At 62.4% G+C, this 50,483-nt stretch carries 74 protein-coding genes, 1 tRNA gene and 1 pseudogene (1 of these 76 cut by a window edge); 30 read left to right on the top strand and 46 right to left on the bottom strand.

Going from position 1 to position 50,483, the window contains the following annotated elements; translation table 11 throughout:
- Positions 1 to 417: 417 nt before the first annotated feature.
- Positions 418 to 2,493 (bottom strand): hypothetical protein, encoded by a 2,076-nt coding sequence (locus GD429_RS27575; protein WP_193727215.1) that lies wholly within the window; start codon positions 2,491 to 2,493, stop codon positions 418 to 420.
- Between the two features lie 344 nt (positions 2,494 to 2,837).
- Positions 2,838 to 2,993, bottom strand: coding sequence for a hypothetical protein (locus GD429_RS40695; RefSeq protein WP_193727214.1), 156 nt, complete (start codon positions 2,991 to 2,993; stop codon positions 2,838 to 2,840).
- A 129-nt stretch (positions 2,994 to 3,122) separates the two neighbouring features.
- Between GD429_RS40695 and GD429_RS27570 the strand changes: the two are divergent.
- Both GD429_RS27570 and GD429_RS27565 read left to right on the top strand, forming a co-directional pair.
- Positions 3,123 to 3,752 (top strand): annotated as a pseudogene (locus GD429_RS27570) (site-specific integrase); the annotation flags it as partial.
- Between the two features lie 414 nt (positions 3,753 to 4,166).
- Positions 4,167 to 4,964: a hypothetical protein gene (locus GD429_RS27565; RefSeq protein WP_152861668.1), complete on the top strand. Its 798-nt coding sequence runs from the start codon at positions 4,167 to 4,169 to the stop codon at positions 4,962 to 4,964.
- Positions 4,965 to 5,114: 150 nt separating this feature from the next.
- Here the strand turns inward: GD429_RS27565 and GD429_RS27560 are convergent, their stop codons facing one another.
- A complete protein-coding gene (locus tag GD429_RS27560; RefSeq protein ID WP_152861666.1) occupies positions 5,115 to 5,789 on the bottom strand; it encodes an SOS response-associated peptidase family protein in 675 nt (224 codons plus the stop codon).
- A gap of 80 nt (positions 5,790 to 5,869) precedes the next feature.
- Here GD429_RS27560 and GD429_RS41300 point away from each other — a divergent pair, with 80 nt between their 5' ends.
- The 3 genes from GD429_RS41300 to GD429_RS27545 all read left to right on the top strand — a co-directional run bounded on the left by GD429_RS41300 (position 5,870) and on the right by GD429_RS27545 (position 7,583).
- Positions 5,870 to 6,322, top strand: a complete 453-nt coding sequence (locus GD429_RS41300; RefSeq protein ID WP_227791764.1) for a hypothetical protein — start codon at positions 5,870 to 5,872, stop codon at positions 6,320 to 6,322.
- A 46-nt stretch (positions 6,323 to 6,368) separates the two neighbouring features.
- Entirely contained in the window at positions 6,369 to 6,812 is a 444-nt protein-coding gene (locus tag GD429_RS27550) for a hypothetical protein (RefSeq protein ID WP_152861664.1), read from the top strand.
- Between the two features lie 93 nt (positions 6,813 to 6,905).
- Entirely contained in the window at positions 6,906 to 7,583 is a 678-nt protein-coding gene (locus GD429_RS27545; RefSeq protein WP_152861662.1) for a DUF6602 domain-containing protein, read from the top strand.
- A gap of 20 nt (positions 7,584 to 7,603) precedes the next feature.
- Here the strand turns inward: GD429_RS27545 and GD429_RS27540 are convergent, their stop codons facing one another.
- The 4 genes from GD429_RS27540 to GD429_RS27525 are packed head-to-tail and all read right to left on the bottom strand — an operon-like array spanning position 7,604 to position 9,363.
- Positions 7,604 to 8,149 carry a lysis system i-spanin subunit Rz gene (locus tag GD429_RS27540; RefSeq protein WP_152861660.1) on the bottom strand — a complete coding sequence of 182 codons (546 nt, stop codon included), beginning with the start codon at positions 8,147 to 8,149 and terminating at the stop codon, positions 7,604 to 7,606.
- The gene (locus GD429_RS27535; RefSeq protein WP_152861658.1) at positions 8,146 to 8,694 is read right to left on the bottom strand and encodes a hypothetical protein; all 549 of its coding nucleotides are present in this window, start codon (positions 8,692 to 8,694) and stop codon (positions 8,146 to 8,148) included. Before GD429_RS27535 ends, GD429_RS27540 begins: the two co-directional genes overlap by 4 nt.
- Positions 8,691 to 9,188 carry a lysozyme gene (locus GD429_RS27530; RefSeq protein ID WP_152861656.1) on the bottom strand — a complete coding sequence of 166 codons (498 nt, stop codon included), beginning with the start codon at positions 9,186 to 9,188 and terminating at the stop codon, positions 8,691 to 8,693. Before GD429_RS27530 ends, GD429_RS27535 begins: the two co-directional genes overlap by 4 nt.
- Positions 9,181 to 9,363, bottom strand: coding sequence for a hypothetical protein (locus tag GD429_RS27525; RefSeq protein WP_152861654.1), 183 nt, complete (start codon positions 9,361 to 9,363; stop codon positions 9,181 to 9,183). The genes GD429_RS27530 and GD429_RS27525 overlap by 8 nt, the downstream gene beginning before the upstream one ends.
- A gap of 151 nt (positions 9,364 to 9,514) precedes the next feature.
- Here GD429_RS27525 and GD429_RS27520 point away from each other — a divergent pair, with 151 nt between their 5' ends.
- From GD429_RS27520 to GD429_RS27505, 4 genes are all read left to right on the top strand, one after another.
- Positions 9,515 to 10,501, top strand: coding sequence for a hypothetical protein (locus GD429_RS27520; protein ID WP_152861652.1), 987 nt, complete (start codon positions 9,515 to 9,517; stop codon positions 10,499 to 10,501).
- Between the two features lie 226 nt (positions 10,502 to 10,727).
- Complete coding sequence (locus GD429_RS27515; protein WP_089436529.1) at positions 10,728 to 11,012, top strand: transcriptional regulator; 285 nt, start codon at positions 10,728 to 10,730, stop codon at positions 11,010 to 11,012.
- Positions 11,013 to 11,014: 2 nt separating this feature from the next.
- Positions 11,015 to 11,722, top strand: coding sequence for an SGNH/GDSL hydrolase family protein (locus GD429_RS27510; protein WP_152861650.1), 708 nt, complete (start codon positions 11,015 to 11,017; stop codon positions 11,720 to 11,722).
- Between the two features lie 69 nt (positions 11,723 to 11,791).
- Complete coding sequence (locus GD429_RS27505; protein ID WP_193727213.1) at positions 11,792 to 12,484, top strand: class I SAM-dependent methyltransferase; 693 nt, start codon at positions 11,792 to 11,794, stop codon at positions 12,482 to 12,484.
- A 199-nt stretch (positions 12,485 to 12,683) separates the two neighbouring features.
- Here GD429_RS27505 and GD429_RS27500 read toward each other — a convergent pair whose 3' ends face one another.
- From GD429_RS27500 to GD429_RS27485, 4 genes are all read right to left on the bottom strand, one after another.
- Positions 12,684 to 13,691, bottom strand: coding sequence for a hypothetical protein (locus tag GD429_RS27500; RefSeq protein WP_193727212.1), 1,008 nt, complete (start codon positions 13,689 to 13,691; stop codon positions 12,684 to 12,686).
- Positions 13,692 to 13,755: 64 nt separating this feature from the next.
- Entirely contained in the window at positions 13,756 to 14,418 is a 663-nt protein-coding gene (locus GD429_RS27495; protein WP_152861643.1) for a DUF2612 domain-containing protein, read from the bottom strand.
- Positions 14,418 to 15,599 (bottom strand): baseplate J/gp47 family protein, encoded by a 1,182-nt coding sequence (locus GD429_RS27490; protein ID WP_321574906.1) that lies wholly within the window; start codon positions 15,597 to 15,599, stop codon positions 14,418 to 14,420. The genes GD429_RS27495 and GD429_RS27490 overlap by 1 nt, the downstream gene beginning before the upstream one ends.
- A complete protein-coding gene (locus GD429_RS27485; protein WP_152861641.1) occupies positions 15,596 to 15,949 on the bottom strand; it encodes a hypothetical protein in 354 nt (117 codons plus the stop codon). Before GD429_RS27485 ends, GD429_RS27490 begins: the two co-directional genes overlap by 4 nt.
- A gap of 61 nt (positions 15,950 to 16,010) precedes the next feature.
- Between GD429_RS27485 and GD429_RS27480 the strand changes: the two genes are divergently transcribed.
- Both GD429_RS27480 and GD429_RS27475 read left to right on the top strand, forming a co-directional pair.
- A complete protein-coding gene (locus tag GD429_RS27480; RefSeq protein ID WP_152861639.1) occupies positions 16,011 to 16,289 on the top strand; it encodes a type II toxin-antitoxin system RelE/ParE family toxin in 279 nt (92 codons plus the stop codon).
- 17 nt (positions 16,290 to 16,306) lie between these two features.
- The gene (locus GD429_RS27475; RefSeq protein ID WP_152861637.1) at positions 16,307 to 16,606 is read left to right on the top strand and encodes a HigA family addiction module antitoxin; all 300 of its coding nucleotides are present in this window, start codon (positions 16,307 to 16,309) and stop codon (positions 16,604 to 16,606) included.
- A 63-nt stretch (positions 16,607 to 16,669) separates the two neighbouring features.
- Here GD429_RS27475 and GD429_RS27470 read toward each other — a convergent pair whose 3' ends face one another.
- Positions 16,670 to 17,419, bottom strand: a complete 750-nt coding sequence (locus GD429_RS27470) for a Gp138 family membrane-puncturing spike protein (RefSeq protein WP_152861636.1) — start codon at positions 17,417 to 17,419, stop codon at positions 16,670 to 16,672.
- 9 nt (positions 17,420 to 17,428) lie between these two features.
- Between GD429_RS27470 and GD429_RS27465 the strand changes: the two genes are divergently transcribed.
- Positions 17,429 to 17,800: a hypothetical protein gene (locus GD429_RS27465; RefSeq protein WP_227791763.1), complete on the top strand. Its 372-nt coding sequence runs from the start codon at positions 17,429 to 17,431 to the stop codon at positions 17,798 to 17,800.
- Here the strand turns inward: GD429_RS27465 and GD429_RS27460 are convergent.
- The 22 genes from GD429_RS27460 to GD429_RS27360 all read right to left on the bottom strand — a co-directional run bounded on the left by GD429_RS27460 (position 17,797) and on the right by GD429_RS27360 (position 35,332).
- Entirely contained in the window at positions 17,797 to 18,765 is a 969-nt protein-coding gene (locus GD429_RS27460; protein WP_152861634.1) for a phage protein, read from the bottom strand. The two genes, GD429_RS27465 and GD429_RS27460, sit on opposite strands and share 4 nt — an antisense overlap.
- On the bottom strand, positions 18,762 to 19,079 hold the full coding sequence (locus GD429_RS27455) for a phage baseplate plug family protein (protein ID WP_152861633.1): 318 nt from the start codon (positions 19,077 to 19,079) through the stop codon (positions 18,762 to 18,764). Before GD429_RS27455 ends, GD429_RS27460 begins: the two co-directional genes overlap by 4 nt.
- Positions 19,079 to 19,636 (bottom strand): phage baseplate protein, encoded by a 558-nt coding sequence (locus GD429_RS27450; protein ID WP_415748957.1) that lies wholly within the window; start codon positions 19,634 to 19,636, stop codon positions 19,079 to 19,081. The genes GD429_RS27455 and GD429_RS27450 overlap by 1 nt, the downstream gene beginning before the upstream one ends.
- Before the next feature lie 14 nt (positions 19,637 to 19,650).
- Positions 19,651 to 21,669, bottom strand: coding sequence for a mannosyl-glycoprotein endo-beta-N-acetylglucosamidase (locus GD429_RS27445; RefSeq protein WP_152861631.1), 2,019 nt, complete (start codon positions 21,667 to 21,669; stop codon positions 19,651 to 19,653).
- Positions 21,662 to 21,817 carry a DUF6889 family protein gene (locus tag GD429_RS40690; protein WP_193727217.1) on the bottom strand — a complete coding sequence of 52 codons (156 nt, stop codon included), beginning with the start codon at positions 21,815 to 21,817 and terminating at the stop codon, positions 21,662 to 21,664. Before GD429_RS40690 ends, GD429_RS27445 begins: the two co-directional genes overlap by 8 nt.
- A 35-nt stretch (positions 21,818 to 21,852) precedes the next feature.
- Positions 21,853 to 22,404, bottom strand: coding sequence for a phage tail assembly chaperone (locus tag GD429_RS27440; RefSeq protein ID WP_152861630.1), 552 nt, complete (start codon positions 22,402 to 22,404; stop codon positions 21,853 to 21,855).
- Positions 22,405 to 22,406: 2 nt separating this feature from the next.
- Complete coding sequence (locus tag GD429_RS27435) at positions 22,407 to 22,847, bottom strand: phage protein (RefSeq protein ID WP_152861629.1); 441 nt, start codon at positions 22,845 to 22,847, stop codon at positions 22,407 to 22,409.
- A 15-nt stretch (positions 22,848 to 22,862) separates the two neighbouring features.
- Positions 22,863 to 24,338 (bottom strand): DUF3383 domain-containing protein, encoded by a 1,476-nt coding sequence (locus tag GD429_RS27430; RefSeq protein WP_152861628.1) that lies wholly within the window; start codon positions 24,336 to 24,338, stop codon positions 22,863 to 22,865.
- A 9-nt stretch (positions 24,339 to 24,347) separates the two neighbouring features.
- Entirely contained in the window at positions 24,348 to 24,938 is a 591-nt protein-coding gene (locus GD429_RS27425; protein WP_152861627.1) for an LIC_12616 family protein, read from the bottom strand.
- 4 nt (positions 24,939 to 24,942) lie between these two features.
- Entirely contained in the window at positions 24,943 to 25,314 is a 372-nt protein-coding gene (locus tag GD429_RS27420; RefSeq protein WP_152861626.1) for a hypothetical protein, read from the bottom strand.
- Positions 25,315 to 25,375: 61 nt separating this feature from the next.
- Complete coding sequence (locus GD429_RS27415) at positions 25,376 to 25,597, bottom strand: hypothetical protein (RefSeq protein ID WP_152861624.1); 222 nt, start codon at positions 25,595 to 25,597, stop codon at positions 25,376 to 25,378.
- Between the two features lie 35 nt (positions 25,598 to 25,632).
- Entirely contained in the window at positions 25,633 to 26,115 is a 483-nt protein-coding gene (locus GD429_RS27410; protein WP_152861622.1) for a hypothetical protein, read from the bottom strand.
- Between the two features lie 28 nt (positions 26,116 to 26,143).
- Positions 26,144 to 26,527, bottom strand: a complete 384-nt coding sequence (locus GD429_RS27405) for a DUF4054 domain-containing protein (RefSeq protein ID WP_321574904.1) — start codon at positions 26,525 to 26,527, stop codon at positions 26,144 to 26,146.
- A 62-nt stretch (positions 26,528 to 26,589) separates the two neighbouring features.
- Positions 26,590 to 27,057, bottom strand: a complete 468-nt coding sequence (locus GD429_RS27400) for an STY1053 family phage-associated protein (protein WP_152861620.1) — start codon at positions 27,055 to 27,057, stop codon at positions 26,590 to 26,592.
- A 1-nt stretch (position 27,058) separates the two neighbouring features.
- Entirely contained in the window at positions 27,059 to 28,150 is a 1,092-nt protein-coding gene (locus GD429_RS27395) for a DUF2184 domain-containing protein (protein ID WP_046545590.1), read from the bottom strand.
- A gap of 69 nt (positions 28,151 to 28,219) precedes the next feature.
- The gene (locus GD429_RS27390; RefSeq protein WP_152861618.1) at positions 28,220 to 28,726 is read right to left on the bottom strand and encodes a hypothetical protein; all 507 of its coding nucleotides are present in this window, start codon (positions 28,724 to 28,726) and stop codon (positions 28,220 to 28,222) included.
- A 9-nt stretch (positions 28,727 to 28,735) separates the two neighbouring features.
- Positions 28,736 to 30,196, bottom strand: coding sequence for a DUF2213 domain-containing protein (locus tag GD429_RS27385; protein ID WP_152861616.1), 1,461 nt, complete (start codon positions 30,194 to 30,196; stop codon positions 28,736 to 28,738).
- 225 nt (positions 30,197 to 30,421) lie between these two features.
- Complete coding sequence (locus tag GD429_RS27380) at positions 30,422 to 31,177, bottom strand: phage minor head protein (protein WP_152861614.1); 756 nt, start codon at positions 31,175 to 31,177, stop codon at positions 30,422 to 30,424.
- Entirely contained in the window at positions 31,174 to 32,640 is a 1,467-nt protein-coding gene (locus GD429_RS27375; RefSeq protein ID WP_152861612.1) for a DUF1073 domain-containing protein, read from the bottom strand. Before GD429_RS27375 ends, GD429_RS27380 begins: the two co-directional genes overlap by 4 nt.
- Positions 32,641 to 32,660: 20 nt before the next feature.
- Entirely contained in the window at positions 32,661 to 34,214 is a 1,554-nt protein-coding gene (terL, locus tag GD429_RS27370; protein ID WP_152861610.1) for a phage terminase large subunit, read from the bottom strand.
- On the bottom strand, positions 34,165 to 34,644 hold the full coding sequence (locus GD429_RS27365) for a DUF2280 domain-containing protein (protein WP_152861608.1): 480 nt from the start codon (positions 34,642 to 34,644) through the stop codon (positions 34,165 to 34,167). The genes terL and GD429_RS27365 overlap by 50 nt, the downstream gene beginning before the upstream one ends.
- A 22-nt stretch (positions 34,645 to 34,666) precedes the next feature.
- Positions 34,667 to 35,332, bottom strand: a complete 666-nt coding sequence (locus GD429_RS27360; RefSeq protein ID WP_152861684.1) for a putative metallopeptidase — start codon at positions 35,330 to 35,332, stop codon at positions 34,667 to 34,669.
- Positions 35,333 to 35,423: 91 nt separating this feature from the next.
- On the opposite strand from GD429_RS27360, the gene GD429_RS40685 reads away from it, so the two are divergent.
- The 3 genes from GD429_RS40685 (at position 35,424) to GD429_RS27350 (ending at position 36,627) form a co-directional block, all read left to right on the top strand.
- Positions 35,424 to 35,600 (top strand): hypothetical protein, encoded by a 177-nt coding sequence (locus GD429_RS40685; RefSeq protein WP_193727211.1) that lies wholly within the window; start codon positions 35,424 to 35,426, stop codon positions 35,598 to 35,600.
- 290 nt (positions 35,601 to 35,890) lie between these two features.
- Positions 35,891 to 36,157: a hypothetical protein gene (locus GD429_RS27355; protein ID WP_152861606.1), complete on the top strand. Its 267-nt coding sequence runs from the start codon at positions 35,891 to 35,893 to the stop codon at positions 36,155 to 36,157.
- 161 nt (positions 36,158 to 36,318) lie between these two features.
- On the top strand, positions 36,319 to 36,627 hold the full coding sequence (locus GD429_RS27350) for a hypothetical protein (protein ID WP_152861604.1): 309 nt from the start codon (positions 36,319 to 36,321) through the stop codon (positions 36,625 to 36,627).
- A gap of 49 nt (positions 36,628 to 36,676) precedes the next feature.
- On the opposite strand, the gene GD429_RS27345 is transcribed toward GD429_RS27350, so the two are convergent.
- The 9 genes from GD429_RS27345 to GD429_RS27310 all read right to left on the bottom strand — a co-directional run bounded on the left by GD429_RS27345 (position 36,677) and on the right by GD429_RS27310 (position 41,252).
- A tRNA-Met gene (locus GD429_RS27345) sits at positions 36,677 to 36,753 on the bottom strand.
- Positions 36,754 to 36,880: 127 nt separating this feature from the next.
- On the bottom strand, positions 36,881 to 37,474 hold the full coding sequence (locus GD429_RS27340; protein ID WP_152861602.1) for a DNA-binding protein: 594 nt from the start codon (positions 37,472 to 37,474) through the stop codon (positions 36,881 to 36,883).
- Positions 37,471 to 37,797, bottom strand: a complete 327-nt coding sequence (locus tag GD429_RS27335; RefSeq protein WP_152861599.1) for a hypothetical protein — start codon at positions 37,795 to 37,797, stop codon at positions 37,471 to 37,473. The genes GD429_RS27340 and GD429_RS27335 overlap by 4 nt, the downstream gene beginning before the upstream one ends.
- 11 nt (positions 37,798 to 37,808) lie before the next feature.
- Complete coding sequence (locus GD429_RS27330) at positions 37,809 to 38,279, bottom strand: RusA family crossover junction endodeoxyribonuclease (RefSeq protein WP_152861597.1); 471 nt, start codon at positions 38,277 to 38,279, stop codon at positions 37,809 to 37,811.
- Positions 38,276 to 38,452: a hypothetical protein gene (locus GD429_RS40680; protein ID WP_193727210.1), complete on the bottom strand. Its 177-nt coding sequence runs from the start codon at positions 38,450 to 38,452 to the stop codon at positions 38,276 to 38,278. The genes GD429_RS27330 and GD429_RS40680 overlap by 4 nt, the downstream gene beginning before the upstream one ends.
- A complete protein-coding gene (locus GD429_RS27325) occupies positions 38,449 to 38,688 on the bottom strand; it encodes a hypothetical protein (protein ID WP_227791761.1) in 240 nt (79 codons plus the stop codon). Before GD429_RS27325 ends, GD429_RS40680 begins: the two co-directional genes overlap by 4 nt.
- 17 nt (positions 38,689 to 38,705) lie before the next feature.
- Entirely contained in the window at positions 38,706 to 40,049 is a 1,344-nt protein-coding gene (locus tag GD429_RS41295; RefSeq protein ID WP_152861593.1) for a DUF1376 domain-containing protein, read from the bottom strand.
- 39 nt (positions 40,050 to 40,088) lie between these two features.
- Positions 40,089 to 40,298 carry a hypothetical protein gene (locus GD429_RS27315; protein WP_152861591.1) on the bottom strand — a complete coding sequence of 70 codons (210 nt, stop codon included), beginning with the start codon at positions 40,296 to 40,298 and terminating at the stop codon, positions 40,089 to 40,091.
- Positions 40,299 to 40,451: 153 nt separating this feature from the next.
- Entirely contained in the window at positions 40,452 to 41,252 is an 801-nt protein-coding gene (locus GD429_RS27310) for a hypothetical protein (RefSeq protein WP_321574903.1), read from the bottom strand.
- Positions 41,253 to 41,413: 161 nt separating this feature from the next.
- Between GD429_RS27310 and GD429_RS27305 the strand changes: the two genes are divergently transcribed.
- Entirely contained in the window at positions 41,414 to 41,914 is a 501-nt protein-coding gene (locus GD429_RS27305) for a hypothetical protein (protein WP_152861587.1), read from the top strand.
- A 164-nt stretch (positions 41,915 to 42,078) separates the two neighbouring features.
- Here GD429_RS27305 and GD429_RS27300 read toward each other — a convergent pair whose 3' ends face one another.
- Together GD429_RS27300 and GD429_RS27295 are read right to left on the bottom strand one after the other, a co-directional pair.
- On the bottom strand, positions 42,079 to 42,300 hold the full coding sequence (locus GD429_RS27300; protein ID WP_193727209.1) for a hypothetical protein: 222 nt from the start codon (positions 42,298 to 42,300) through the stop codon (positions 42,079 to 42,081).
- Positions 42,297 to 42,671, bottom strand: a complete 375-nt coding sequence (locus GD429_RS27295; protein ID WP_152861585.1) for a hypothetical protein — start codon at positions 42,669 to 42,671, stop codon at positions 42,297 to 42,299. Before GD429_RS27295 ends, GD429_RS27300 begins: the two co-directional genes overlap by 4 nt.
- Positions 42,672 to 42,838: 167 nt before the next feature.
- On the opposite strand from GD429_RS27295, the gene GD429_RS27290 reads away from it, so the two are divergent.
- Positions 42,839 to 43,219, top strand: a complete 381-nt coding sequence (locus tag GD429_RS27290; RefSeq protein ID WP_152861583.1) for a hypothetical protein — start codon at positions 42,839 to 42,841, stop codon at positions 43,217 to 43,219.
- A gap of 147 nt (positions 43,220 to 43,366) precedes the next feature.
- Here GD429_RS27290 and GD429_RS27285 read toward each other — a convergent pair whose 3' ends face one another.
- Positions 43,367 to 43,612 (bottom strand): transcriptional regulator, encoded by a 246-nt coding sequence (locus tag GD429_RS27285; protein ID WP_152861581.1) that lies wholly within the window; start codon positions 43,610 to 43,612, stop codon positions 43,367 to 43,369.
- Positions 43,613 to 43,698: 86 nt separating this feature from the next.
- Between GD429_RS27285 and GD429_RS27280 the strand changes: the two genes are divergently transcribed.
- The 13 genes from GD429_RS27280 to GD429_RS27240 form a co-directional block, all read left to right on the top strand.
- Positions 43,699 to 44,085: a hypothetical protein gene (locus tag GD429_RS27280; protein ID WP_152861579.1), complete on the top strand. Its 387-nt coding sequence runs from the start codon at positions 43,699 to 43,701 to the stop codon at positions 44,083 to 44,085.
- 822 nt (positions 44,086 to 44,907) lie between these two features.
- The gene (locus tag GD429_RS27275; RefSeq protein WP_227791760.1) at positions 44,908 to 45,360 is read left to right on the top strand and encodes a hypothetical protein; all 453 of its coding nucleotides are present in this window, start codon (positions 44,908 to 44,910) and stop codon (positions 45,358 to 45,360) included.
- A complete protein-coding gene (locus GD429_RS40670) occupies positions 45,357 to 45,506 on the top strand; it encodes a hypothetical protein (RefSeq protein WP_168799548.1) in 150 nt (49 codons plus the stop codon). The genes GD429_RS27275 and GD429_RS40670 overlap by 4 nt, the downstream gene beginning before the upstream one ends.
- 29 nt (positions 45,507 to 45,535) lie before the next feature.
- Complete coding sequence (locus tag GD429_RS27270; protein WP_152861577.1) at positions 45,536 to 45,859, top strand: hypothetical protein; 324 nt, start codon at positions 45,536 to 45,538, stop codon at positions 45,857 to 45,859.
- Positions 45,856 to 46,101 carry a hypothetical protein gene (locus tag GD429_RS27265; protein ID WP_152861575.1) on the top strand — a complete coding sequence of 82 codons (246 nt, stop codon included), beginning with the start codon at positions 45,856 to 45,858 and terminating at the stop codon, positions 46,099 to 46,101. Before GD429_RS27270 ends, GD429_RS27265 begins: the two co-directional genes overlap by 4 nt.
- A complete protein-coding gene (locus GD429_RS40665) occupies positions 46,101 to 46,277 on the top strand; it encodes a hypothetical protein (RefSeq protein ID WP_193727208.1) in 177 nt (58 codons plus the stop codon). Before GD429_RS27265 ends, GD429_RS40665 begins: the two co-directional genes overlap by 1 nt.
- Positions 46,274 to 46,441, top strand: a complete 168-nt coding sequence (locus tag GD429_RS40660; protein WP_193727207.1) for a hypothetical protein — start codon at positions 46,274 to 46,276, stop codon at positions 46,439 to 46,441. Before GD429_RS40665 ends, GD429_RS40660 begins: the two co-directional genes overlap by 4 nt.
- Complete coding sequence (locus tag GD429_RS40655; protein WP_193727206.1) at positions 46,438 to 46,581, top strand: hypothetical protein; 144 nt, start codon at positions 46,438 to 46,440, stop codon at positions 46,579 to 46,581. The genes GD429_RS40660 and GD429_RS40655 overlap by 4 nt, the downstream gene beginning before the upstream one ends.
- A gap of 95 nt (positions 46,582 to 46,676) precedes the next feature.
- Positions 46,677 to 46,976 carry a KTSC domain-containing protein gene (locus tag GD429_RS27260; RefSeq protein ID WP_152861573.1) on the top strand — a complete coding sequence of 100 codons (300 nt, stop codon included), beginning with the start codon at positions 46,677 to 46,679 and terminating at the stop codon, positions 46,974 to 46,976.
- Positions 46,973 to 47,782: a RecB family exonuclease gene (locus tag GD429_RS27255; RefSeq protein WP_321574901.1), complete on the top strand. Its 810-nt coding sequence runs from the start codon at positions 46,973 to 46,975 to the stop codon at positions 47,780 to 47,782. Before GD429_RS27260 ends, GD429_RS27255 begins: the two co-directional genes overlap by 4 nt.
- Before the next feature lie 14 nt (positions 47,783 to 47,796).
- Positions 47,797 to 48,999 (top strand): hypothetical protein, encoded by a 1,203-nt coding sequence (locus GD429_RS27250; RefSeq protein WP_152861571.1) that lies wholly within the window; start codon positions 47,797 to 47,799, stop codon positions 48,997 to 48,999.
- Positions 49,000 to 49,029: 30 nt separating this feature from the next.
- Entirely contained in the window at positions 49,030 to 49,911 is an 882-nt protein-coding gene (locus GD429_RS27245) for a DNA translocase FtsK (protein ID WP_152861569.1), read from the top strand.
- Positions 49,908 to 50,483, top strand: the 5' end (the start) of a protein-coding gene (locus tag GD429_RS27240; RefSeq protein ID WP_321574899.1) for an AAA family ATPase. Its footprint extends 1,191 nt past the window's final position; 576 of the gene's 1,767 nt are visible here — the first part of the coding sequence; it begins with the start codon at positions 49,908 to 49,910; the stop codon falls past the right edge of the window. Before GD429_RS27245 ends, GD429_RS27240 begins: the two co-directional genes overlap by 4 nt.

Raw genomic sequence — 50,483 nt, 5'->3', positions numbered from 1 at the left:
GTGCGGGCAGCGTTCGACTGGAAATCAGCAATGAACCAGTTTGCTATCCTGTTCGGTGAACGATTCACCCAGGCGCGTGGATAACGCGTTGTTCAACCGCCTCGCCCACAAAAATGCGGACAGGTTCCTCGCGAATTGGGTGAGCATGTTGTCATGCGAAACGCCAACGAAGAGCGACGCACATCTGCGTCCTGGTCCGTTGACGGTTTTGCGATCGGCGCCGGCGACGTCGCAGACACGAAAAGAAGCAGTGCTATACCCACCAGTTGATGTCGTGTCCCGTCAGCCACAACCCAAAGTTGCTTCCCACTGCCGGCGCAGCTTTCGCCGCACTTACCGCGAAATCGTTCTCCATCGATTCCCCGTAAACGAAAGAACCACCTGAAGGCGGCTTCTGTCTTCCAATGAACCGCCGGGCTATTTCGGCGCCAGTTGAACCATCGTTTGAAGCGCGTTCGACCTCACAACGCGGTACGACGGCAGATCGCTTGAAATGTCTATACCCAGATCTGGTGCGCTGCCCCTCTGTCCCACAAACACACAAGCGAATTTGTTGCCCCTCAACTGAGTGATCATCGAATCTCGATCACGGACTGTCAGCGTCTCCGCATTTCCAGGGCCGATCAGCGGTGAAACCAAATGAAGCGAGGCATAGTAAAGCCCTTGACGCCTGGAAAGGATGACGCACGCCTCACCCTCTCGCGTGTGCATTGAGATGAATTCGATTTCGTCATGAACAACTGGCGATGCCGGCACAGACGTTTCGACAATTGCAGACCTCGCCGAATCTGCGAGCATCGGTATACCTCGAATGAAAGCCACGCAACAAAGTAGCATCACCCCCCCCGAGATAGCCGCAGGCGCCAGAAATGAGCGATTCAATATTCCGGCGGCCGTCGCGCGAATTGCCCGATCCGACATCAGCGACGCCGCCAATAACGCAGGCCACGATACCGTGATGAGATTGAGAATGTGAGACCTCCCCTCGTAGTAAACGAAGAGTCCTGTCCCAAGCAGGCATGTGTAGAGCAACACATCGGCCGATCGGTTCCGCGGTGATTTCCGCCAACTCGAAGCAGCAGAAAGAACGCCCAACAAGTAGACGCCCAACACGGCCATCCACGGACTTGCGCTGAGCGGCAAGGGCAGCATCATGAAACCAAGCCCGTAGAACAACTTCTGGTAGTCGACGAGCCACGTCAACTGCAGCGGCCTATCTGCCTTTGTCCATAGGTATAACGCCATGACAGCGATCGCAATCGCAAAGATCGCAAGATGCAGCCACACCTTTAGTACGATCGCACGGCGTTCAACACGCGAACCTTCTTTATCGCGCGAAAACAAGGCTGCCCACTTCGCAACCAGGAATACTCCGAAGGCCGCCTCCACCATCAGCCCCGAATCGGCATTCCATAGACTAGCAACCGCGCCGATCAGGGACATTAAGACTGCACGTCGCAGAGTCGGCATGTGTGCATATCTGTAAAATGCGAGCAGGGAAAGCGCTGGCCAAAAAAAACGAATAGGCCAATATTGAAAGTACTGTTCCCGAATGCCAACCATGAACAGGCACGTCTCATACGTGACCATCACAAGTGCAATGCCGAATCCGATTTTGAACAACGGATGGCGAAGCAATCGCTGCGCAACTGAGTACACGGCAGCTAAAGATGCGACCTGCATCGCTGCAAATAATACGGAGAAGGTAAATACCGACAGTCCTACGAGCCGAAAGAGAGGGCCGACGAACTCGGGAAAGAGCCCATATTGAGATGGAAGATCAGCGAGAAGCGTACGACCGCCAACCACTTGGCTCACGGAATAAATGACTGCGTCCACGCTCGTCGACCACGTTGGGTTTTCGGTGATCGAGTTCACATTTAGGATACGCCATGCGACTAGTTGGAGCCCGACGCTTGCGACAAACAGCACCAATGCGATCAATGATGCTGATCGCCTCGCGTTGCGCGCCCGCGCGTCAACCGGAATAGCACATACCAGCACAGCAACCACAACTGCACCAAACAGCAGAAGAAGCGGGTGCTCGCCAGTCGGAACCACTCCTGTCAACAGGGAACTGTCGAATCCGAACCGAGCAAATGGCACAAGGAACGCTGCCGCAACGGCTGCGACAACTGTCGTCGATAGCGCAACCGACGACCGCCGGAACCGGCATCCACATCCCAGCAGCACGAAAAGAAACGCGGAGATCGGTATTGTAGATACCAGCAATAAGAACGTGAATCGCTCGACAGGCTTGGGTGCCAGGTCCGCTCGATAGACGGGTAACAGAATGGAAGCATCGACTGCATGAACCCCGGCATGCGACCGATACAACGATGCCACGAGCCAAGCTATGGCCCCCGCTGCGATTGCAAAGCCCAAAAAGGCGAAGTGGAGCCGGGAGACTGACTCCTCTGCTCGCGTCCGTCGCCGCAATGAATTTGCTTCGATGCCGGTTATATCCATGTCTATCAGCAGCCGTTTTCCCAAACACCGCATTCTACGCGATAGCCTCGGATTGGCATGGATAGCGATCTCATGATGCCGTCGGTGCAGGTATGTCAGATTCCGCACCACCAGCCGCATCGCAAAAGGATTTCCACATTGCATCAGCAGTCGAGACAGTACCAAGGTTGGTATATATCGATGAATATTGAGGGCTGGCGAAGTACGCGACAATTGTCGATTTTATCGAATCTGAAAATTTAACGTTTAATGTGGTTGGCATGCGATTCTCGTTATATCGAATATCCGGACAATTTCATAAATAACGAAACCGCTCCAGGACTTCCATTGAATTTATAGTACAACTGTTGCGGCGATATCAACGGAATCTAGCTGAACCAAGAATTGAATGACTGGGCTCCGCTGGTAGAAAGAGCGTTATCAGCCCGACCGAATCCGAGCGAGTTGCCTGCTCCCTGCATGCCTGCTTCGGCCTGTTTCAACACCGCCACAATATGCTCGACACGGAAGCGCTTGCGTTTCATCGTACGGCTCCTTTCATACTGAAAAAGTCCGCCGAAAACTCGCTTACATCATGGCACTGTTTACTGGGGGCCGCTCACGAGGCAGTTCCTCAAGCTTGAAATAGCCCGAAGAAATCAGGCAGGTCAGAAGCCCCACCCGATCCATTTTCCCGCGACGAGTCGGAAAGAGTCATCGGTGAGGCCGAACGCGCATACCCCGAGCAAGTCCACAACCTCATCGAATTCTGGTTCTGGACCGGTCTACGTGCGTCCGAGATTTTCGGCCTGCAGTGGCTGAACGTGGATTTGCAGAGCGGGACGATCCTGGTTGCAGAAGCGCTCGTACGCGGCGAGCACAAGGACCGAACGGAAACGGCAGTTGCCCGCACAGTTCGTCTCAACAGCCGGGCACTTGCCGCGTTGACACGTCAGCGATCATTTACCCAGATCTCCGGCGCCTCGATTTTTCACGATCCGCGTTACGGCGCGCGATGGGAGGACGAACGAGCGTTCCGGCGAAGCTTCTGGACGCCCATTCTGAAACGACTCGGAATTCGCTACCGGCGGCCGTACAACATGCGGCATAGCTACGCGACGGCAATGCTGATGGCCGGAATGACTCCAGCCTTTTGCGCGAAACAGCTCGGGCACAGCATCGAGATGTTCCTGACAACGTACGCGAAATGGATGGATGGCGAGCAGAACGCTCTAGAGATGGCGAGGCTCGAATCGACGCTATTGTCCCCGAGTTGTCCCCCGCAAAGCAAAACAGGCGCCTAAGCGCCTGTTTTGTTTATACATTCGTTGGGGTGGCTGATGGGACTCGAACCCACGACGACAGGAATCACAATCCTGAGCCATTTTCGTTAATAATCAATAACTTACCAAATAACATTGGAATCTAGGGATTCTTGGATGCCGCGTCCAGCAACGGACAGTCGACCCATCTTCCAGAAAATTCACCGTCATTTTTCCGGCGACGGCACGGCCTCTGCCCCGTTTTCGTCGGCCAAGAGCAGCGTGACAGCACGTTGGCGCTCACGATGATCGGAGCTCCCGCTAGTTGCATGACTCTCGCTGGACGCTACGAAGTCTGCTTGCGCCCCTTGAATTTACGAATGTTTTGCATACTATTTCGTCATATGCGTGATCCGTTTCATAGATACCCAAAAAATACAAACGAAGGAACCAACCATGACGAAGAATTTGCTCAACGCGCTTCGAATAATTGCTCTTTCGCTAATTATTGGGCTCACCGCTTCGATCCCCCGAACGGCAATGGCATGCCCAGATGGTCAATATGAGTCGTGTGTATTTACCGCATGTTGGTGTATGCCAACGGGTGACACTGTGGTTCATGCTGTTGATCCGCTCCCAGACATCCTAAGTCTCGCCGGGGGTGTTGTCCACGGCAATATTCATGAAATTTCACAATCCGTTGGTGCGCTTGTAATTAAATCGTCATGCCCCGGATGTTCCGTTACCGCTCACACAGTGATGAACGCAAACGATCGAGCATTTGCGGAAGCAGTCGTTGGTCGAGGGTGGCTAGTCTTTTTTAGCACGGGCTCACCGTCCATCGTTTTAGCGGACGCAGCAACAAGTATCGCGACCGAATACAAGCTTACGCATCCCAAACCCAATCCAATGAGCGTTGCCCCGTCACCAGAACGTGGAGTTAAACACTATACGACTCAAAATGCGCTGTGCAGCGTACTATCGACAGATGGCACGGTCGCGGCTGGTTGGGTGGATGCTCCAAGTTTTTCGGACCCTAACGGAAGGGTGAGCGTTTTCCCCGGCGTCGATCTGGTTGACGGAGATTTTCTTGATATTCAAGCAGCAAATTCACCCAAAGATTGCCCCGCCCCACCTGCAGGGCAAACTCGCCCATCTCACTTCAAGATGAAATATTCATACTCCTCTGTCTCGCCGGGCACTCAAACTACGGCCATGAAATACGTTTTGGTTGGATCAATCACCAAACCGTAGCTTAGATTTATCAAACAAAATACCTTTCCATATAATAAAGAGTTGCAAAAAATTTTATCCTGCACCGCAAGTTTGCCGGCATAGTTTTCTAAACTACCGATAGCGTAATCTGCCATGCAAATCTAGAGATAAGCGCGGGCAATGCGAAATTCACCTCACTGTCTCGGCAATCATCTCGTCGGCCGGATAGATCTGCAGCATTGCGCGCGCCGCCTCAGCGTTCGGCGTCGTCAACCACTCCTCCCAGTCGTCCGGATGCAAGATCACCACGGCCCGCTTCTCATCATCCGGTTTGTGCATTCTCGAGAAGATCGGATGCCCCTCACCGTTGACAGTGATCATCGACATCGTGTGATGCTCGGCGCCGTCATGGCCCTGCAGCGTCCGCCAGATGCCGGCGACACACATTGTTCGCCAATCGGCCAGTCCGATCCGGTGCCACACGTTCTTCCCAGTCTCGTAGCACGGTTCATAGATCCAGTCGGCCGGGATCAGGCAGCGCCGCCCGGCGCGCCATGCCGGTCCGTATAAAGGTGACTTTCCGAGGTTATCGTCGCGCACGTTCATCGTGCTGCGCATGATCGGCGGCTTCCGGCCCTGTTCCTTCGCTTTGTCGATGTTGGCCTTCTGCAGCGCTCGCGGCCAGAAGCCGAAGCCAGCCGCCAACGGCTTGAGCGTCCCGTCGACGTTTGCGACGATCGGCGCCAGATAGTCGGGGTAGATCTCAGGCTTCCAAGGGAAACGTCGGTACAGGTCACTGAACGGCTCGATCCTCAACTCACGGAGCTCAAAATCCTCGTGCGGCGCCCGGTAGTTTGTACACATCGCCGTCCCCAATTTTCGACCTTGACGGCCCCATCTTACCCCGCGATACACTGTATATTTATACAGCACCGCATCGCATCATGAAACCGCGCTGGGCCTACATCTGGGAGTACACGGATCTCGAATCCGGGGAGCGCCGGCGCACGCACCTCCCCGTCACGCGCACTGAATTTCAGTCTATGACCGGGCAGTTCCTTGACGAGTCAGACGTCCGCGCGCTGGACGAGACAAGGGTCAATCGAAATGTGGTGCCGCTCAAGGAGCAGTACTGCCGCCACGTGCCGATGCCGGACTTCATTGCCCCGACCGAATCGGAACTGCGCGAGCTCTGGCGCACCAACCGCGATTCTGAGGTCCGGCGCCTGATCCTCGAGATCGTGACGCTGCGAAAATCTCTTGAGAAGGTCATGGACTGGTGGGAAACGACCGACCGCATGACGTCGAACCGCGGCGATCTGGACGGTCCGTTTGGGCCGTTTCGAAAGCTCTATCACTTGCTTCGCGAGGAGCTGCGCCGGGCGCGTCTGAGGTAGCGACGCACCTGTGGCATTCTGGACGCTCGTCGCACTGGAGATCGACATGCGCACGATTCAGGAAGAATTCAGCGATTCCGACGACGACTGGTTCGGCTTCGCCGCGGCGCAAGACCGGAAGGACGGCCACTCGCTACGGGCGTACCTGCTGCGTTACGCCGACCGCATCCCGGAACACCATGTCGTCGCTCACGTTGAGCTCGTACTACGCTCGGCGCAGCCGCCTCGCGGCGTTCGTCCGCCGTACCTGTGCGTCGGCCACTTCGATCCGGGGCACTCGACCGACTTGCCGCTCACATGGAAGCGCAATATCGACGATCTCAAATTCGATTCCACGATCACGTACGTCGAATGCGGATACGACATTTTTGACTCGTTCAGCGACGCGAAGATGGACCTGACGGCGCGCGGGTTCTACATCGAGCCGATCGAAATTCCAGGTGCCAGCTATTGTGGACCGGACGAGTTGGATGATGGCCCCGCGAGCTGATCACGCAAAGCTGGTGCGCCGAGATACCTCAGACGTCAACCTCGAAAGATCGGTTAGACTCGACGTTCATAAAAGAAGAGAACGGGGCGCGAATTGAATCAACACGTCATAAGCCGGTTAATCGGTATCCACAAAATGCTTGTTGGAGCGTATGAATCCAACATTAGCCTATCTTCCAACACTAAAGGACTTGAGCGCCAGACCTTCATCGATAGCTTTCTGTCGCAGGTGTTGCCGTCGCATTTTCGCTTCGGTACTGGTGACGCAACTGACCAGGCGGGGAACAGAAGTGGTCAATTGGACGTAGTCATCGAATATCCGTTCGTGCCGAGCTTGCCGATTGTTGGATCGGAGAAGACTCGCCTCTACTTGGCCGAAGGGATTTCTGCTGTCATCGAAGTAAAGTCAGATTTATCGAGTCAATGGAGCGAGGTCGAAGCAACAGCGAGCAAGCTCTCAGCCCTCAAACGGCAGTTCGGCAGTGGTATCTCCTTCGGCCCAACAGCCCCGCCATACATACCATTTTTCGTCGTTGGATTCAAAGGATGGAAATCACTCGACACGATGAAGTCGAAGTTGAGACCCGGAATAATCGACGGAATCCTCGCCGTCGATTCGTTGATGTTCTGCAGCACGAGCAATTTTCTCGGCATTAGCACCCCGGGCAGTCCAGCGGCGCTTTGGGCCTTGATCTGTTGCCTGCACTTCGCTGGCAGTATGGGTGGGTCCCTCGCGGTCGAAGCACCGCTCCAATACGTGCTGGGGCAATGACAGCGGGCTAGGCGTCTGAACTAACATCCCGGCGTTGCCGGCCGCACCGCACACACCCAACCCTGAACCGCCTTCAGTTTGTCGATTTCGCGCTGGTCGTCGCCGGCGACCCCGAAAACGCGCTCCGCAACCGCTGGGTCGAGGTCTGCGACGGCGGCGGCACCATCGCCCACGCCGGCGGCGCCGGAAGTTCCGGGCAGACCGTCGGAACCGGCTGTAGTACAGTTCCGGACGGCGACGCGCAGCCGGTCAGTGCCAGCGGCAAGAGCAGCGCGCAGGCTGCGATTTTCGGTTTCATGATCGGTTCGCTCCTTCGTGAGTTGTGCGTCGACGGCCGCCACCTGCGAGGCAGCTGCGTCGTGGGCGGCGATCGCGCGCTGCTCCGCGGCGAGTGCCGCCTGCGAGATCGAGGTCAGATCGCTGGCGTGCCGCTGCGCATCCGCCGCGCGCGCGGCCTGCTCGTCGGCGAGCTGGCGGGCGCCGATCAGATGCTCGACGCCGGCACCGGCCGCCGCACCGAGCAGCGCGGCCAGCAGGTACGCCCATGCAAATTTCAGGAAGATCATTTCGGCTCCTTCGCGTGAAGCTGCTTCAGCTCATCCGGCGAGTAGACGAAGCCCGGCAGCAGGAACGCCTGCACGCTCCAGACCGGGTCGCTTTCCTCGTGCCGGCCGTGATCCTTGCCCCGATGGTGGGGCGCGCACAGCAGCAGTTGGTTGTAGGTCGAGTCGACGAACGCCTCGGGCCGAGCCGGATCGAAAGCCTCCCAGTCGAAGCCCTGCGTCAGCTTGATCACGTCCCAGATCGGGTGCTGGAGCGGGATCGGCACGATTCGCCGTAGCTTGTGACTGAACATCGTGTCGCACTTGTTGATCGCGACCTCGCGGATCCACTTCCAGTCGATCGCGTGCGAGAACGCCCACTCGAAAAACCGGTGATGCGACTCGACCGCCTGGTCGTCGCCACACACCGCGCAGACGTAGCCGCCGGCCGCCTTCATCGCGCGTTTGCTCGCGCGGAACGTGGGTGACTCGGTGCGCGGCTCGTGGTCAGGATAGAAGACGTCCTCGGCGAGCGTCCGCCGCGTTTCGTGGGTTTTCGAGGTCGTCATAGGCCGCGCTCGCAAGTTGCGCGCTCGATCGCACGCCGTTCCACAAGACCGGGCAGCACGCGGCCGCCGGCCGTCACCCACTGCGGCCGTCCGTTGTCCGCTTCGTTCAGCGCGCGGCACGCGCCCTTCCAGTCGCCGGCGTTGAACCGCTTCGCCGACGTGCTGCCGCAGTACGCGCCCGTGCCGACGTTGTAGGCGAAGCTCACCGCGGCCGCGAGCTGGTACGTGTGCCCCTTTAGACCCGGCGTGCATTTCAGCACCGGCTCGGCGTGCTCGATCAGCCGCTGCTCGAGGCGCGCGCGGCATTCCTCGGGCGTGAAGCGTTGTCCGGCGCGCACGTCCTTCGTATCGCCATTGCAAGCCGTGATGATCCCGATCGGGTCCGGCCGCGCGACGAGTTCGAGCCCCTCGAACTTCGGGACCATGGAAAAAAGAAGGGCTGCCGCAGCAGCCCCCACAACACCCGCCAGTGTCTTCTTCGGTACGTTAGCCATCGAGTAATGCCCTCTTTCCCTTGTTTTTGACCAGGTAGTACGCCTGCAGCCCGATATACGCGATCGTCGCGACGGCTACCCACCAGTTGATGTCGTGGCCGGTCAGCCACAGCCAGAAATTGCTACCTACTGCAGGCGCCACCTTCGCAGCGCTCGTCGCGAGATCACTCTTCATCAATTCCCCGAAATGAAAAAGCCGCCTCGCGGGCGGCTGATATGTTGGTAAAAATGGTCTATGTCAATTCTCTTTCGGCCGAGTGATATACACTCAGCCACCGTCAATAACAAAGCGGGGGCGAGACATGTTCACGGCATTACAAAAGTCAATGGCGCACAAGAACACCACGGCACCGGGTTTCTGGAGGGAATATTCGAAGATTTTGAATCCGTCTACGCAAGTTCCTTTCTACGAGGTGTCCCCTCAGGAGTTTATCTGTTCTCCTTCGACTGGCGACATTGGTGTGCGGTCCATGCTGCACGAATTTGAAATCGCCCTGCTTTACGGGCTGGCCAAGGATCATTGGACCGGCAAGGGAGCCCTCATTGACCTCGGGCCTTACAACGGCCTTAGTACTTTAGCTCTCGCAGCCGGGGCCAAGAAGAATCCGAACTGGACCGGCCAAAGCAAGGTCTTCAGTTACGACCTATGGCTGCGCCAGGGCTATGAGTGGTTCACGAACACCGAACTGTCTGTTACGACTGGATCTGCGTTTCCCGACTGGCTGATGCTCAACAAAGAGCACCTGGACATAATCTCACCGTGCCCCGGCGATTTTCTGACCCTGGACTGGAACGGCGGCGACATCGAAGTGCTATTCATCGATCTCGCCAAAACGTGGGACCTGAATCACCACGTCGTCAGCAAAATGTTTCATCAACTCGTACCTGGTCAGTCGATCGTCGTTCAGCAGGACTGGATTCATTTCAATGAATACTGGGCGCATATCACAATGGCCTATTTCGCCGATCGATTTGAGCACATCGAGACGGTATATGGAAGCAGCGCGATCTTCCGGTGCGTGGCGCCCATTTCCGAGGCAGAAGCGAGCGTGAAGCTCGCGAACCTGCCGCTTTCGGAGAAACTACGTCTAATCGACTACTGCATTGCGCATGAATCACCGTCGGCTCAACAGGTCATTCGTACGGCACGAGCGAAATGCCTGTTTGACAACGGAGAGCTCGACGCGGCGACGGCCGAGCTCGAACACGTCAACACGATCCGACTGTCCGACGATCCCGCAACCGATTTTTCCGGCATTGCAGCAAGCAACAAGGCTATGGTCGCGGACATGATCGCGGCCGCTAGAGCGTGACTGGAGACAAGATCCGGCCGCACTCAGTGCAGTCCGGCCGGCAATCTCGGCGTCAACGCACCCAAAATGAACAACCGCTCGCTGTGGCGGTAAATTCCCCTTGACGAATAGACCCATTGGGTCTAAATTGCTTCGTAGCGGTAGCGCATCCAGCGCCGCCCGACATCCCGAAAGGAAACGACCGTGAAACTCACTTTTCGCACGCGCGCAGTGCGCGCAAAGTCCCATGCCGATCACGTACACACCGCCCAGCACGCGCGACCTCGCGACGTTGAAGCACGAGTTGCAGATGACGGGCAAGCAGATGGCAGACCTTTTCTGGCTGGCCGGCGACCATCAGTGGCGGAAGTACACAGGGGGGCAGTCCCCGCGCGAACTGAGTCCGCACATGGCATTCGTGGCTGCGGCCAAGCTCGCTCTCACGGAGGACGAATTCACACGCGTCCTCGCGAAGATGGCGCAGTTCGGCGCGCACGTCGCGGAGGCGGCCGATGGAGATCAGCAGCCGTAGCGATGATGCTGGGCTGCTTGGCCGCCTCGATGAGCGCATGCGGAGGCGGCGGAGGCGGCGCATCCGACGATGCCGCGCATCCCACTCCTACGGCCCGCGAGAAGAAACCCGTACTGATCGATGCAGAAGGCGATTCGACGATGTACGGCTGGTCGATGACCTCGCCCGGCCAGATGACCCCCGTCGCGCAGCCCGCGCCGACCATCATGCAGGTAGAGCTCGCGCAATCGCTCGGCGGCCAGATCACGGTCACGAATAACGGCATCGGGGGAATGACGGCCCCAGAATCCGCGAACGGGCTCACGCCATTTTCCGCACCGCTCGCGACGCGCCTCGCCTCTATCCGGCCGAACATCGTCATCGTCAACTACGGCATCAACGATGCTGGTCGCGAAACGACAGACGACTATCAGCAGGCGCTGGTGGGAATCGTGGCCGCGATCCGCGGCGCCGGTGCCGTGCCCGTTCTCGAGGAACCGAATCCGGTCTGCAGAGGCCCGGGATCGATGCTTGACTCGTATGTGGGCGTCATGCGCACGGTCGCGCAGCAATACGATGTCCTGCTCATTCAGCAGTACGACTACATCAAGTCATTGCCGGACTGGAAATCGATGCTGCCGGACTGCGTTCACCCCAATCAGGCGCTCTATACAATCAAGGGACATCGCGAAGCACAACAGTTACGGTTGCTGATTCAGTCACTCCAATAGGGAGCTGGGAGTCGAGTCATCCGCCAGTGCTAAACTTGTGCGGATTTGAACAAAATGCCGAGAGACCCCATGACCTTCGACGAGAAGCTGTTCCCCGGTGTGACACAAGCCAACTGGCAGATGAACTGGTCCGAGAAAATTGCTCTGACCGGTATTCTTAGCAGAATGAAACCGAAGGGTGCGCTTGAGGTTGGGGTCTATCACGGCGGTAGCCTGACGCTCGCCGCCCCGTTTTGTGATCGTATCCTTGCAATTGACATTGACCCGGATGTGCCGAACCGGTTCGAGGTGCCGCCCAATGCCGAAATCCTCATCGCACCATCTGCCGAAAGCATCCCCGATGCACTCGCTCGACTTGAATCTCTCAATCTTCCATTGAACTATGTGCTCATCGACGCCGATCACTCAGAAGCTGGTGTGAAATCGGACATTGAGCGGGTCCTGAAATATCACCCGCGAGAGCCGATGATCATGCTGATGCACGACAGCGGCAATCCCGGATGTCGCAATGGGATGCTTTCCGCGCACTGGTCATCGAATCCGTACGTGCAGTGGATCGAATTAGATTTTGTACCGGGCCAGATAATCGAACATAGCGTGTCAGGTGGTCACCCCGAAGTGTGGGGCGGTCTGGCAATGGCGTGGTTCATGCCCGAGCCGCGCAAGGGTGACCCCGTTATCAGTCAGGGCAGCAGGACCAGTGTGCGATCTGCGCAGCTATTCTCCCAAGCCATGGCCGAAACATTCGGCCGCGCCCCCTAATTTTCAATCTGTCGTCGGCGAAGGCAAGCTTACTTGTACCGTCGCAAGCTGGCCCTCATAGAAGATGCTCCATCTGGCATCCGATGAAGAGATCGTGCCAAGGTTCGTGTATGAGTCGTCAGATTGGGGACTCGCAAAGTAACCGGCGATCTTTGTTTCAGTGGAATCTGAGAATTGAATGTTTATTTGTACGCTCATATCAGAATGAATACCCTGAAATATAGATGACCGCTGACATCGTCCCAGATGCCGTTGTGGCAACGTAGTACATCGTCTGTGGCGTGATGATTTGCAGATTGGAAAACGGTGATTCGATCGGCACAGTTGTTTGCGAAACGTAGGTTCCAAGATTCTGCTGCCCGACCGAATTGCTGCTAGATGCTACGTTGATGAATCCAGAACTTGCGGCAGTCGAGCCGATGTGCAGGACACCCGAGATGCTTCTTGCGTTCTTCGGGACAATGGCAGCAATGTTAAGTGCCGTCATCGTCGGCTGCTGTGTCGAGCTATTCAACGCTGATTGCACGAAAATCGAGACTGCGCGATCGTTTTGCAATCCTATTGCCAGGAGTGACCCGGATGTGGTTGCCCATACACTGACCAGTGCGCTCGCCGTGTATCCAGATGGCATGTTCGCGCCGCCATACACACTCGGCGCAACAGTGCTTGTCGCATTTGTCGCAAGCAGCGCGCTTGTGCCAGTAGTCGGGTTGTAAATGGCATACAACGCGACGAATCCGGATGCTGGAGCGCTGCCGGTGTCCATGCCGCCAGCGCCAGTCGCCGCGAGGTTGATCGTCTTACTGAATGCGCCGAGCACATACTTCTTTCCGCCAAGCGCCGCGCCAACGACGATCTCGTCGGCAGTGAGCGTAGCAGTACTCGACCCAGCCGTGACCGACATGCTGACATTGCGCGCCTGGCCGACCACCGCCACAGACTGCGCCTGCACCGCCATCTTCAGGTTCGCCAGCAGCGTCGCCGTCGTGCCGTCGTCGATCGCATCCTGCCCGGTCAGATCGACAATGAACTGCGCAAGCACGGCCGCCATGATCGAGCTTTGGCGCCACACCTTGTTGAGTTGCTGCGACTGCGCGGTGCCGCTCTGGAAGCCGGTGAGCAGCGCAGCCAGGGCCTCGTAGTCGGCCTGCGTCATCACGTTCGCGCCGGCAGCCGCCGCAAACGCCTTGAAATTGTTGTTTGCCATCAGTGCTCCGAGCATAAAAAAAGCCGCCCGAAGGCGGCTCAAAGCGTGAAATGCATTGTTTGGGTCAGATCGGCTTGCCCCATGCGCCGATATTGAAACCGGCCACATATGGGCCAGACATGTCGAAGCCGAACAGCGGCGCGCCGTCGACGGTCGTGACGATCGTGTAGTTGACGCGCACGCCCTCCGGCTTCAGCGGGATATAGCCGCCCGCGAGCAGCGCGAGGAACACCGCGGACGGAACCTTCCCGGAGATCCCGATCGTCATCGACATGTCCTGGTCGTCCTCGATGAACACGTGCGTGTCCGCGCCGAAGATGCTGTTCAGGATTGCCGCCGACTGCTCGAGCGTCCCGTCCCAGTGGTTCGCGCCGATCTTCGCGCGGATGACCAGCCGATATGTGTCGTCGTCGAGGATGGTCAGGCCCGTGTCGGGATCGAACGGCCCCTTCCAGATCCCCTGATCGAAGCCGAGCCCCGCGATGTCGAACGAGAAGTAGATTCCCGTCAGCGGCGTGCGGATCTTCCGCGACACACCTACCCAGAGACCCACGTCGTCCAGCTGCACGCCGACCGCGTTGTCGAGGTCGAACTTGGCCGGCATGCTCTGCAACAGGTTCATCTGGTCGACGAGCGGCTGCACGATCGTGCCGAGAACCGCCGCAAACCGAGGCAGGTCGCGATGCTCGGAGGTGATCAGCGAGGTGTAGTCGGTCAATGCGGCCATCACGTCACCACCAAAGTCACGCTCGCGGGCGTGCACGACGCCGCCTCGTTGAACAGCAATGCGACGTCCGGCGCGCCGGCGCCGCGTGGACCGGTGAGAGTCAGGCCGGACAGCTTGAATGTGATGCCGCCGCCCACGCTGTTCGCCGCGGTCAGCGCGTCACCCCATTCGACGCTGCCGGATAGGCCGCCGCCGATTTGCACGCCGTTGATGTAGTCGGACACGGCCTGCTGGATCTGTTGCCCCGCCTGGCTGGTATAGCCGGTGAGCGCCTTCAGACTGACCGTCGCGGCGATCGGCGCGGGCGCCGGCCGGAAGAACTTGATCGTGATCGGCCGACCGTAGACGTCCATGACGATGACGGCAGTCGTGCCGTACGTCCCCGCCCCCGGCGTTTTCTTCGCCGCGATCGCGTTCGCGATGGCCGTCGCGTCGCCTCCCTCGACCACGAGCGAGATCGAATGCGACGGGATGCCGTTCGTGTCGGTCGCACTGGTGTCATTTTCGTAGGTGACATATCGGGTGACGCCCGGCACGTTCGCCACTGCGCCGATGATGCCGTCGAGCACCGTAAGAGACGGCAGCGCGGTCGACACCGTCTGCCGCTGCCGTAGCACCGGGTCCTTCTCGACGGGAGCGCCCTCGGCTGCATCGGCCGGGTTCGTCACCGACTGCCAGCCGAGCGCCGGCGTCGCGATCTGGTTGATCGTGCCCGCGCGCGCAGAGATGTCGCCGATCGAAGCGCACGTTGCCGTGACGGTGATCGTGCCGCTCGGCGGGATCGTCACCGTGGCCGGCAGCAACCACTGCACGTTGTTGCTGTCTTTCGCCGCGCCGTTGGTAATCGTCTTTCCAGCCTGCCCGACCAGTACCAGGTCGGCGCTCGAGAACGACGCGGTCTTGCGCGCGATGCCGTTGATCTTGACGTTGCTCGATAGCGCATCGCCCTGCGCCGTCGCCGGGCTGAACGACCGGTAGATCGCGATCGCGACCGAGTTGACGTCGCTGATGGCTTTCGCGAACACGCCGAGCATCTGGCCGTCCTGGCTGTCCGGCTCCAGGTACGTGTCGGCGCCGTAGATCGATCGGTACTTGTCCTGGAGAAACGCGAACACGTCCGCGTATGTCGGCGCGGTGATGCCGTTCGCGTCGATGGTTGGTGCGATGGTCGTGAGAGTCACAATGCCGCCTGTACCGTGGTGGGGCCATAGATGGTGTTGATCGTCGCGGTGACAGTCAGCGTGCGCGTCTCCGGATCAGCCGAGCTCGAGTAGCTCGTCAGCTCGATCACGCCCTGCGTCCCGAGGATGCATGTCCGGATCGCGGCGTCGTACTTGCCGGAGGTGTACTTCCCGAGCACGTCGGTTGCCCACGGCATGCCGGCCGTCGTGTCGAGGAACCATTCGCCGCGCAGCAGGCGCAGGCGCGTCAGCACGGCCTGCGCGACCGTCTCGGGTGTGTTCGCGAGGAAGTCGGCTGCGCCTCCGCCGAAGACGTAGTCGCCGTTCGCGTCGAGTTTTCGGTATCGCATTCGTACCCCAAAAACGATAATAACGTTTGACGTTAATAACGCATTGCGTTATTATCCATTCATGATTACATCGTTCAACTGCCGAGACACTCAGGCGCTGTTCAATGGCACGCGGGTCGCCCGCTTCGTCAATTTCGAACGCGTCGCGATTCGCAAGCTCCAGCAGTTGCACGCTGCGGCCGATCTGGACTTCCTTCGCATCCCGCCGAACAACCGGCTCGAAGCGCTGAAGGGGGACCGACAAGGCCAATTCAGCATCCGCATCAACGACCAGTGGCGCATCTGCTTCAAGTTCGCCAATGGCCGCGCCACGGATGTGGAAATCGTCGACTACCACTGACCAACCCGGAGAAAGTCATGACCCGAGAAGTACCCCTGGCGACGCCCGGTGAAATCCTGGCGGAAGACTGGCTTGAGCCGATGGGCATCAGCCAATACGCACTGGCGAAGGCAATTAGCGTCCCGGCTCGTCGCATTAATGAGATCGTGAAGGGCGACCGCGCCATCACGGCCGACACCGCGGTGCGCCTTGGTGCGTTCTTCGGCGTCGATCCGCAGAGCTGGATGAACCTCCAGACGCATTACGACACCGAGCTCGCCAAGGAAAAGATCGGCGACGATGCGCTACGCGAGATCCGCGAGCACGCGCACGCCTGATTTGGCCGCTCCAGAAACGACAAACCCCGCTTCGAGCGGGGTTTTTTGTTGGCGATCCGACGATCAGTTGACCTGCCCCGTGTTGCCACCGTTACCGTTCGGGTGCGTGTGCGTATCGTCGACGCGCTTCCCGTTCGCCGTGATCTGGCCGATCACGTTCAGGATGCCGTTGAACACCGCCGCGGCGCCGCTCGCCGCGCTGCCGACCATGCCGCCGACGAACGTGAGCAGCCCGGTGATCGTCACCGCTGCCGAGAATGTCGACAGCGGTGCGACCACGTCGAAGCCGCCAGGCGCCACGATCTTCACCTTCTGCAGCGTCGGGTTCAGATCGATGTACGTCGCGCCGTCGTCGCTGCGCAGTTGCGTCGAGCTGCCGCTGACTCCGGCAAGCGCGCGCGGCCGCGACCGAAAGCCGAGCAGCGCGAACCCGTCCGACAGGTCGTGCATGCGCAGCTCGGCTTGTTCCTGCACGCCGCCCGATTGCCACCAGGCGTCGATGCAGCGCGAGGCAAACACGACGAGGCACTCGTCGCCGGGCGCCACCGGGAACGTCAACGTACAATTTCCGCCAGCGGGGAACTGGACCGGGCAGTCAACCAGGAGCGGCAGCGCGACACTTTGAATGGTGCCGTCGATGCCTCGGATCAGCGCCTTGATCGCCGGTTGCACGCTGCATGTCGGCGGCCGGTCGGCCGCGCTTTCGAACGACTGGACGATGCCGGGCAATGCCGTCCAGATGCCCGCGCGCACGCCGTCGAACGCTTCACGCAGGGCGACCTCCGGGTCGCCTACCCTTTCACGTCTATCCATGGGATGAAAATGAAAAAACTGCTGTTGACCGCGGCGCTGCTCGCGCCGCTCGCCGCCGTCGCTGACGACGCCTACGTCTACCCGTTCGCTGGCATGAAGGTCGGCGTGACCGTCGAGAACGAATTCCCGACCATCCTGTACACGGCGAAGAAGTGCGACCTGCCGCTTGCGAACGCGAAGAACATGCGGCGCTATGAGTCCTACCGCGGCGTGTGGGACATTGGCTGTTGGGGCGAGACAATCGACGGCGACGCCGTGATCATCGTGCCGAAGATGCCGGCGAAATCGATGCCGCTCAACGTGCTCGCCCGCGCAGACGTCAAGCGGAACGGCGAGAACACGACGATGACGATCAAGGCGCTGCCGACCTACGGCCGTTAGCCGTACCTTTTGATCACGTCGGCGGACGGCACCGCCGCCTTATCCTTGAACGAATCGGGCAGCACCGTGACGTCTGCCGCAAGGCAGGTCACGCTCGTGTACCACTCTTCGCCGCGCGTATCGCCGCTCACCTCCGCGAGCATCACGTAGTAGAAGCCATCGTCCTGCAGCTTCGCCTGCATCTCGATCCGCTCGTTCTCGGCCTGCTGGCCGACGTTCAGGCTGTACTCGTACTGCTGGATGCTCGCGTTGTCCAGACAGATCAGCCGACCGATCTTCACGCTGGGGTTCAGCAGCATCTTCACCTCAATGCCGTTCGCGGTCTGCTGCGGCAGCCCGACCATGCCGGTCGCGGAAGTGATCACCGGGATCTCGCCTGGCATGTACGCCGTCTCCGGCACCAACACGACCTTCCCGTCCTGGATGCTCCAGACGGTCTGCGTGGTCCGTGCGGTCCATCTCATGAAGTCCCGCGCCATTCCGAACATCACCTTACCGCGCGGCAGCGGGTTCGACGGCAGTTCAGGGAGATAGCCTTGCTGCACGCCGTACGGGTTCATCGCGGTGCAAGCTGCCGCTACGTGATCCGTGGGCGTCGACCCAGCCGCGAGCGTCGTGTTCACCACGGCGAAGTTGTACGCCGAGTCACCGTCCGCCGCGGTGATGTCGAGGAAGGTGTCCGTCTGGCTCTCGCGCCCGCGTCGCACCTGCTTGACCTGGCCGTCGAAGATGATCCCGTAGTTGCCCTCGTAGCCAGCCTGCAGAACGACGCGCGTGAACTCCTTCTGCGCGCGTCGCGCCGTCGTCTCGGACACGTTGTAGACGCGGATCCGCGCCGAGTTCGGCGTCTGCAGATCGCCACGCTGCACGCGGAACACGATGCGCAGCTCTGACAGATCGAGCGCCTCGCCGCTGTCAAAGCCGATGATCAGCGATACCTTCCGGCCGAACTGCTCAACGCTCATTGGTCCGTCACCCAGAAAACATGCGATCCGATGCCCAGATCCTCGTACGTCGGTACGTCGTCAGGATCAGCCGCGCCCTGCACCCACAGCCGCCCTTGGAAACCCAGGTGCTTGTACTGCGCGAGCAGGTCGATGCCGGTCACCAGCGGGATGCCCGATACCAGCGGGTTATCCGAGGCGTCCGCAATGTCGAGTACCCATCCCGCGCCGCCGGCCTTGCGGTACTGGACGGTCAGGCGATAGTCAGTCCCGCTCAGCGTCACGGTGAAGCGCTCCGGGCGCGGGGAAAACGGAATCTCGAAGTAGCTCGGCATCACATACTCCCCGGCGGTACTGCGCCTCCCGGCGCCGGCGTCGCCGGCACGGCGGCCTTCGTACCGCCGTTGCCGGTCTCGGCCGTCGACGCCGGGTCGGCCTGGTTCTCGCGCGGTGGCAACTTCGTCACCTGCGTCGACACGATGCGGATCTGCTTGAGCGTCGCCGTCAGGATCAGCGCGCTCGACGTCTTCGCGTCAACCGTGAGCCGCAGCCCCTGCAGAAGCATGTTCTGGTAGGTGCGGCGGCTCGTCGCGACGTCGAACCGCGTGCGCGCCTGCTGCAGCGCCAGCAGTTGCGAGTAGATCGCGTTGACGTACTGCGCCGACGGCAGGCCACCGCCATCGAACGTCGCTTCCGCGGCGCCGAGCAGCGCTTCGTAGTCGGCATTGCTCCAGCCGCACCGCATCGACAGATCCGGCTGCCGCTTGAACGCGTGATCGGTGATCTGCGCCCCTTGCTCGACCGGATGCTCGGTGATCGCGAGCTCATCGTTGTATACCTCTTCGATCGCGACCTGCACCGTGATACTGCCGATCTTCTTCGGCGAGATCATGATCATGTCGAGGATCACGAGATCACCCCCTGTAGATTGCGCACCATGTCGGCGTTCACCGCGCGCTGCTCGCGCTCGACGGCGCGACCGGCCGCCGAAGGATCGCCTGCGCCGGTCACGTGGATCTGCGTGGACTGGTGCAGCTCGACCTTCGTCGATCCGCCGCTTGCTGCCGACTGTGCAGTCAGCGCGCCGGCCGGCTGGTACGTCGCGCGCGTGTTGCGCAACGCGGCTTCCATCTCGGCGGCCGTGATGCTCGCGCGGTTGTTGCCCTTGCCAGCGTAGTAGCTGCGGCCGGTGTCCGGGTCCGCGACGCTCGCCCACTCGCGCGACGCCGCGCGCAGCGCGCCGCGCAGATCGTCATTGCGCCCCTCGACATAGTCGGCGATCGCGCGCCGCTTATTACGCACCAGGTACTGCTCGAAGATGCGGTCCTGCAGCTTGCGGTCGAACATCTCGTCGCCGTTCAGCTTCAATCCGCGCGCGGCTTCGGCCAGCGTGCTACCGATGATCTGGTAGCGACCGGCCGCGTTGAACTGCCCCGCGCGCTGCGCCGCCATGACCTGCGCGAGCGTCATGCCTTCGAGGTTTTCCGTGCCGGCGCGATAGCCGCCACGCGCGCCGCGGTTCACGCTGTTGTAATCGCCCTCGCCGCGGGAAATCAGGCGTCCGAACGCCGTGTCTGCGAGGCGCGACATCGCGCTTCCCAGTTCAGCTGTTGGCGAACCAGCCGCGACAGAATTCGGTGCAGCTACGGCAGGAGCCGCTGGAACCGCTTGGCCACGAGGCGGCGTCAACTTCGCGCCACCGCCGCCGTCCTTTCGAACGCTATCGACCTCGTCCTGCGTGTAGCCGCCCGTCGAATCAAGACCGCGCCGATCCTTCAGCGTGAGGATGTCCCACAACGAGCGGAAGCGCCCACCCGACAGCTTTGTGATCAGACCGTCGATCTGGTCGCGAACGCCGTCGCCGATTTTCCAGCCGAGGAACGCAGCACCGACAGCCGCCGCGCTCGATGCGAGGGCCGCAAGCTCTACTCCCATAGCCGAAAGCAATCCAGTTGCGCCGCTCGCGGCCGCGCCGCCGGCACGAAGCGCCGCGACGATCTTCCAGATACCGCCGGCGATCTTGAATACGCCCAGCGCCTTCAGCGCCACGCCGAGCAGCAGAATCTTCGTCGACCAACCGTCCGTCCCGCGGTCTAGCTCAACGAACTTGTCAGCCAGCCACGCCAGCGGCGGCCCCATCACCTCAGCGGCCTTCAGCACTGCGTTCGCAATGTCGGCGATTCTGTTCGCGATCTCGTCGCCGTGCTCGTCCATCCAGTGCTGGAAACGATCGAGACTGGGCCCGATCTTCTGCAGCATCGCGCCTTCGACGCGGATCGCAAGGTTCTCGAACGTCGTACCGAGCTCGCGCAGCCGGGTCATGAACTGGTGCGCGTCGTGGGCAGCCTTATCGAGACCGGTCGACTGCGACATCTCGCGGTACTGCTTCAGGAACTTCTCGAAATCCCCGTTGCGCATCGCGAGCAGCAAGTTCTCGTCGATACCGAGGATGTTCCCGTACTGACTGGCAAGCCACGTCGGCTTGTTCGCCAGCGACTTCCCGAGGTCCGACATGATGTCGACCGTGTCGCGCAGCTCGCCGTTCGCGTTGCGAGTCTGCACGCCAAGCGTCGCGAGGTAACCCTCGCCCGCCGGGTTGTTGCGCAGGAAGCGCGCGAGGTTCTCGATCGTGCCGGTGGCCGCCTCGGCCGAGACGCCCATGTTCCGTGCGGCGAACTCGAAGCCGCGCAGGTTCGTTGCCGATGCGCCCGTGCGCTGCGATACGAAGTACAGGCGCTCGAGCTTCGACGCGAATGCCGCGACGCCGGCGCTCACCGTGAGCGCGGCGCCGGACACCGTGGCGATCAGCTGCTTGACACCCTTCGTCGTCCCTTCGACGCCTTCCTTGAAGTTCTTCAGGCCCTTTTCGTCGACCTTGAAGCCGAGCGCGACGAGGAACTCGCGGATGACGACGGAATCAGCCATTTTCTCTTTCCATCTTGCGGCGGAACGCCGCGTCGTTGTCTGCCCGGACGGCAAGGGAATCGTTCATCAGCGCGATGTCGTCCAAGCCGAGCGTTCCGTCGAGCAGCGACTCGTAACGGCACATCTGCGCATGCACGGGCGCGAGCAACCAATCCTCACCGCTGGGCAGCGTGCGGATCCAGCCTACGTCGCCGCCGGGCTGCTCGCTTGGCTGGTAAGCAGCCCGCTGATAAAAGGGCCGAGGTTCGCCACCACGACGCGCACGACGAGCGGCAGCATCACGTCGATGCCGATGTCATCGAACATCGCCGTGTTTCGCTGCGCCGACCAGATCTTCGACCAGCCGTGCTGCTGCTGACGCTCGACGACGGACAGGCATGTGTCGAACACGTAGTCGGCGTCCTCGTCCTTCAGGTCAGCGAGCGCGTCGGCGAACGGTTGGAGTACCGGCGCGACGGCATCGACGAGAGCGAGGATGTCGCGTTTCTCGTCGTGCGCCGCCGACGCGTCCGACTCGATCGGCTGCGTTTCTTCAGCCAGTGCCGCAAGCGCGGCGTTTGCGCGCGCCTGCACGCGCGCGTTGTCCGCCTGCTCCAGCTCCGCATAGAACTTCATCAGGACCGGAATCATGGGCGGGATGACCGGCGCAATGCGCCGCGAAACGTGAAACTGCTGCTTCGCGCTCAGCTTGCCGATCGCGTACCGGGCGCCGTTGAGTTCGATTTCAGTCGTCATGGTCAGTACGTTCCGAGGATGCCGTCGATCTTGATCGAATCGAAGATCCATTCGACGATGTCGCCGTCCTTCGCGTATTTCAGATCCGGCGCCTTCTTGAACGCGCAGCTGCGCGCCGTAGCCACGTCGCCCGATGCGGTCTGGCGAATCTCGATGAGGTTCTTGCCCCAGAGCCGGCTGTCGAGTGACTGCGCGTCGTAGAGCGCCATCAACTTGGCGTTGATCGGCGCCGTCTTGAGGTAGCGCAGCGTGACCTGGCCGGACCTGTCAGCATGCAGGCTGTGCATACCTTCACCATCAGAGCCGATTGTCATCGTGTTCTTGTCGCCCGCGCGGACGACCGTGATGCCTTCTTCGGCGGTTGCCTCGCCGTAGCCGAGCGAAAACATTCCGCCCGGCCCGACGAGCGTCCCCGCCACGTCCTGAAAGCTGTAAGTGCTCATGTGGATATGTCCTTATTACCGGTTGACCGTGACCAACACGTCGACGCTGTGAATTGCGCCCGCCTCCTTCGCTGCGATTTGGAACGGAACGGCCTTCCGCGCCTCGCGATCCGCCTGCGACTGCGTTGCGATCTGCGGCACATAGATGTAGTAGCCCTTCGAGAGCGTGTCGCCCTTCGAGATCGCGCCGAACCCTTCGGAATTCCAGACGCCCGGAGCCAGGTATGCGTTGGTTACTGCCGCTTCGCAGCCGGTCGCGAGCACCGCGGCAAGGCTTGCATTGCCGGGATCAGTTTGCGGAATCTTCGTCGGGCTCTGATAAAGCGCGTTGTACAGATCCGTCTGCAGACGATTGCGGAACCAGATCGCGTTGTAGACCGAGTCAGCAAAGATGCCGCTCGGCGTGACGCCGTACTGGATGATCGACGTATCGTTGCTGTACGCGACGAAGACGTTGCAGTTCTTCGCCTGCAGGGCGTTCGCCTGCGTAGTCGTGAGTTCCTCGGCTGCGACGCTCGGTTCCTGCTTAAACATGACGGTGATCGTCGTGTTGTTGCCGTCAAAGTTCACCGTCAGCAGGCGGCCGAGAAGCGACGAAATCGCATACGGCGACGAGCTCGAATATTGCAGGAGCGTGTACTTCAGCTTCAGAGCCTTCAGGCGGCTAGCGAGGTCAGTCGTGACGGTTGAATCGAGCACTTGCGGGTTCTGCGTCGTGATCCCGTAGATGTGCGCTTGGTCGGCTTCGATCAGGTTCGAGACCGCGATGTGCTGGTCGTCGGTGATCGATGCGTCAGCGAAGTCGAACCCGAGGAACTTGTTCGCGAAGCGATCGAGGAAGATCGCCACGGCATCGACCGGTTGCTCCGGTACGATACCGTCCGCCGGGACGCCGGCAAGGCTGCTCGTCAGACCGAGCATCGCCGATACGTCGGTGCCGGCACCCGGGGCCGTCGCATAGCCGACCTTCGAATTCGTGCCGGTCGTATTCGACGTCACGACGAACTGCGAACCGTTCCAGGCGATCGTCGCGCCGGTCAATTTCGCATTGATCACGGTGGCGACGCCATTGAGGTTCGTCTGTGCCGAGAAGTCGAGGCCGGTGACGGACTTCGCAGCACCGTCGATCGTGATGTTGAATGCGCCGGTCGTGACTACATCCCACAGTGCGATTTGCTGCTGCGCGGCCGACAGCACGCCGCTGTGCAGCGAGCCGGCCGTTGCCGTCTTCGCCCACCGGCCGATCAACAGTTCTTTCGGCTTCGGCACCTGGTTGAAATACAGCGCAGCGGCGTAGTACTCCGGCGTGTTCGTGCCGAAGTCAGGCGTCACCTCGTCGATGCCGCCGTACGAGCGCGTGCGCTCGTTGGTGTCGATGATGGCCGACGGGCCGAGAATCAGCCCGGTGTTCATGTTCGCGCCCTGCGCCGCCAGCGCGGCGAGGTTGATCGTCACGTTGATCAGACGCGATACCGGCAATCCGTTGGACATGCTGGTCCCCTACGAGTGGATGTTCGAAACGCCGGCCACGGGCGTCGACGAGTCAGTCGTCGTCGCCACGGTGGCCGATTTGAGGTTGAGGACCGCGTAGGTCCGGGTGATCTTGCGGCGCAGCTTCACGGTCATGTCGTAGCGCCGCACCCACTGCTGATTGACCAGGTCGGGCGCCGGGCGGATCGCGCCGACGCCGACGAAGGCCATCTCCTGAAGTTGGAGCTGCTCGCGGTTCTGCGGGATCGCGAGACCGTCGCCAAGTCGCTGCGCGTAGCCCTTCGCATGGGGGCCGTAGAACGTGCACATGACGTCGATGCCCTGGTGCCGGATGTACGCGTCGTGCCCGTCGTCGGTGCCGTCGTGCTGGATCGCGGGGCCCGCGTCCGGCTCCTGCTCCTGGACGCCGAACGCGCACCAGTCGACGGACGGCTCCGGTTGCTTCGGCACGGTCGTCTGCCAGCGCGGCCGCACGAGGTCCGGCGCGAGCGCCGTGATGCCGGCGATCAGTTCTTGGACCAGGTTGTCGAGAGCATCGTCCTCGTCCGGCGGCGCATCGACGGCTGGCGCCAGGTATCCGCCGGTCGAGCTGTCGTTCATGGGGTCACCCTGAGAGAGGTTTCAGGTCGCACGTCGCGCAGACGAAGCCGCGGCCGAAGTGCGAGTAGTCGTTCACGTTCACGACCGTGTAGGTGCGGCCCGCCCACACGACCTCGTCGGCGTCGTGGCCGGCGCCGCCGTCCATCAGCCGGAACATCGTGTGCAGTGTGATCGAGCCGATGATTCGGCTGCCGTCGGCGTTGCGATGCAGGATGTCGCCCTTGTCGCTCGTCACGACGGCGGCGAACGGCGTCGATGCCGCGGTGTTCTGTGCGCGGCCGTGGCCGTCGACCGTTTGCGTCATGCGATTGCAGATCAGGCCCGTGTCCATGAAATCCGGATCGAGCAGGACCTCGGTTACGTCGAGAAAGGCCATGTCGTTCCTGCAAAAGAAAAGGGCCGCACATGGCGGCCCACTGGTCGATTAAACCGACAGTTCAAATCTCGGCATTCATGAGCTCGATCCCGCGCTGATTGAGGACAAACTCAAAGCCCCAGTCGTCGCCATACCCCGCGATCTCGAGAAACGCCGCGGCGGCTTCGACGGAAGGTTCATTGCGATGTACGAGTATCGTGTCGCTGCTCGGATGAGGGTCGAACTTGCGCCAGACATTCAACAGGTGATGGATCGCAATTTCAGTTTCGCTCAGTGTGGCCATTCAACGCCCCGATGGAACTTGACCAACCAAGGTTATCACCCCTTCTTGCGGACCACGTACGTGATCGCGTTTCGATACTGAGCGGTGTCGACCAGCGTGTTCTCACGCGTCACACCGCGGCGCCGGCGCGCGGCCAGCGTAGAGTCAGCGAGTTCAGGAGCAATGTTGCTGTTGATCTTCGCGCGCACGCCGTTTTGTCCGGCAAGCCCGGCGAGCTTTAGCCGGCGTTCGACCTGTTCGAGATCGCCGTCGAGCGCCGCTTCGACGCCCTTCTGGAGCTGCGGCTCGAACTTCGGCCGCGCGTCCTGCACGCCGGGCACCAGGTGCGGGCGCGCCGGGATATTGTTGGCCGGCGACCCGTTCTCCATGATGTAGCCGATCTCTGCGTTGCTGAGCGGTTCGCCCTCGTTCTTTCGGCCGGCGGTGCTGTCCGGCACGCCGACGAGCACCTCCTTCTGCACGAGCCCGCTGATCGACTTCAGCACCTCGTCGAGGCGGTCGATTTTCATGCCGTCCATGGGATTCTCCCGATAGGCGGCGGCAGCGTTACAGCTGAATGCCGCCGGAGCCCATCATCTGCGCCAGGCTGAGATAGCGGACGCCGTACATCGTGGCGTTCCAAAAGCCGCCGTCCTTGATGGCGACAGCCGCGGTGTCGTAGCTCGCGCTCACCTTGTCGACGGCCTTCGACGACTGCGGCCCGGTTACCTGCCCGGGCACGCCGCCGACTGCGGCCGTCTTCTGGTCCTTCAACGCGAGCGCGAGGTGGTGCGCGGTGACGAGCGCGATTCCCAGATCAGTCAGCTCGCCCCAGCGCTCGGCATTGACGAGCGAGACCGCGACCGTCATCCAGAACTGGACGAGGGAGTCGGGGTACGTCGTCGTATCGTTGAACTCGGGGAACGACTGTCGGAACTGGGCGATATCCACGTGTCACCTTGCCAAAATGCGGATGCCGGCGCGCGCCTCGATGGCGCGGCGCCGGGAGGCCATTATGCCTTCTTCCCGCTGCCGGGCTTCTGGGTCGCGCCGTCGGCTGCGCCATCCTTCGCGGCCGCCGCGGCGTCCTTCTGGGCCGCCTCGAAGGCCGCGACCCGCGCGGCAAGATCCTGCTCGCCCGCGGCAACCGCCGCTTCGCGCGTGTCGAGCGCGGCCGCGCGGTCGTCCAGCCCCTTGCCGAACGTATCGAGTTCGGTGCGCAGCTTTTCCAGGCGATCCGACTCGGCTTGGAGACTGGCCTTTGCCGCTGCAGCAGCCGCGGCCGGATCCGCCGGGCCGTCTTGCGAGGCGCCCGAATCGCCGGACTTCTCCGGCAGCGGGCCCGTGTGCGCCTTCGCGTACCAGTGGTCGGCGATGAAGTCCTCGACCTCCTGCACGCCGGCCTCGACGCGCCGGATGACCTCCTCGCCCTCGTGGGCCAGCCGGATCGTGAACGCCGTCAGAACGTTGATCTTCGCCATGTCAGATCCCGTCCCGGTAAGCGGCCGTCGTACCGTAGCGCCATTCGACGCGGCCGATACGCGACCAGTAGGTCGTGATCTGGAACAGCGAGCGATATTCGAGCGGCGTACGCTGCAGGTCCGTCATCGGGAACTGGACGTACTTCTTGTCGCTGTTGTACGCGACCATCCGGTCCACGGTGCCGAGCTGGCCCTGCGTGCCGCCGGCGCCGGCGCCGATCAGCCACTTCAGCTCGAGGATTTCCAGCGGCGTGCCCTGCTGCGTGCAGATGTTGTTCTCGAGCAGGTACGTGAGGATCGACTTGTTGCCGGCGTCGCTCACGATCTGCGATGCAACCCAACCCAGTTTCGCGGGCGGCAGCATGAGGCGGTTCGGCTTCACCTTCCAGCCGGACGCTTGCCATGCCGAGGTCAGGATCTCGTTCACGTCTTTGAGGATCTCCTTCGGCGTCTTCGTCTCCCACTGCGGCGTGCCGGCCGCGCCGTTCGCGACGTTCGAAACGCTGCCGACGGCGCCGGTCGAATTCACCAGGCCGGTGAAGCTCATCTGCGGATCGCCGTAGTAGACGATCTGGTCGAGGTCCATGTTGCGTTTCATGTTCATCGCCTCGACCTTCTGCGAGTCGATGGGCATGCCGAGCTGCTGCGACTTCACGAGCTCGGGCACCGTGTACTTGACCTCGGCACCCCAGAGCAGCATCGGCTGCGCGGTCTTGCCGATGTCGACCGACGGGCCCGCGAGCGCGTTGCCCTCGTTCGAGATCCAGTTCAGGCCGTTCGGGTTGATACCGCCGCTCATCCCGAACGCCGAGTTCGTGAACGACGCGACTTCGTCGGCCGCCGACACGTCGCTGCGGATGTAGATGTCGCGCGACCAGGTGTACTCGACGAGCGGCTCGTTCAGCGTCTGGTCGAGGCGTTCCAGCTGGCCGACGAGGAATGCGCCGGTCGAATCAATCGTCTGGCGATCGTACGTGTACTGCTGGTCCTGCGTACGCGCGCGGATCAGCCGGCGCGTCGCATCCGCGACGGCCGCCGACATCGGGATCGAGGCCCCGGCCCGGCGCAGGTGCTTCAGTTCGGACATGTCCATGTAATGGCTCCAGAAATGCAAAAGCCCCGCGATTGCGGGGCTTCGGGTGAAGCGCTGTTCAGCGCCGGATCAGATGTTGACGGCGATTTCGACGATGCCGTATGCGTCGGCCGGGCCGGTGAAGTACCAGTTCGCCGGCATCGCGACGGTGTTCGTGCCGTCGACTGCCGCTTCGAAACCACCGAGCGGCTTGCCAGCGGCGGCCGCCGCGACGCGCACGTACACCGTACCGTTCTTCGTGGCCGGCGCGGTGCCGCCGAGCGCGGCGTTGAAGTAGCCGCGCTTCAGGATGTCGGTCACACCGCTCGTCGGCGGCGTCGACGTCCCGAGCGGATCCGTGCCGTTACCCTGGATCGGATACGCGCGCAGGTTCACGCCGTAGACGAGCGCTGCCGTGTCGGCCGCGTTGTTGATCGGCTGGATCTTGCCGTTCACCATCTTCACGGGAACGCCGAACGCCGCCGGCGGTGCCGCCGAGTCAATCAGCTGCGTCTCGATCGTGGCGACTTCGGCGCGCTGGAGGTCACCGGCAAAGCCTGCCGGCATGCGATATTGATAAGCTTGCAACGAGGGCATGTCGGCTCCTTACTTGCGGACCTTCCAGAATTCCGCGTGGATTGCGTTGATGTCTTTCCGCTCAGTCTGAGCGGAATCGTTCGTCCGGCGCTGCGTGACGCCGGAGTTCTTGCTGCGCACGACCTCCGACGCTGCGTTGAAGAACGCCGCGACGGAATCGCAGGTCATGCTGGCCACGTTCGCGCCGCCGACCACCGACTTGACCAGTTCGGCGTTCTCGTTGTCCAGCGCGGCGCGCAATGCGCGGCGGCGCAGCACACACATGGCGTCGACCGTCTTCTTGCGGACCGCCTTCGCATCGAACGTCGGCAGTCGCACTCCCGGCGCGAGGATCTCGGCGCGCGAGAGCGCATCCTGAAACTGGTCGCGCAGCGCGGTGCTGTCTCCGGTACGCGCGCCGGTCTTGTCGTCGTCGCCTTCGCCGGCACCGTCGTTGTCCGTCGTTCCGGTACCGAGCAGATCGTCGTCATCGCCGTCACCGTCGCCGGTCGGCGTGCCGCCGCTTTCGAGCTTCGTCACGCGATCGGCCAGCGCATCGATCTTGCCGTTGGTGGCTTGGATCGCATCGAGCACCTGCTTCAGCGGATCGCCTTCGCCACCGCCCGCGCCATCGTCGCCCGTCGCGGAGACAGCCGCCTTCGGATCGGTGCCGGTACCGGGCATGTGGATGTGAATCTGGGGTTGGCCGTCGCCACCCTCGCCGCCTTCGTCGCCGGTCATCTCGTTCGCGACCTTCTCGAACGCTTCGGAATCGCGCGTCATGAACGCCTTGCGCAACGCGTCGACGAACTTGGAGCCTTTCTTGGTTGCCATGCTTGCATCTCCTGTCGGGAGTAGGTTGGAACTGCTATCCCCGATCGAACACACGGGGCCACAGCGGGCGCTTTTCACGAGGGCGACGTGGTTGCCCACGATCACCACCTGTCGCGCCCGCCCAGGCGCAATCTGTTCGTAGTCGGCGTCGTAGCCGTTGCTTACCTGCGTGAGCGCGTCCGCGCCCTTGCTCTGGACGCGGCGGATCGCCTCGGCGTCGGTGATCAGCAGATCGGCGAGCATCAGCTCGGCCTGGTCGCCTTCGCCTTGCCGCACGTTGCGGACCGTGCCGCGCGCCACCGACATGTAGTTCGCCGGCGTCACGAAATCCGGCGGATGGTCGATCGTGATCGGCTTGCCTTCGAAGCTGGCGAGCGTCTCGGGGCTGAACAGCACGTCTGCCGTGCGCTCGGCGACGATGACGCCGTCCTTCGCCTCGATCTCCGGCAGCTCGAAATAGGCGTAGTCCTGCGCGCCGACGCGTGCGATCGGCACGGCCTCGCAGAGCAGGAAGCCTTCCGGCGTGATCGACTGCCGCTCGCCGAGCTGCTCGGCCGCGTACACGCCCGATGCGGTGATGCCGTCGCGGGTATGCGCGCGGGCACGCGGCGCATGCGAGCCGCACGTGCACGCGTGGTCAGTGGTGTAGATGCGCATGTCAGATCACCCGCTGCGGGTCCGGCACAAAAGGTTTCGCACGCGGCACGGGAGGCGGGGGCAGTTTCACAAGGGTCATGAAGCGAAGTGCCTTCAGTGCCTCGTCGCACGTGCGGGCCTCGACTGATACGTCGCCAACGATCAGGCGAACTGGAGGCCGGCGCAGCGCGCGACCGACTACAACACCGCATACGAATGCGGCGAATGCAGCGAAACAGAGCATGGTCAGTCCTTCGGAAATACGACTTCAGTCCAGCACCGGCATCCATAGATGCAGCCAGCATGGGCTCGGCGGCCGGTGCGCCGATCGGCGATCGGCGGGTTGTCCCATGTGATGAACTGGCCTTCGAGGATGCGATGGTCCTCGCGGACATCGGAGTCGGCTGACGTCCGCCAGAAATAGCCCGGGCTGCCGATGTGCAGCGCTCGCGCCTCGGTGAGCGTCGTCGCTGCGCGCGCGACCTCGGTGCGCGCAATCAGGTCAGCGCGGCTCTTAGCGACCTGCCCTGACTCCTGAATCGCCTTCGAAATCTGCGCCGCGCGTGTGCCGTCGACCATCCCCTCGATCGTCAGCCGGTGCACGCGCTCGGCGGCGTCGAGCGGGATCGACTTGATGAGCGTCACCTGCTCAGCCATCAGCGCGCGCATCGTCTCGCCGGTTGCCGCGCCGCGGATCTCGTCACGCAGCGCACGCGACATGTCGGCCGCCTGCTGCATCCACGCCTGCTCGTCGCGCCGGTTCAGGTCGGCAAGCATCCGCGCTGCGGTGGCTTCAGCCCAGGGCGCCAGAGCCTCGGCGTAGCGCCGGAGCAGCTCCTCAATCGTCGGCGCGAATGACGCGTCGCCAGCCGGGAAACCGTTCACCAACACGCCGACCTGCTCGGCGATCTTCCGCAACTGGAGGCTGTACTGCCGCTCGGGCCCGCTCAGCCGAACAGGGTTCTTGCGCCGGTCGCGCTTTCGATCGAGGGTGAGGATCATCGACGTCGGAAAAGCCTGCGAAGCAGAGAATCATTCGTGCGCGCGGCCGCGCCCGGCGCCGGGCCGAGCGGAAGCGCCGGATCAATTCCCGGCGGATCCTCGCCCTCTTCGTCGCGCTCGGCCTGCTCGATCGCTTCGTCAGGGATGTCGCCGAACATGCCGGTGTCGGGCGACGACGCCTTCAGCTCGCGCATGCCCTGGCTGCGAGGAATCAGATCGGCGTCGACGGCCTTCGTCACCGAGTCGACCGTCTTGTTGCCGATCTCCGCCTTCTCGGCGGCCGACATCTCCTGCAGCGGATTGAACTCGTACGAGAAGTCCTCAGGCAACGGCTGGCCGATTTCCGACCGGCACATCACGTCGAGCAGCCCGTGCAGAGGGTTGCGCAGCCGGCGCTCCTGCCGCGTGTGCACCTTCTCGTGATACAGCTGGCGCGACCCTTCGCCGGTGTCGCTCAGGCCGGCCGGCTGCTGACCGAACAGGCGATCGAGCGGAATGCCCGTCGCGCCGCTGAGCTGCATCGCGAACTGCAGCATGACGTCGGACAGCCCGCTGAACGCGTACTGGTGCGTCTCGAACTTGTCGGTCGCGTCGATAAGGGTGATGCCCTCGTTCGACTGCCCGAGCCGGATCATCTCGACCTGCTTCAGCAGGCCGTTGAGCGCCGGGCCGCCGGCCGCGATGATCTCGCGCAGCTTCTCGACGCTCAGCGTGCGCAGATGCGCCTTGTAGACGAGCTGGCCGGCGCCGACCGTCGCGCTGTCGAACGCGATCAGCCGGTCCCACATCGGCTCGAGGATCGACAAGCCCCAGCCGTTCTCGCTGATGCGCTGGTAGTACGGCAGCGCTTCGCCGTCCATTCGCAGCACGCGCGAGTGGTGAATGCGCCCCTGCGGCAAGCCGATCGTGGTCGGCAGCACGTCGTAGTACTTCGGCATGCCGAGATCAGGGCCGAACTCGGTGACGACTTCGCCGACCGGCGGCGCAACCATCCAGCGGTCGAGCACGAGCAGGCCCTTGAACTGGCCCTTCCCGATGGTCTCCCGCCGAAGCGGCTGCGACATGTCCTGGCCGTCGATCAGCATCACTGCGATCGCGCCGCCGTACAGCTGCCCCCATTTGCCGGTGTCGCAGAGCTGGTCCCAGATCGCCTTGCGCGTGAGCGCCGTCTCCATCTTCGACACGTCGGTCGGATCGAGCCCGGACATCTCGATGCCCTTCCGGGTCATGTCCTCCGGGATCGCGTCCACCGCGGCGCGCACGATCCACGATCCGCGGTACGCGGCTTCCAGCCAGACGCGGTTGCGGCTCTGGTACGACAGCGTGTACTGCGCCGCCGACGCCTGGTTGTCGGCGCCCCATCCGAGCCGCGCTTCGAAGTTGGCGAACGAGTCGACCGTGCGATGGGCGTGCGTCGCCGCCGACGCGCGCGGCGGCCGGGTCTGTTGCTTCCGTTTCGACATTCCGGGAAATCCTGTCGTGCTCAACCGGCAAGCCGCTCCCAGACCGACAGGTCCTTCGCGCCTCCCAGCATGTCGTTGATTGCGTCGACCATTGGATCGATCTGGTCGTCGTGCATGTGCGTGTCGTCAGCCGTGAACGAATCGCACTCGGTCAAGAAGTCGCTGACCCATGGGGCATCCAGCGGTACGCCGACGTTGCCGGCGTCGATGTGGCTCACGACGTCCATGACGCGCGTCAGCTTGTCCTTCACGCGCTCGATGCCCTCGATCGGGATGCCCCCCTCGGCCTGAATGTCCTGGATCAGCCCGGTACCGCTGGACTTGTCCTCGACCTTCATCTGGCGCAGCACCGGCGCGCCAGGGTCGTCGGCGCCGATGGCCGCGTGCTTGTTCCAGAAGTCGATCGCGCGCCGCTTCAGCTCGGGCGCCTTCCACTTCCCGCGCACCAGGTCGATCAGGTACACACGGTTGTCGTACCCAAGGCCCCAGCACTCGAATACGCTGTAGTCGTTCCGCTCGGCGGTCTTCTGCGCCGTGTCGGCGAAGATCTTCCGGTACTGGAGCTGCGGCAGCGCGCCGTAGCGCAAGAACTTGCCGCTCTGGATGATCCCGCCGCCCAGCGGCGACGGCCGCTGCATGTACTGGCCGTTGAAGACGTACGCGTCCGCCTTCTCGGATGCGAGCAGCTCCTGCAGCGGTTCCTTGTACGGCCAGTAGCTGTACCGGCCGTCCTCGTCTCGCTCGTCGCGCTCGACGCGTTCGCGGATGTGCGCCGGCAGCTTCGCGACGTACTCGTCCGTGATCAGCGCCGGGATCTCGATGAACTCCCACTCGCCCGGCAGCTTGCCGGCCTTGATGAAGCCCGTTGGGTCTTCCTCGGCGAGCCGCTGCATGATCACGATGATCGGCGTGTCCGGACTCGCCTTTCGGCTCTTCACGGTCGACTGCAGCTTGCGGTTAGCTTTGTCCCGGTTCGTCTTGCTGTACGCGTCCTCGACCTTCAGCGGGTCGTCGATGATGATCGCGCCCTGCCAGCCCTCGGTCATGTGCCCGGCCCGGAAGCCGGTGATCTGGCCGCCGAGAGACACGGCGTACACGCCGCCGGCTTTCTTCCCGTCGACGAGCACGTTCCAGCGCTTCTTCGACTTCGCGTCGTCAGCCACCTTCAGCGGCCAGAGCGCCTGGTACTCGTCGGATGCGACGATGTCGCGCGCCGTCTCGCTGTTCAGCAGCGCGAGGTCGTCCGAGTAGCTGATGTGCAGGAATCGCGCGCGCGGGTTCAGCGCGAGGCCGCGCGCGATCAGGTTGATCGCGACCAGCTCAGTCTTCGACGAGCCCGGCGGCACGTTGATGACGACGTTCTTCAGCGTGCCGTCGATCACGCGCTGCACCGTGTCGGCGATCAGCACGTGGTGCCAGTTGACGCGGAACTTGATCGCCTGCCGGTGCTTGAAGAAGTAGCGGCTGAAGAACAGGTGATCCCGTTCGCACTTCGTCTTCAGGACGGCCCGCTCGATGGCGGGGTCAATACTCGTCTTCGAGTTTGGCGACGGCGGCTGCGACCTGGCTTTCATCGACGACGACCGTCCTGTTCTCGATCGGGCCGCCGTTCTCCCCAGTGTGCTCGAGGCGCCGCCGGTTCGTGTAGGCGTCGCCGGATTCCTTCGCAGCCTGCTCGAGCAGCTGCGCCATCAGCGGCAGGTTGTTGCGCTCCTCTGCCTTCGCGACGGCTCGGTCGAGCGCGCGCAGGCGCACGGCACGGTGCGACACACCGATGCGCGATGTGTCGTTGAGGAACTCCTCGCGCGTGCGCTCGAAGATCTCGCGGAACTTCTTGCTGAGCGTCGCGCCGGCCCGCTTCGTCGGGTCATACCGCTCGCACTGCTGCGGCGACACCTCGACGCCGAATTCCTCGCGGACGGCCTTCGCCGCACGGGAAGGCGTGTCAAAACAGGCGAGCGCCTGCGTGACGAACACCTTGATCGGTTCGGGAAGTGCTGCCATGACGGAAAACTTTCAGGGGAGGCTATGCAGCCCGCAGGATGCAGGTGCCGCAGGCGCGCGCGATGTCGACGTGACCGACCTCGGGGGCGCGCTGAGCCGCGGCGACGAGCTTGGCGGTGTCGCCCGCGCCGCCGGCCACGCCGTAGCGCCGGACGATGCCGACGAATTCCTCGACGTCGTGGCCGCGGATGCCGAGCTTCGGCATGCCGTCTTTCGTGAAGGCCGGCGCGCCGAACGCGTCGGTGCGCTGGCCGATGTGATACAGCTCGTGCTCGACGAGCGCGCACCACTGGAGGTCGTTACACTCGCGCGCGTAGTCCGCGTCGAGCGTGATCAGGAACGCCGGCACGCGGCCGAACCATTCGAGGTACTGCTGCTCCTGCCTGGCGCGCTGCCAGCCGCCGGCGCGGATCATCACCTCTTCGCACTGGCCGACGACGCGTCGCATCTGGCGGACGCTCTCAACGGCCGCCCAGAGGTAGGCGACGTCGGCGTCGATCAAGTGCTCGTGGTCTGGGTTGTGCAGCGGCGCGCCGGCGCGCACAAACGTCTCGGTCACCCACTCGGTGACGCCGTCGGCCGGCACGATGCGCCGGATCCAGCTCGAATCGCCGAAGAGGATGTCGGGCGGCGCAGGACGCGGCGCGTGCGCCATCCGTGCGACATCGGATCGGCTCGAATGAGGCATGTTGTTCACGGGTGCTCGGTGACGGCTTGACCTCGGCGTAGAATTATCAAGCCGGGATCCACCGGCTCACTACGGGGCAAAGAAAATGGCAATGAGTGAACGAGACGCTCAGAACACTGCAATCGCGCTCGTCAAGGAAGCACTTGGCGCGGGCATAACGTTGCCCACCAATGGCTGGACGGTCAAATCCGCTGAAGCCGGCGAGAATCTCGGAACGTTTATCGGAACTGCAGTCGAGACGCTCACGAAGAGATTGAAGGAGCTGTAACGAAAAAGCCCGCTGGCTCTCGCTCAGTGGGCTCAACGTATCTGGTGCCAGCAGGGCGGCGGAAACCCGTCTGCACCATTCGGCGCGCTGGCTGATCACCTCGCTGCGTCTTCCCCGCCGGCGCAGCTAAGGCCAAGGCCAGAATAGCACTAATCCCGCGCCAATGCGCTCTGACTCCGGCGGCGCTACGCGTTGCTGCGATATACCTACGTCAAAAGCAAAAATGATGGCGACCTATACAATTTCATGGCCGGGCGGTCGCCCGGGCAAACCACCTATACGAGGGACCAATGAGCAACGAACAACAACTTCTTGCCAACGACGTACATCAAGCCGCAACGCGGACCGCCGACGGCGCAATCTTGGCAGCGCTGATCTCGATTCAGATCAAGGACGCGAAGGATAAGGACGAGGCAGCACAACGCATGCGCCTGTGGATCCACAGTGCGTTTGACACCCTGCATGCCGACCCCGCAGTTCCCCATGACGTCAAGAACGCCATTCGCAATCGAATCGACAACGTATTCGACAACGTCTCGAAGCTGCGGGTCGACTAATCCGCGGTAGCGGAATAGCGATGGGCTGCGTGTCTGGTGCCAGCAAGGCTGGCACAATTCCATCAGCGCCTTTCAGCGAGCCGGCTTATCTCGTCGGTTTCACGCCGTATCGTAGAATCACTCAACCGGGATACTCCGGCAAACTACGGGGATTAATAACTATGGCAAAAGTCAGCTTGGCACTCACTTCCGAAGTAGAAATCGGAAAAGTAGATCAAATTCTGACCGTAAAAAGCACCAATGGCCGCAAGATCGGCGCCCTTAAATTCAGCAAGGGGTCCGTCGAATGGTGGCCGAAGGGCAACAGCGTCAACGCTCACAAATACAGTTGGGAACAACTCGCTGCGGTACTCGAGGATTCCAAGCCGACGGTGCGCGTAGCAGCTAAGAAGGCGGCAGCGAAACCTGTAGCGAAAGCGCCTAAGCCCACGGTCAAGCGCGTTCCTCGTACCAAACCTAACGCGAAATAACACTGCACGAAAAAGCCCGCTGGCTTGTCGGCTCAGCGGGCTTCGATGTTGGTTGCGGGGATAGGATTTGAACCTATGACCTTCGGGTTATGAGCCCGACGAGCTGCCAGACTGCTCCACCCCGCGGCCAGGATTGTAGGCGAACAGGTCCGACGACGCAAACGAAAAAGCCCGCTTTCGCGGGCTTTTTGCTTCGGACGCACGTATGACGTGTATCGAATATGGCGGATTATTGTGTGCGAAACACACATTGTCAAGCTGTCGTTCGTTCCTGCAGCAATCCGAGCTCGCTGAACCGCCGCTCAATCACCGACCACGCGAGCCCCTCGACGCCCGCCTCGCCGGTTTTCTTATCGCCCTCGATCCACTTCCGCACCGCTGCGTTCTGCTTGCTGACGGTGTTCACGTGCGCTTCGCAGTCGTGCGCGATGTCGACCAGGTCGCACTTCACCCCGAACAGACGCTCGATGATCGCCCGACGCACGCGGTAGTGCGAGAACCCCGAGCAGTAGGCGGCGGACGCCCGAATCAGCCACCCAATCGCGGCCTGCCACTCGAGATTCGGCGTTCGCCCGCTGCAACACGCCGCGCCACATGAGCACGGCAAGTCATGCGGCGCTGCGCGCGCGACGATCACGGAGAGGTGCAGCTCGGGCAGTTCCCAGAGGTGCCGACGGATCTCGCCGGCCTGGCCGGCGCCGTCGAGCCCGACCAGACCCATCCCCGTACCGATTGATTCGCCGCGCAGCCGCTTCGCCAGCATCGTCTCGCCATACTGCTGCGACGAGTAGCAGAGCGCGAAGCGCACGGCATCGAACGCGGATTTGAACTCGACGACGTCGCTCATCGCACACCCCGCGTCGTCATCGCCAGCGCCTGGCGCGTGTTGAGCTCGGCCATGTAGCCCGACAGGTTGCTGGTGAAGTCCGGCCGGATTCGCGTGTCGACATGCGTCCCGGGTGAGCGGCTCGTGCCCGCGAGCGAGTACATCCGACCGCGGTTCTCCGAATGGCAGTCGAGCCGCACGAGCGCGACGTCGAGCGACAGCAGTTGGCGCACCGACGAAACCGGATGCTTCAGGCGACGAGAGAGGTCGTGCGCAGAGTACCGGATGCCGGGCTTCATGGCCGCGATGATCGCGTTGATCGTGAGTTTTCCTTTTGCTTTCAAGGCCCCGCTCCTTATGCTGACTTCAGATTCAATTCGATCGCCTCGATGCGCACGCCCGGCGTGCGCGCGTAGCGTTTCGACACCCAGAGGTCGACGACCTGGCCGTCGTCGACGTACACCACTCCGTTCATGCCGTCCTTCAACGCCTTGACAACGTTGTCGGCGTCCGGCTTCTTCGTCGCGCCGATGGCGCCGGCGGCCGCCTCGCCCTGGCGCTTCATCGACCAGCTCGCCGGAATCGGCAGGCCGATGTGCACGATCAGGCGGATCGGGCCGGCGTACGGCGTGGCGCTGCGCATCGCTGCGCGGGCGGCCATCTTCACGAGGTTCTCGTACCGCTCGGTCTTCTCGGGCGTATAGGTCGTGACGTGCGCTCCGCGGCGAGCAAACTTCGGGCGCCCCTTCGCGACAGGCGCACCCGGCACGACGAACTCGACGCGCCGCGCGATCGGCGAGCCCGCGATGAGGGTCTGCTGGCTCATCGAAGCACCTCCAGCGAGAGTCGACCGATGCGGTAGACCTTCCGGTAGCCATAGCGCTCGGAGAAGTACCGCCGGTGGTCGATCTCGAATGCGAGCCCCTTGCCGCGCAGGCGGAAGAAGAAGCCTTTTCGGTGGGCAACGAAGAAGGTGTCGCGCGAGATTCGGATATTCATGCCGTCACCTCGTCGCTCACGTTGTCCGTCACCGGCACGCCGCTGATCGGTCGCAACCATGCATCCGGGCACCAGCCGTTCGTGATCTGACATGACAAGCCAGTCCGCGCGTCCATGGCCGGGATCGGTGCTGGCGCTTCGACGTACCAGCAGAAGCCGAAATGCATGTAGTCGCCGTAGGGTGCCTTCACTTCGACAATTCGGTCGCGTGCAAGGCCGCGCGCGATCACGGCCATGTCTCCGGGTTTGCAGTTCATCGCCCTTCCCCCAGCAGTGCGCCGGCCGCGACGGGCCCGGCAGTGTTGCGAAACGCGCGGTTGTGGTCGTCCCACCACGGGCCATCGCCCGCGGCGCGAAGCACCCGCAGCTTGAAATCGGGACACGTCTCGTGTTCGTCCTGTTCGAGGCCGAGAGAGCGGCCATGCGCGACGATGCCGGGCCAGCTCGTATGCCATGGGCCAGCGGGTTCCGTGGTCGAACCAGAGCCTGCACGGCCAGTGCGCTGCGCGATCGCCTCGGGCAGCAGCGAGTTCAGCAGCCCGACGTTCAGCGGCTGGTCCGAACGCTCGCGCTTCCGGCGCAGCAGCGCGACCTGAATCGCCGTGCGCAGGTCGATCGGGATCGCGCCGAGCGATGGCCAGCTGCGCACGCGCTCGTCGTCGGCGGCGAAGCCGACGCCGCTCGAACGAAGGATCTCGACGAAGGCGGCGGCGGCGTTCAGTTCGTCCTCGCGCGTTACTGCCTGTGCTGTGCCGCCGCCGCTTGCTGTGTTTACTTGTTCTGTTCTATTCCGCTCCGCTCTGTTCAGAGCATTTTCCGAGGGAATTCCAGCGGAGCCGCCTTTGCTTCCGCCGGAAAATCCACCACTTCCGCCGGAAGGGTCATCGTTTCCACCGGAAAATCCGAGATTTCCGTCGGAGCCGTAATTTTTACCATTCGAGTGACCTTCAGCCGAGGCGCCAGCCTGACGACGCCCCGCCGGTCGCCCATTTTTTCCGCCGGCTTCCGCCGGAGCGTGGCCTCCTTCCGCCGGAATGGTCCCCGTCTTCCGCCGGAATTCCATATCGTTTCCGCCGGAAGGAGTGCTAAATTCCTCCGGAAAAAGATCGCGTTCCAGCGGACGACCCATATCAATCCACGCATCGAGCTCCGGTACCGCCAGCGGAGCGAGCCCCGCTTCGGCCCTCGCTTTGTTCCGTTTCCGAATACGCTCGCCGAGCTTGTCGTGCGCGTGACGGTGTTTCGAGAACCATGCGGCATTGACCTTCTCGGCGAGGACAGGGTGATACAGGCGCCCGTCGGCGCATTTGATCCAGCCGTGCAGCGCCCCGGCGCGCACGTCGTGCCACGTCGGATCGAGCTTGCCCTTGTGCCAGTAGCCCGCACGCTTCGCGAGCCAATCGTCGTTATCCGGAATGCTTCCGGCAGGCACTTCATGCCACGACACACACCAGAGCAGCATCGCTGACCAGCATGCCTCCGGCGACTCGTCGTGAACAAGATCGGATCCGAGCAGCCGCGGCACGTCGATCGGCATTTCGCGGAAATTGCGCAGGTCGGCGTCTGCTGGAGTAAGTGGGAGAGGGAGATCAGACATGTGCCCTCCTTCCCGGGACGGCACATGCGACGAGTATGGTTACTCGGCGTTGTCGGTCGAGATGCTTTCGTCCCACCAACTCGTATCCTCGAGCTGACGCATGATCTCCTTCGCGACAACCCGTGCCTGCTCGGGCGAGAGAATTACGATTGCATCCTCGCCATCGCCGCTGTCTTGGCTGATAGCAAGATACCCACCCTGACTGATATAGACCTCGGTCTCGTGCGTCGCCTTCAGTTTTATGCCCATGCCTACTTTCCTCGCCTGCCGACGAAGGGAGTCGAGCATGCGCCATTTGGCAGGCAGCGACGGCGCCACGGTGCGCACCGTGTACCCGACTGGTGATTAAATCGTAATACATGGCAAGCCTCTGAGCCATGGTGAGAAGATTCGGGAGGTCGTTCATGCTGATTCTTGTGCAATATGCGGCAGTGGTTCCGCGGCCGATCCGATCGCGATCTGAATGCGCTCGAGCTGCTGACGGAGCCGCTTGATCTCGGGTTCAACACTGAGCCGGCGCGCGGCTTCCCTGCATGCCCTGGCGATCTGCCCCGCACTTGCGCCGTCGGGCAGGCCAAGCGCACGCGCGAGCTCGATACGCGCGCCGTCGACTTGCGCCGCGTCGCGTTGCGCATCCTCCTTAGCTCGATCGAGGATCAGGCGCCGTTCACTTTCGGCCTCTTGCGCGAGCCCTTCCAGCCGCTCGGTAGCCAGCTTCAGGCGGCGCTCAGCATGCAACCGATCGCGCGTCGCGTCCGCGACGATGTCGCCGAGGCGCTTGCGGAGTGTCTTCTCGATCGACCATTCGCTATGGAGGCCGACCCGCAGCTGTTCAAGGTTCGTGTTCGCGAGGCGCGCCATGCCATCGATGATCAGCTTGATCCACGCGTCGCGCGGCAGGTTGTCGACGTTCTTCAGCGTCGGCCCCTTCAGTGAACGCCATCCGTCCGGCCCGCGGACGATTAACCCGCAGCCGGCCGGGATGTCTTCTTTCTTCAGCAGACCGGCCGGCGCAGCGAAGATCACGCCGGCGGCAAAGCGAAGGTAGGAGGTCCACTTCCCCGCCGTTACGTCCCGGCGGAAATCGGCGACGCTGATCTTGCATTCGTATGCGACCGGCTGGAACCTAGCGAACGAGCACGGCACCGTATAGACGTCCGGCCGCGGCGAGCCGGACGACCCGAGCTGCATGTCGGTCCACACGAGACGATCGGATGCGCCGCGAAGATGCGCGGCGAGATCCCGGGCGAGGTCATCGTGCGCCCAGTTCATGCGAACTCCCTGCGCACGCAAGCTTCCGCCGCGGGTGCGCTATGATGGTTTCGCCGCGGACATACGCGACCTACCACAATACGGGGGACCGCATGCCAATCATGACCGTAACGGCAGCCATTGCCGGCCTGAAAAATACGATCGACCTTGCGAAGGCCGCAGTCGCGGCGCGCGACGAGTTGAAGCTTGCTGAGATGCAGCAATCGATCAACGATCGGGTGATCGACGTTCAAAATGCAGCGCTGGCACTTCAAGAAAAGCAGGCCGCGGCGCGTGACGAAATTGACGAGCTGAAAGAGGCGCTTCGTACGGCGAAAGCCACGATCGCTGAACTCGAGCGCACGCAGTCCGAGCGTGAAAAATACGTCCTCGAAGGAATCGGCCACGGTTCGTTCGTATACGCGTTGAAAGAAGAAGCGACCGGAATTACGGTAAGCGGCGAACCTCGGCACTACATCTGCCAGCCATGTTTCGACGGCCCGGAAGGTCGCAAAGTGGTGCTCGACTTCAATGTGGGCGTCAAAGGCCCTTACCGAGTAGCACCTTGGTGGTCGTGCTCCGTTTGCAAACGCACCGTTTCCGAAGGCAAGTAGTATCCCGCCCTCGTCCCGCGATTTGTTTGCCGCGGCCCAATCCCAGCCCGATCGGCGCTGGAAGCGTGCGAGCACATTTGGCGTGAACGAGTTGTCGTCACCCGGAACGCCAAAGCGCGTCGCGCGCCAGCCTGCGCTGAATGCCGCGCGCTCGAACAGTGCGGTCAGCATGTGCCGGCCTCCTTCTGGTCGTTGATCGGCGCCGCGTCCGGCCGCACGCGCTCCAGCATCCAGAGCTGATCGGCACGGAACGCGAGGTAGTCCTGCGGGGGATCGCGGTAGATGAAGAGGTGTTTTTCCTCGACGGTGCCGAGGTAGGTCATGGGGCGCCCTAGCTTGACGGTGAAGGGCTTGCCGATGTCGCGGCGGCTGAGCGTCAACGTCATGCAGCCGCCTGCCGCTGTGCGAATGCTTGCTGGACAAACTCGCCGATCGCCTGCTGGCTGATCCGCCGGTATTCCTCGATCGCCTTGCGCTCCTGGATCGCGAGCCACTGCCGGGGGTAATCGCAGCCCGTGAACATGCAAAACAGATGCAGCTTCGTGGCCGGGAACGGCCGCCGCCCGGCAACCAGGTCGCCGAAGTGCGGATAGTGGATGTCGCAGTTGCGCGCCAACGTCTTGCGATCGAAGCGCCGGAGCCCAAGCTCAAGCGCGCGCTCGAGGCACGCCTCAAACGTCATCGCCTCGATCTCCTGATCGGGCAGCGTCGCGGCCTGCACCCACGGCGCGAACATCCTGAATTCGGTCTGGTTCATACGAAAAATCAATCGTTACCCAGTTGATTACCCACTTGCTTACCCAGTTGGCGCCGGGGCGAAATAAAGGCCAGGACAACACCTGGCCAACCTTCAAATAATGCGAACCGCCGCTATGCGAAAATCAAAGCCTCTGACCTCTTCAACCTACTCATCGCGGGGTTCGCATGGCACAACAGCTCGAGCTACAGCTGTACGAGATGGGCGATGGCAGTCACCAGCTGAATCTAGTAACGGCCGACGCCGGATACACCTACACGGCGGAGGACGTTTCAAATTTCATTGCTGTGCTCGCCCAGACGCGCGCGCAAATGCTTCCAGCTATTCCGCTCGAAGCGCCACCGATGGAAAACATGCAGAACGTGGCCGACGATCCGCCGATTCGATGGGCGTACGACGAGATGAACGACCGCTTTGCCTTACTCATTCGTCATCCCGGCCATGGGTGGATCGGCCACTCGCTTCCGTTCGAGACGGTGGAGGCTCTCCAGCATGGCCTTCAAAACGTAAGCGAGCACCGAAAGCAGCAACGCCAGACCCCGAACTGACCGTTCCATCGCCGCCGCCGCTCCCTGCGCAGAATCGCGAACCTTCAAACTTCACGATGACGGTCCTGGGCAACGCGACGTACGAGCGGCGTTGGCACACCGACGGCTTACGGCCGAGTCGAACGGGATGGAACACGCGGAGTTTTTTCACGCCCCCTCCTTCGCCGGCTCAGCCAGCTCGGGCCAGATCAGGTGCCAGTCGTCGGGCCGCAGGTCGCGACGAGTCACTCGACCAGCGGACTCGCGCTCAATGGCAACGCAGAGCTTCTCGCCCGCCTTTCGCTGTCCGTAAATGACGTTTCTCAGGAACGCCGCAGTTGTCCCGCAGCGCGCTGCGAAGAGATCGCGATCGGCGCGCGGGATATCGGCGAAAAAGGATTTGAGCTTGTCCATGTGCCGATCATACACCGTCTGGTTTATGACGATCAACACCTTCTGGTTTATTTCACCATTTGGTTTACGGTGATCTAATTTGCCCTATGAAAGATGACCTACTGACCCACAACGAAGTCACCGAATTGCGGCGTCAGGCGCTTGGCCGCCTGATCGATTTGCACGGGCAGGCTGAAGTTGCGCGGCGGATGAAAAGGGTTCCGCAGCAGATCAACGATATGGCGCGTTCGAAGTCCTTCGGCGAGAAGGTCGCGCTTGAATTCGAGCGCGCTTGGCGCGAAAGCACTAATGGCGAAGTGATCGACTTACTCGCACCGCGTCCGCGGGTTGAGCAGACATCGGCGCCCGCCGGATGGGAGCGCCTCGACGGGCTTGGCCGCGCTAAGGTCGAGGCGTATATCAGTGGGCTGCTCGCCCAATCTGCGCCACATCCTGCTCCGGCTGAAGACGACGACAGGCCATTCGGCGACTAATTTGGCGTGCCACCTCAGGCAGCGGTTCAAGCGACGCATCCCAGAATGAAAACTCCCGCGTAACGACCGGCCGCTTCATCCGTCCAGTGAATCCGAACGCCGGATTCTCAAGCAGCACATCCCATCGACCATCCGACCGCAGCCGCTGAATCGCCACTATCGTGCCGATCAGCGCAGGGTTCCTGCTCGTCACCACCCTGGCCAAGTCCCCGGGCCTGCACCGCACGCGCGTCTTCGATTCATCTTCCACTGGCCGCCCTCGTCTTGGGTTTGTCACAATACTGTATGCATGTACAGTAGTTTAGCCCCAGTTCCAGCACTCTTTCAACTGCCGTCAGCAGACGCTTAAGAAATTTGCGCCGGGTCGCCGCGTTACAAATTTTCGGACGAACATAAACCAAACGGTGTTGACGGAACATACACCATCTGGTTTAATGACTTCCAACGCGACACCGACGCCGCGCCACCGCCCCAGGCGGATCGCTCTCTAACAATCGAAGATAAGCCGGGACCGCAGACGCGGAGCAACCGGCCGGCGCGATCAGCGTCGTGAGTCAGGACGGACGCCGCGGAAGACCGCAGCGCTATGCAACACCCGAGTGAACCTGACGCAAGACAGCCAGCAACACGTGACCGATGGCTTCGTAATCGGCACAAACCTCGCGCGTCCCGGAGCCGGCACGGCCGGGAGTAGCCGGGCGCGCGAGTGATGCAGTTCTGACCGGTGGTGGTTCGTTCTCCCGAGGCGTCACCGGTCAGAACTGAGCGCAAATACTGCGCCGTTGTTCAAGACTTCAATTCAGTTAGCAATCCTACTTTCATTTGGAGGATGAGATGCACATTCCTCGAACCCATCACCACAACGTGTGCGCCCTGCCCGCGCTGGTCGACCACCGCGCCGACCAGCGGCAGGCCGCGGCGGACGACGAGGCGCTGGCGCGCGACGAGCGCAATGAAGCGATCGCGGACGCCGTCACGTTCGACGTGCTGCCGTTCTCGACTGAGCAGATCGCCGTGCTCGACGCCGCGCTGCGCCGCGGGCGGATCGAGGACGTGTACGAAGTCTGGAACGTCTGCAAGGGCTCCCTCGACTCGGAAATCGCACTGCGCATCGCAAACGCGGATCTAACCGCCGCTGCGCCGCGATTTGCGCAGACGTACTGCTCCGCCTGCGGCGCCGAGCTCGGCCCAAGTAACGCAGGAGTGAGCAGTTGCAGCGATCACCGCATCGCCCCGCGGCGCTCGCTCCACAGCATTCATCCGAGGGAGTCATGAGCCAAATTGCCCGCGACCTGCTCGAACTGCTATCCATGCCGCGCAATGACGACGGCAAGCTCGGCGGCCTTGTGGAACTGCTGCTGCGCGAGTATGCGCTGAACATCATCGCGCCGGGCGTCGCTGACGCGCGGCGCGGCTGCTGAAAAACACACAACACCGACCGAGGGACTACATGAACGAGACCACCACCGGGCCCGACCTCGAAGCCTGCGGCTGGTATGTGCGCACGAAGCGCACTGACGTGGACACGGCCGGCTGGTTGGTCGCTGACTGCTCGACGTCGCCGCATGGGAAGGAATACGCACGGCTGTTCGCGGCCTCGCCGAAGTTGCTCGCAGCATCTCGCAGCTTTCTCGACGCATGGGATGACGGGCTGGAGTTCGTGACGGATGAATACCTCTCGAACCTGCGCGCCGCGATCGCACTCGCGATGCAGGCTCCTGCGGAAGCGCCGCACCAGGTGCAGCACGTGACGATCGCAGGAGTGAATCGATGAGCAACCTCAAATCACCGGCCCAATGTGGCGACCTCGCCGAAAAGCTCGTCGCCGACTACGTCCGCGAATGCGGCGCATACGGCAACCCGGATGCGCTCGCGAACGTGATGGAAATGCTGATCAGCAAAGCGGCGCTCGGTATCGCCATGGTCGGCAGCGAATCGATCGCGCAGCAAATCCTCGATCGCACGAAGCGCAACGTCGCGACGTTCGCCGATCGGAACCTTCGGAGGGGCCACTGATGCGCACGCCTCTCAACAGCCTACAGCCTGTATTTCGTCAGTACAAACAATCGCCTGTATCGCACGTGCGGTATGTGCTCGAAGGCTCGGCATGGGCGTTCGCGTACGGCGTCGCGATCGGCGCGCTCTGGTTCGGCGCTGATCTGGCCGGCCCCTACCTGCGGAGCCTCGGATGACGCCCTTCGACCTCCTCGGCGCGCTGCTCGACCGGGTATTCGAATGGAATCCCATAGCCGGTTACCTTGTCGCGCTCGCGATAGCCGCGGCGTGCACATTCGTGCTTGCGCGGCTCAACGCGGACGGCACGGCCATCACCGCACTCGTCACGAGGCCTACATGAGCCGCTTCACCGATCACGCTGACCTCTTCGAGCGCCGACATCCGCGTGCTGCACGGGCGCTCGTTCTCGCAATCTTCATCGCAGTTGCGGCAATCGCCGTCGCAATCGACTACTTCAGCAAACGCTGGGGAATCCTCTAAGCGCTGCCCTCGCACTCGGCGACGGCACGTTCGCCGCCACATCCCGCGCGCCGCTCGATGCGCGTCTCTCGTCGTTCTATCTGGAGTCCCAAGGCATGAAAACCATCGACACCCATCCGGTCGAGTCGTCGCAGATCCATAGCATCGGCTACGACACAGAATCCGAAACGCTCGCGGTCCGCTTCAAGGATCGCAAGACCGGCGCGCGGACGTCTCTGTACCACTACACCGGCTTCACGCAGGCGAACTTCGACGCGCTCAAGGCGGCCGACTCAATCGGCTCGCACTTCTACAAGCACATCAAGCCGTTCCCCGACCGCTTCCCGTACGTGTGCATCGAGAAGATGCCGGCACCGGCCGCGGACATCGACGCCGAAACCGCAGGTGCGGCGTGACTCCCTCGGTCTATAGCGTGCGAGCGTCGAGCTGGGGCGCACTGTTTGAGTGCGCCTACCGGTGGGAGGCAATCCATCTCCTGAAGATGCGCAACGTCGTCGGGCTGCGCGCCGCCCTCGGTACCGCGATCCACGCCGGCACGGCCGCCTATGACCAGAGCGTGCTTGACGGCTCCGGCCTGACCGTCGACGACGCGGCCGGCGCGTTCGTCGACAAGCTGCACGACCCATCGAACGAGTACAACCCGGCGAGCGATGATCTCAACCTGAAGGATGCGGAGCGCATCGGCATCTCGCTCACGACGAAGTACTGCCTCGAGATCACGCCGCGGTACGACTTCGTCGCGGTCGAGATGGAAACGAAGCCGCTCGACATCGACTGTGGCGGTGGGATCGTGATCCGCCTCACCGGCACGATGGACCGCGCACGTGTCCGTCGCACGGCGCTCGGCCCGGGCATCGCCGACCTGAAGAGCGGATCGAAGGCTGTCGCCCAAGGTGTCGCTGTCACGAAGGGCCACGGGCCGCAGGTCGGGACATACGAGCTGCTGTACGAGCACACGACGGGCAACCAGATCGGCGACACGGCCGAGATCATCGGCCTGAAAACGAAAGGCACACCCGAGGTCGCAACCGCGCCGATCGCCAATGCGAAGCGCGTGATGATCGGCACCGAGGAAACGCCCGGGCTGATCCAGTTCGCGGCCGACATGTTCCGCTCCGGTCGATTCTACCCGAACCCCAAGTCGCTGCTCTGCGACAAGAAATACTGCCCGCGCTACGGCGCCTGCCAGTTTCACGACTAACTCTCGAGATCTCTATGTCCACGCCTACCACCCTGGAATCCGTCCGCTCGCCCCTCCCGCGCGAAGCCAACCTCCCCGCCGTCGCCCCCGGCTTCGGCTCGCTGCAATCGTTCGAGCTGATGCAGCGCGCGGCGAACCTGTTGGCGTCGTCGACGCTTGTGCCCGCCGCGTACCGCAAGGTGATCGAGAAGCTCGACAAGTTCGGCAACGTGAAGGAGTCGCGCGAGAACCCGAACGCGCTTGCGAACGCTGTCGTCGCGCTGAACATGGCGCAGCGTATGGGCGCCGACCCGCTGATGGTGATGCAGAACCTGTACATCGTCGAGGGCCGGCCCTCCTGGTCGTCGCAGTGGATCATCGCCGCCGTGAACGGCTGCGGCCGCTTCTCGCCGCTTCGCTTCGACATCAAGGTGCTCGGCGCGAAGAACGTCGACTACGTCGAGACGTTCTGGGAGAACAACCAGCGTCAGAAGCGCACGATCAGCGTGCCGATCACCGACAAGGTCTGCGTCGCATGGGCGATCGAGAAGGAAACGGGCGAGCGCATCGAGTCGCCGGCCGTGTCGATCGAAATGGCCGTCAAGGAAGGCTGGTACACGAAGAACGGCAGCAAGTGGCAGACGATGGACGAGGTGATGCTGCGTTACCGCACGGCTTCGTTCTTCGGGAAGCTGTACGCGCCCGAGCTGCTGATGGGCCTCACGACCGTCGAGGAAGCTGCCGACATCGTCGACGTGCACGATGACGGCAGCTACTCGGTGAACCGCGCCACGCTCGACGAGCTGCGCGGCGGCCGCAGTCAGCCGGCCGAGGAAGTCCCGCGCGGCGCATCGCAGTCGCAAACGGGACCCGCGACGGAATCGCACACGCACGGCGCGTCGTCGGCGGCCACTCAAGTCGAGCCGGTCGACGACCAGGACGGGGCGCCGGAAGACAGCGGCAATGGTCAAGGTGGTTTCGACTTCGACGTCGCCGGCTTCGTGCGGGGCATCCGCGAGGACATTGAGTCCGCCAAGACGCCCGAAGACCTCGACCTCGCCCGCAGCGCGATCAGCGGCGTGCCCGATGAAACCGCCAAGGCCGAACTGAACGCCCTCGCCTCCGCGCGCATGCGCGCCATCACGGCGGCAGCCGAACAGGCGGCCGCCGGCAAGGCAACCGCCCAAACGACCACGCCGGCCGGCCGTCGGCCGCGCGGCCCCATCAACGCCGACTAACGCGCGCCTACCGCCGCCAAGGATTCCGACATGACCGACAAACACGTACTCCAGATGACCGCCGAATCGATCGGCAAAGACCTGCTCTCCGCGCTCGTCACCGAAATCAAGCTGCTGCCGGACCTGTGGGTCAAGCTTTCCGAGAAGAAGCAGAACGACGTCATCGATCGACTGCGCGCACGCGTCGAGCACAACGTGAAGATGGCGACGCACCTGATCGCGAGCGATGGCCGTGTTGTCGTGCAGGGCGACCTCGTGCAGATCACGATCAAGGATGGCGTCAAGGCTGCGGTCGAGTTCAGCAGCGCAGCGCCGAATCTCCATGATCTGTACGACGCGCAAGGCAAAGCGGTCCTGCTGGTCGTTGCGAATGCCACCGCTCACACCGGCGGTATGGATGAGATCCGCGGCGAGGCGGATCAGCGCGGTTTCGACCTCGGCCGCGAGTACACGGACGGTGACGGTGACGGGATGGACGGCGACAAGCCCGACAGCGCCGTCGTCGACGCCGAGTTCCGCGAGGTGCCGAAGCTCGGCGACGGCCCGACACAAGCGCAGATCGACGAGCAGCATCAGGCCGGCCGGCAGGCGGCTGCTGAAGGCAAGCCCGAAAGCGAATGCCCCGTGATGGCCGGCGAGTTGTGTATCGCATGGGTGAAGGGCTGGAAGGAGTGGCACGAGGAACAAACCGCCTCCGGCAACGAGGATCCGCTGTACGCCCAAGTCGAAGCGTTCGTGATCGAACAGCAGAAAGTGTCGATTTCGAGCGTGCAGCGCCAGTTCAAGATCGGCTACAACCGCGCCGCGCGGCTGGTCGAGCTGCTCGACGCCAAGGGCATCGTCAGTGCGATGGATTCGGACGGCGGCCGCACAGTTCTGCGGCCGCGCGGAACGCAGGGAGAGGAATCGTGAAAATCACCGACATCTACGTGGCGAACGTTCTCGGGATCCGCACGGCGGACCTCCGGCTCGCGAAACCCGTCGCCCTCTTCACCGGCCCGAACGGCGCCGGCAAGAGCAGCCTGCAGGAAGCCGTGCGCATGGCGCTCACCGGAGACACCGTGCGCGTCGCGCTGAAGAAGGAATACGGCTCGCTCGTCACCGAGGGGGCCGACGGCGGCCAGATCGTTGTCGCATGCGGTGAGCAGGCGAACAGCGTCATGCTGCCGTCCGGCAAGCTGAAGCGCGAGCTCGCCGAAGATCCGCGCCTTCCGCTGGTGCTCGACGCGCAGCGGTTCGCGCACCTCGGCGCGGCCGAGCGCCGGGCGTTCCTGTACGACCTGATGGGCGTGAAGATCGGCGTCGACGAAATGCGCGCGCGGCTGCTGGGCAAGCTCGGGTTCCGCGCCGATGCGGTGCCGGCGCCGGCCGCCGCGCGGCTCGCGGCCATCACGCCAATGTTGCGCGCCGGCTTTGAAGCGGCGCAGAAAGAAGCGGCCGACCGCGCGCGCGGCGCGAAGCAGTCGTGGCGCAACGCGACCGGC

This window comes from Burkholderia sp. BE17, assembly GCF_009362305.1.
GTDB classification, from domain to species: Bacteria; Pseudomonadota; Gammaproteobacteria; order Burkholderiales; family Burkholderiaceae; genus Burkholderia; species Burkholderia pyrrocinia_C.
The sequence above is the reverse complement of the archived record's forward strand: the minus strand, read 5'-3'. Positions and strand labels throughout refer to the sequence as shown.

Bases quoted from the DNA above. Each gene is read 5' to 3' on its own strand.
- GD429_RS40695 (WP_193727214.1), bottom strand. From the start codon at position 2,993: ATGAAACGCAAGCGCTTCCGTGTCGAGCATATTGTGGCGGTGTTGAAA.
- GD429_RS27565 (WP_152861668.1), top strand. From the start codon at position 4,167: ATGACGAAGAATTTGCTCAACGCGCTTCGAATAATTGCTCTTTCGCTA.
- GD429_RS27560 (WP_152861666.1), bottom strand. From the start codon at position 5,789: ATGTGTACAAACTACCGGGCGCCGCACGAGGATTTTGAGCTCCGTGAG.
- GD429_RS41300 (WP_227791764.1), top strand. From the start codon at position 5,870: ATGAAACCGCGCTGGGCCTACATCTGGGAGTACACGGATCTCGAATCC.
- GD429_RS27550 (WP_152861664.1), top strand. From the start codon at position 6,369: ATGCGCACGATTCAGGAAGAATTCAGCGATTCCGACGACGACTGGTTC.
- GD429_RS27540 (WP_152861660.1), bottom strand. From the start codon at position 8,149: ATGATCTTCCTGAAATTTGCATGGGCGTACCTGCTGGCCGCGCTGCTC.
- GD429_RS27535 (WP_152861658.1), bottom strand. From the start codon at position 8,694: ATGACGACCTCGAAAACCCACGAAACGCGGCGGACGCTCGCCGAGGAC.
- GD429_RS27530 (WP_152861656.1), bottom strand. From the start codon at position 9,188: ATGGCTAACGTACCGAAGAAGACACTGGCGGGTGTTGTGGGGGCTGCT.
- GD429_RS27525 (WP_152861654.1), bottom strand. From the start codon at position 9,363: ATGAAGAGTGATCTCGCGACGAGCGCTGCGAAGGTGGCGCCTGCAGTA.
- GD429_RS27520 (WP_152861652.1), top strand. From the start codon at position 9,515: ATGGCGCACAAGAACACCACGGCACCGGGTTTCTGGAGGGAATATTCG.
- GD429_RS27515 (WP_089436529.1), top strand. From the start codon at position 10,728: ATGCCGATCACGTACACACCGCCCAGCACGCGCGACCTCGCGACGTTG.
- GD429_RS27510 (WP_152861650.1), top strand. From the start codon at position 11,015: ATGATGCTGGGCTGCTTGGCCGCCTCGATGAGCGCATGCGGAGGCGGC.
- GD429_RS27505 (WP_193727213.1), top strand. From the start codon at position 11,792: ATGACCTTCGACGAGAAGCTGTTCCCCGGTGTGACACAAGCCAACTGG.
- GD429_RS27500 (WP_193727212.1), bottom strand. From the start codon at position 13,691: ATGGCAAACAACAATTTCAAGGCGTTTGCGGCGGCTGCCGGCGCGAAC.
- GD429_RS27495 (WP_152861643.1), bottom strand. From the start codon at position 14,418: ATGGCCGCATTGACCGACTACACCTCGCTGATCACCTCCGAGCATCGC.
- GD429_RS27485 (WP_152861641.1), bottom strand. From the start codon at position 15,949: ATGCGATACCGAAAACTCGACGCGAACGGCGACTACGTCTTCGGCGGA.
- GD429_RS27480 (WP_152861639.1), top strand. From the start codon at position 16,011: ATGATTACATCGTTCAACTGCCGAGACACTCAGGCGCTGTTCAATGGC.
- GD429_RS27475 (WP_152861637.1), top strand. From the start codon at position 16,307: ATGACCCGAGAAGTACCCCTGGCGACGCCCGGTGAAATCCTGGCGGAA.
- GD429_RS27470 (WP_152861636.1), bottom strand. From the start codon at position 17,419: ATGGATAGACGTGAAAGGGTAGGCGACCCGGAGGTCGCCCTGCGTGAA.
- GD429_RS27465 (WP_227791763.1), top strand. From the start codon at position 17,429: ATGAAAAAACTGCTGTTGACCGCGGCGCTGCTCGCGCCGCTCGCCGCC.
- GD429_RS27460 (WP_152861634.1), bottom strand. From the start codon at position 18,765: ATGAGCGTTGAGCAGTTCGGCCGGAAGGTATCGCTGATCATCGGCTTT.
- GD429_RS27455 (WP_152861633.1), bottom strand. From the start codon at position 19,079: ATGCCGAGCTACTTCGAGATTCCGTTTTCCCCGCGCCCGGAGCGCTTC.
- GD429_RS27450 (WP_415748957.1), bottom strand. From the start codon at position 19,636: ATGATCTCGCCGAAGAAGATCGGCAGTATCACGGTGCAGGTCGCGATC.
- GD429_RS27445 (WP_152861631.1), bottom strand. From the start codon at position 21,669: ATGGCTGATTCCGTCGTCATCCGCGAGTTCCTCGTCGCGCTCGGCTTC.
- GD429_RS27440 (WP_152861630.1), bottom strand. From the start codon at position 22,404: ATGACGACTGAAATCGAACTCAACGGCGCCCGGTACGCGATCGGCAAG.
- GD429_RS27435 (WP_152861629.1), bottom strand. From the start codon at position 22,847: ATGAGCACTTACAGCTTTCAGGACGTGGCGGGGACGCTCGTCGGGCCG.
- GD429_RS27430 (WP_152861628.1), bottom strand. From the start codon at position 24,338: ATGTCCAACGGATTGCCGGTATCGCGTCTGATCAACGTGACGATCAAC.
- GD429_RS27425 (WP_152861627.1), bottom strand. From the start codon at position 24,938: ATGAACGACAGCTCGACCGGCGGATACCTGGCGCCAGCCGTCGATGCG.
- GD429_RS27420 (WP_152861626.1), bottom strand. From the start codon at position 25,314: ATGGCCTTTCTCGACGTAACCGAGGTCCTGCTCGATCCGGATTTCATG.
- GD429_RS27415 (WP_152861624.1), bottom strand. From the start codon at position 25,597: ATGGCCACACTGAGCGAAACTGAAATTGCGATCCATCACCTGTTGAAT.
- GD429_RS27410 (WP_152861622.1), bottom strand. From the start codon at position 26,115: ATGGACGGCATGAAAATCGACCGCCTCGACGAGGTGCTGAAGTCGATC.
- GD429_RS27400 (WP_152861620.1), bottom strand. From the start codon at position 27,057: ATGGCGAAGATCAACGTTCTGACGGCGTTCACGATCCGGCTGGCCCAC.
- GD429_RS27395 (WP_046545590.1), bottom strand. From the start codon at position 28,150: ATGGACATGTCCGAACTGAAGCACCTGCGCCGGGCCGGGGCCTCGATC.
- GD429_RS27390 (WP_152861618.1), bottom strand. From the start codon at position 28,726: ATGCCCTCGTTGCAAGCTTATCAATATCGCATGCCGGCAGGCTTTGCC.
- GD429_RS27385 (WP_152861616.1), bottom strand. From the start codon at position 30,196: ATGCGCATCTACACCACTGACCACGCGTGCACGTGCGGCTCGCATGCG.
- GD429_RS27380 (WP_152861614.1), bottom strand. From the start codon at position 31,177: ATGATCCTCACCCTCGATCGAAAGCGCGACCGGCGCAAGAACCCTGTT.
- GD429_RS27375 (WP_152861612.1), bottom strand. From the start codon at position 32,640: ATGTCGAAACGGAAGCAACAGACCCGGCCGCCGCGCGCGTCGGCGGCG.
- terL (WP_152861610.1), bottom strand. From the start codon at position 34,214: ATGAAAGCCAGGTCGCAGCCGCCGTCGCCAAACTCGAAGACGAGTATT.
- GD429_RS27365 (WP_152861608.1), bottom strand. From the start codon at position 34,644: ATGGCAGCACTTCCCGAACCGATCAAGGTGTTCGTCACGCAGGCGCTC.
- GD429_RS27360 (WP_152861684.1), bottom strand. From the start codon at position 35,332: ATGCCTCATTCGAGCCGATCCGATGTCGCACGGATGGCGCACGCGCCG.
- GD429_RS40685 (WP_193727211.1), top strand. From the start codon at position 35,424: ATGAGTGAACGAGACGCTCAGAACACTGCAATCGCGCTCGTCAAGGAA.
- GD429_RS27355 (WP_152861606.1), top strand. From the start codon at position 35,891: ATGAGCAACGAACAACAACTTCTTGCCAACGACGTACATCAAGCCGCA.
- GD429_RS27350 (WP_152861604.1), top strand. From the start codon at position 36,319: ATGGCAAAAGTCAGCTTGGCACTCACTTCCGAAGTAGAAATCGGAAAA.
- GD429_RS27340 (WP_152861602.1), bottom strand. From the start codon at position 37,474: ATGAGCGACGTCGTCGAGTTCAAATCCGCGTTCGATGCCGTGCGCTTC.
- GD429_RS27330 (WP_152861597.1), bottom strand. From the start codon at position 38,279: ATGAGCCAGCAGACCCTCATCGCGGGCTCGCCGATCGCGCGGCGCGTC.
- GD429_RS40680 (WP_193727210.1), bottom strand. From the start codon at position 38,452: ATGAATATCCGAATCTCGCGCGACACCTTCTTCGTTGCCCACCGAAAA.
- GD429_RS27325 (WP_227791761.1), bottom strand. From the start codon at position 38,688: ATGGCCGTGATCGCGCGCGGCCTTGCACGCGACCGAATTGTCGAAGTG.
- GD429_RS41295 (WP_152861593.1), bottom strand. From the start codon at position 40,049: ATGTCTGATCTCCCTCTCCCACTTACTCCAGCAGACGCCGACCTGCGC.
- GD429_RS27315 (WP_152861591.1), bottom strand. From the start codon at position 40,298: ATGGGCATAAAACTGAAGGCGACGCACGAGACCGAGGTCTATATCAGT.
- GD429_RS27305 (WP_152861587.1), top strand. From the start codon at position 41,414: ATGCCAATCATGACCGTAACGGCAGCCATTGCCGGCCTGAAAAATACG.
- GD429_RS27300 (WP_193727209.1), bottom strand. From the start codon at position 42,300: ATGACGTTGACGCTCAGCCGCCGCGACATCGGCAAGCCCTTCACCGTC.
- GD429_RS27295 (WP_152861585.1), bottom strand. From the start codon at position 42,671: ATGAACCAGACCGAATTCAGGATGTTCGCGCCGTGGGTGCAGGCCGCG.
- GD429_RS27290 (WP_152861583.1), top strand. From the start codon at position 42,839: ATGGCACAACAGCTCGAGCTACAGCTGTACGAGATGGGCGATGGCAGT.
- GD429_RS27285 (WP_152861581.1), bottom strand. From the start codon at position 43,612: ATGGACAAGCTCAAATCCTTTTTCGCCGATATCCCGCGCGCCGATCGC.
- GD429_RS27280 (WP_152861579.1), top strand. From the start codon at position 43,699: ATGAAAGATGACCTACTGACCCACAACGAAGTCACCGAATTGCGGCGT.
- GD429_RS40670 (WP_168799548.1), top strand. From the start codon at position 45,357: ATGAGCCAAATTGCCCGCGACCTGCTCGAACTGCTATCCATGCCGCGC.
- GD429_RS27270 (WP_152861577.1), top strand. From the start codon at position 45,536: ATGAACGAGACCACCACCGGGCCCGACCTCGAAGCCTGCGGCTGGTAT.
- GD429_RS27265 (WP_152861575.1), top strand. From the start codon at position 45,856: ATGAGCAACCTCAAATCACCGGCCCAATGTGGCGACCTCGCCGAAAAG.
- GD429_RS40665 (WP_193727208.1), top strand. From the start codon at position 46,101: ATGCGCACGCCTCTCAACAGCCTACAGCCTGTATTTCGTCAGTACAAA.
- GD429_RS40660 (WP_193727207.1), top strand. From the start codon at position 46,274: ATGACGCCCTTCGACCTCCTCGGCGCGCTGCTCGACCGGGTATTCGAA.
- GD429_RS40655 (WP_193727206.1), top strand. From the start codon at position 46,438: ATGAGCCGCTTCACCGATCACGCTGACCTCTTCGAGCGCCGACATCCG.
- GD429_RS27260 (WP_152861573.1), top strand. From the start codon at position 46,677: ATGAAAACCATCGACACCCATCCGGTCGAGTCGTCGCAGATCCATAGC.
- GD429_RS27250 (WP_152861571.1), top strand. From the start codon at position 47,797: ATGTCCACGCCTACCACCCTGGAATCCGTCCGCTCGCCCCTCCCGCGC.
- GD429_RS27245 (WP_152861569.1), top strand. From the start codon at position 49,030: ATGACCGACAAACACGTACTCCAGATGACCGCCGAATCGATCGGCAAA.